The sequence below is a fragment of the Arenimonas sp. MALMAid1274 genome, from assembly GCF_049195245.1.
Classification (GTDB): domain Bacteria; phylum Pseudomonadota; class Gammaproteobacteria; order Xanthomonadales; family Xanthomonadaceae; genus Arenimonas.
In genome coordinates, this window is record NZ_JBMIRR010000027.1 from 767,188 (window position 1) to 824,337 (window position 57,150).

General features: G+C 66.8%; 52 protein-coding genes and 2 tRNA genes (1 of these 54 only partly in view). 22 read left to right on the plus strand and 32 right to left on the minus strand.

Annotated features, from left to right (window positions below; genetic code table 11):
* Positions 1-18: 18 nt before the first annotated feature.
* The 7 genes from ACOQFR_RS12240 to tadA all read left to right on the plus strand — a co-directional run bounded on the left by ACOQFR_RS12240 (position 19) and on the right by tadA (position 7,441).
* Positions 19-897, plus strand: a complete 879-nt coding sequence (locus ACOQFR_RS12240; protein WP_421382286.1) for a TRAP transporter TatT component family protein — start codon at positions 19-21, stop codon at positions 895-897.
* 10 nt (positions 898-907) lie between these two features.
* On the plus strand, positions 908-1,912 hold the full coding sequence (gene dctP / locus ACOQFR_RS12245) for a TRAP transporter substrate-binding protein DctP (protein ID WP_421382288.1): 1,005 nt from the start codon (positions 908-910) through the stop codon (positions 1,910-1,912).
* The gene (locus ACOQFR_RS12250; RefSeq protein ID WP_421382290.1) at positions 1,913-2,407 is read left to right on the plus strand and encodes a TRAP transporter small permease; all 495 of its coding nucleotides are present in this window, start codon (positions 1,913-1,915) and stop codon (positions 2,405-2,407) included.
* Positions 2,404-3,684, plus strand: coding sequence for a TRAP transporter large permease (locus tag ACOQFR_RS12255; RefSeq protein WP_421382292.1), 1,281 nt, complete (start codon positions 2,404-2,406; stop codon positions 3,682-3,684). The genes ACOQFR_RS12250 and ACOQFR_RS12255 overlap by 4 nt, the downstream gene beginning before the upstream one ends.
* Before the next feature lie 51 nt (positions 3,685-3,735).
* Entirely contained in the window at positions 3,736-5,193 is a 1,458-nt protein-coding gene (gene guaB / locus ACOQFR_RS12260; RefSeq protein ID WP_421382294.1) for an IMP dehydrogenase, read from the plus strand.
* A 20-nt stretch (positions 5,194-5,213) separates the two neighbouring features.
* Positions 5,214-6,797, plus strand: a complete 1,584-nt coding sequence (gene guaA, locus ACOQFR_RS12265; RefSeq protein WP_421382296.1) for a glutamine-hydrolyzing GMP synthase — start codon at positions 5,214-5,216, stop codon at positions 6,795-6,797.
* A gap of 167 nt (positions 6,798-6,964) precedes the next feature.
* The gene (gene tadA / locus ACOQFR_RS12270; protein ID WP_421382298.1) at positions 6,965-7,441 is read left to right on the plus strand and encodes a tRNA adenosine(34) deaminase TadA; all 477 of its coding nucleotides are present in this window, start codon (positions 6,965-6,967) and stop codon (positions 7,439-7,441) included.
* A gap of 5 nt (positions 7,442-7,446) precedes the next feature.
* On the opposite strand, the gene ACOQFR_RS12275 is transcribed toward tadA, so the two are convergent.
* Positions 7,447-7,908, minus strand: a complete 462-nt coding sequence (locus ACOQFR_RS12275; protein WP_421382300.1) for a DUF2721 domain-containing protein — start codon at positions 7,906-7,908, stop codon at positions 7,447-7,449.
* A gap of 65 nt (positions 7,909-7,973) precedes the next feature.
* Here ACOQFR_RS12275 and orn point away from each other — a divergent pair, with 65 nt between their 5' ends.
* Together orn and ACOQFR_RS12285 are read left to right on the plus strand one after the other, a co-directional pair.
* Positions 7,974-8,528 (plus strand): oligoribonuclease, encoded by a 555-nt coding sequence (gene orn / locus ACOQFR_RS12280; RefSeq protein ID WP_421382302.1) that lies wholly within the window; start codon positions 7,974-7,976, stop codon positions 8,526-8,528.
* Between the two features lie 20 nt (positions 8,529-8,548).
* Positions 8,549-11,476 carry a two-component regulator propeller domain-containing protein gene (locus ACOQFR_RS12285; protein WP_421382304.1) on the plus strand — a complete coding sequence of 976 codons (2,928 nt, stop codon included), beginning with the start codon at positions 8,549-8,551 and terminating at the stop codon, positions 11,474-11,476.
* Here the strand turns inward: ACOQFR_RS12285 and ACOQFR_RS12290 are convergent, their stop codons facing one another.
* Both ACOQFR_RS12290 and ppsA read right to left on the minus strand, forming a co-directional pair.
* Entirely contained in the window at positions 11,477-12,373 is an 897-nt protein-coding gene (locus tag ACOQFR_RS12290) for a mechanosensitive ion channel family protein (RefSeq protein ID WP_421382306.1), read from the minus strand.
* The gene (ppsA, locus tag ACOQFR_RS12295) at positions 12,373-14,745 is read right to left on the minus strand and encodes a phosphoenolpyruvate synthase (protein ID WP_421382308.1); all 2,373 of its coding nucleotides are present in this window, start codon (positions 14,743-14,745) and stop codon (positions 12,373-12,375) included. Before ppsA ends, ACOQFR_RS12290 begins: the two co-directional genes overlap by 1 nt.
* A gap of 162 nt (positions 14,746-14,907) precedes the next feature.
* On the opposite strand from ppsA, the gene ppsR reads away from it, so the two are divergent.
* The 5 genes from ppsR (at position 14,908) to ACOQFR_RS12320 (ending at position 17,250) form a co-directional block, all read left to right on the plus strand.
* Entirely contained in the window at positions 14,908-15,729 is an 822-nt protein-coding gene (gene ppsR / locus ACOQFR_RS12300) for a posphoenolpyruvate synthetase regulatory kinase/phosphorylase PpsR (RefSeq protein ID WP_421382310.1), read from the plus strand.
* 38 nt (positions 15,730-15,767) lie between these two features.
* On the plus strand, positions 15,768-16,268 hold the full coding sequence (locus tag ACOQFR_RS12305) for a DUF1249 domain-containing protein (RefSeq protein ID WP_421382312.1): 501 nt from the start codon (positions 15,768-15,770) through the stop codon (positions 16,266-16,268).
* A gap of 43 nt (positions 16,269-16,311) precedes the next feature.
* Positions 16,312-16,387: transfer RNA gene (locus ACOQFR_RS12310), tRNA-Ala, on the plus strand.
* Between the two features lie 26 nt (positions 16,388-16,413).
* Positions 16,414-16,489 (plus strand) — tRNA-Glu (locus ACOQFR_RS12315).
* Between the two features lie 95 nt (positions 16,490-16,584).
* Complete coding sequence (locus ACOQFR_RS12320; protein WP_421382314.1) at positions 16,585-17,250, plus strand: 4'-phosphopantetheinyl transferase family protein; 666 nt, start codon at positions 16,585-16,587, stop codon at positions 17,248-17,250.
* On the opposite strand, the gene ACOQFR_RS12325 is transcribed toward ACOQFR_RS12320, so the two are convergent.
* The 5 genes from ACOQFR_RS12325 to ACOQFR_RS12345 all read right to left on the minus strand — a co-directional run bounded on the left by ACOQFR_RS12325 (position 17,229) and on the right by ACOQFR_RS12345 (position 23,389).
* Positions 17,229-18,755: a S41 family peptidase gene (locus tag ACOQFR_RS12325; protein WP_421383289.1), complete on the minus strand. Its 1,527-nt coding sequence runs from the start codon at positions 18,753-18,755 to the stop codon at positions 17,229-17,231. The genes ACOQFR_RS12320 and ACOQFR_RS12325 overlap by 22 nt on opposite strands.
* 133 nt (positions 18,756-18,888) lie before the next feature.
* Entirely contained in the window at positions 18,889-20,046 is a 1,158-nt protein-coding gene (locus ACOQFR_RS12330) for a helix-turn-helix domain-containing protein (RefSeq protein WP_421382316.1), read from the minus strand.
* Between the two features lie 33 nt (positions 20,047-20,079).
* Entirely contained in the window at positions 20,080-21,411 is a 1,332-nt protein-coding gene (locus ACOQFR_RS12335) for a multicopper oxidase family protein (RefSeq protein WP_421382318.1), read from the minus strand.
* The gene (locus ACOQFR_RS12340) at positions 21,408-22,925 is read right to left on the minus strand and encodes a TolC family protein (RefSeq protein ID WP_421382320.1); all 1,518 of its coding nucleotides are present in this window, start codon (positions 22,923-22,925) and stop codon (positions 21,408-21,410) included. Before ACOQFR_RS12340 ends, ACOQFR_RS12335 begins: the two co-directional genes overlap by 4 nt.
* 95 nt (positions 22,926-23,020) lie before the next feature.
* Positions 23,021-23,389 carry a CopL family metal-binding regulatory protein gene (locus ACOQFR_RS12345; protein WP_421382322.1) on the minus strand — a complete coding sequence of 123 codons (369 nt, stop codon included), beginning with the start codon at positions 23,387-23,389 and terminating at the stop codon, positions 23,021-23,023.
* A 482-nt stretch (positions 23,390-23,871) separates the two neighbouring features.
* On the opposite strand from ACOQFR_RS12345, the gene ACOQFR_RS12350 reads away from it, so the two are divergent.
* From ACOQFR_RS12350 to ACOQFR_RS12360, 3 genes are read left to right on the plus strand one after another with little or no spacing between them, the layout of a single operon-like run.
* On the plus strand, positions 23,872-25,635 hold the full coding sequence (locus tag ACOQFR_RS12350; RefSeq protein WP_290782094.1) for a Mu transposase C-terminal domain-containing protein: 1,764 nt from the start codon (positions 23,872-23,874) through the stop codon (positions 25,633-25,635).
* A 3-nt stretch (positions 25,636-25,638) separates the two neighbouring features.
* A complete protein-coding gene (locus ACOQFR_RS12355; RefSeq protein WP_290782092.1) occupies positions 25,639-26,568 on the plus strand; it encodes a TniB family NTP-binding protein in 930 nt (309 codons plus the stop codon).
* Positions 26,565-27,425, plus strand: a complete 861-nt coding sequence (locus ACOQFR_RS12360) for a TniQ family protein (RefSeq protein ID WP_421382325.1) — start codon at positions 26,565-26,567, stop codon at positions 27,423-27,425. Before ACOQFR_RS12355 ends, ACOQFR_RS12360 begins: the two co-directional genes overlap by 4 nt.
* A gap of 99 nt (positions 27,426-27,524) precedes the next feature.
* Here ACOQFR_RS12360 and ACOQFR_RS12365 read toward each other — a convergent pair whose 3' ends face one another.
* Positions 27,525-28,163 carry a hypothetical protein gene (locus ACOQFR_RS12365; protein ID WP_421382327.1) on the minus strand — a complete coding sequence of 213 codons (639 nt, stop codon included), beginning with the start codon at positions 28,161-28,163 and terminating at the stop codon, positions 27,525-27,527.
* Between the two features lie 255 nt (positions 28,164-28,418).
* Between ACOQFR_RS12365 and ACOQFR_RS12370 the strand changes: the two genes are divergently transcribed.
* Positions 28,419-28,706: a helix-turn-helix domain-containing protein gene (locus ACOQFR_RS12370; protein WP_421383291.1), complete on the plus strand. Its 288-nt coding sequence runs from the start codon at positions 28,419-28,421 to the stop codon at positions 28,704-28,706.
* Between the two features lie 238 nt (positions 28,707-28,944).
* Here ACOQFR_RS12370 and cueR read toward each other — a convergent pair whose 3' ends face one another.
* Complete coding sequence (gene cueR, locus ACOQFR_RS12375) at positions 28,945-29,454, minus strand: Cu(I)-responsive transcriptional regulator (RefSeq protein ID WP_421382329.1); 510 nt, start codon at positions 29,452-29,454, stop codon at positions 28,945-28,947.
* A 15-nt stretch (positions 29,455-29,469) separates the two neighbouring features.
* Complete coding sequence (locus ACOQFR_RS12380) at positions 29,470-31,905, minus strand: heavy metal translocating P-type ATPase (protein ID WP_421382331.1); 2,436 nt, start codon at positions 31,903-31,905, stop codon at positions 29,470-29,472.
* A 140-nt stretch (positions 31,906-32,045) separates the two neighbouring features.
* Here ACOQFR_RS12380 and ACOQFR_RS12385 point away from each other — a divergent pair, with 140 nt between their 5' ends.
* Positions 32,046-32,303, plus strand: a complete 258-nt coding sequence (locus tag ACOQFR_RS12385) for a heavy-metal-associated domain-containing protein (protein ID WP_421382333.1) — start codon at positions 32,046-32,048, stop codon at positions 32,301-32,303.
* Positions 32,303-32,656, plus strand: a complete 354-nt coding sequence (locus ACOQFR_RS12390) for a heavy-metal-associated domain-containing protein (protein WP_421382335.1) — start codon at positions 32,303-32,305, stop codon at positions 32,654-32,656. Before ACOQFR_RS12385 ends, ACOQFR_RS12390 begins: the two co-directional genes overlap by 1 nt.
* A 45-nt stretch (positions 32,657-32,701) precedes the next feature.
* On the opposite strand, the gene ACOQFR_RS12395 is transcribed toward ACOQFR_RS12390, so the two are convergent.
* The 21 genes from ACOQFR_RS12395 to ACOQFR_RS12495 form a co-directional block, all read right to left on the minus strand.
* Positions 32,702-33,571, minus strand: a complete 870-nt coding sequence (locus ACOQFR_RS12395) for a sterol desaturase family protein (RefSeq protein ID WP_421382337.1) — start codon at positions 33,569-33,571, stop codon at positions 32,702-32,704.
* Positions 33,572-33,651: 80 nt separating this feature from the next.
* On the minus strand, positions 33,652-34,419 hold the full coding sequence (locus ACOQFR_RS12400; protein ID WP_421382339.1) for a helix-turn-helix domain-containing protein: 768 nt from the start codon (positions 34,417-34,419) through the stop codon (positions 33,652-33,654).
* A gap of 74 nt (positions 34,420-34,493) precedes the next feature.
* Entirely contained in the window at positions 34,494-34,952 is a 459-nt protein-coding gene (locus ACOQFR_RS12405; protein WP_421382341.1) for an SgcJ/EcaC family oxidoreductase, read from the minus strand.
* Between the two features lie 78 nt (positions 34,953-35,030).
* Positions 35,031-35,321, minus strand: a complete 291-nt coding sequence (locus tag ACOQFR_RS12410; RefSeq protein ID WP_421382343.1) for a hypothetical protein — start codon at positions 35,319-35,321, stop codon at positions 35,031-35,033.
* 100 nt (positions 35,322-35,421) lie between these two features.
* Positions 35,422-37,764 carry a heavy metal translocating P-type ATPase gene (locus ACOQFR_RS12415; protein WP_421382345.1) on the minus strand — a complete coding sequence of 781 codons (2,343 nt, stop codon included), beginning with the start codon at positions 37,762-37,764 and terminating at the stop codon, positions 35,422-35,424.
* A 15-nt stretch (positions 37,765-37,779) separates the two neighbouring features.
* Positions 37,780-38,334, minus strand: coding sequence for a DUF411 domain-containing protein (locus ACOQFR_RS12420; protein WP_421382347.1), 555 nt, complete (start codon positions 38,332-38,334; stop codon positions 37,780-37,782).
* Positions 38,335-38,343: 9 nt separating this feature from the next.
* A complete protein-coding gene (locus ACOQFR_RS12425; RefSeq protein ID WP_421382349.1) occupies positions 38,344-38,880 on the minus strand; it encodes a YybH family protein in 537 nt (178 codons plus the stop codon).
* A gap of 22 nt (positions 38,881-38,902) precedes the next feature.
* Complete coding sequence (locus ACOQFR_RS12430) at positions 38,903-39,691, minus strand: c-type cytochrome (RefSeq protein ID WP_421382351.1); 789 nt, start codon at positions 39,689-39,691, stop codon at positions 38,903-38,905.
* 14 nt (positions 39,692-39,705) lie between these two features.
* Positions 39,706-41,040: a multicopper oxidase family protein gene (locus ACOQFR_RS12435; RefSeq protein WP_421382353.1), complete on the minus strand. Its 1,335-nt coding sequence runs from the start codon at positions 41,038-41,040 to the stop codon at positions 39,706-39,708.
* Entirely contained in the window at positions 41,037-42,782 is a 1,746-nt protein-coding gene (locus ACOQFR_RS12440) for a TolC family protein (RefSeq protein ID WP_421382355.1), read from the minus strand. Before ACOQFR_RS12440 ends, ACOQFR_RS12435 begins: the two co-directional genes overlap by 4 nt.
* A 98-nt stretch (positions 42,783-42,880) precedes the next feature.
* Positions 42,881-43,279 carry a CopL family metal-binding regulatory protein gene (locus tag ACOQFR_RS12445; RefSeq protein WP_421382357.1) on the minus strand — a complete coding sequence of 133 codons (399 nt, stop codon included), beginning with the start codon at positions 43,277-43,279 and terminating at the stop codon, positions 42,881-42,883.
* Positions 43,280-43,465: 186 nt separating this feature from the next.
* Positions 43,466-43,804: a four-helix bundle copper-binding protein gene (locus tag ACOQFR_RS12450; RefSeq protein WP_106989581.1), complete on the minus strand. Its 339-nt coding sequence runs from the start codon at positions 43,802-43,804 to the stop codon at positions 43,466-43,468.
* A gap of 367 nt (positions 43,805-44,171) precedes the next feature.
* Positions 44,172-46,169: a heavy metal translocating P-type ATPase gene (locus tag ACOQFR_RS12455; protein WP_421382359.1), complete on the minus strand. Its 1,998-nt coding sequence runs from the start codon at positions 46,167-46,169 to the stop codon at positions 44,172-44,174.
* Positions 46,170-46,246: 77 nt separating this feature from the next.
* Entirely contained in the window at positions 46,247-46,576 is a 330-nt protein-coding gene (locus ACOQFR_RS12460; protein ID WP_146908852.1) for a P-II family nitrogen regulator, read from the minus strand.
* Positions 46,573-49,686 (minus strand): efflux RND transporter permease subunit, encoded by a 3,114-nt coding sequence (locus ACOQFR_RS12465; RefSeq protein WP_421382362.1) that lies wholly within the window; start codon positions 49,684-49,686, stop codon positions 46,573-46,575. The genes ACOQFR_RS12460 and ACOQFR_RS12465 overlap by 4 nt, the downstream gene beginning before the upstream one ends.
* Positions 49,687-49,716: 30 nt before the next feature.
* Positions 49,717-50,943 (minus strand): efflux RND transporter periplasmic adaptor subunit, encoded by a 1,227-nt coding sequence (locus tag ACOQFR_RS12470; protein WP_421382364.1) that lies wholly within the window; start codon positions 50,941-50,943, stop codon positions 49,717-49,719.
* Positions 50,940-52,232: a TolC family protein gene (locus ACOQFR_RS12475; protein ID WP_421382366.1), complete on the minus strand. Its 1,293-nt coding sequence runs from the start codon at positions 52,230-52,232 to the stop codon at positions 50,940-50,942. The genes ACOQFR_RS12470 and ACOQFR_RS12475 overlap by 4 nt, the downstream gene beginning before the upstream one ends.
* A 65-nt stretch (positions 52,233-52,297) precedes the next feature.
* The gene (locus tag ACOQFR_RS12480) at positions 52,298-52,615 is read right to left on the minus strand and encodes a hypothetical protein (RefSeq protein ID WP_421382368.1); all 318 of its coding nucleotides are present in this window, start codon (positions 52,613-52,615) and stop codon (positions 52,298-52,300) included.
* A 277-nt stretch (positions 52,616-52,892) separates the two neighbouring features.
* Positions 52,893-53,477 (minus strand): signal peptidase II, encoded by a 585-nt coding sequence (lspA, locus tag ACOQFR_RS12485; protein ID WP_421382370.1) that lies wholly within the window; start codon positions 53,475-53,477, stop codon positions 52,893-52,895.
* Positions 53,474-54,082, minus strand: a complete 609-nt coding sequence (locus tag ACOQFR_RS12490) for a cation diffusion facilitator family transporter (RefSeq protein WP_290781887.1) — start codon at positions 54,080-54,082, stop codon at positions 53,474-53,476. The genes lspA and ACOQFR_RS12490 overlap by 4 nt, the downstream gene beginning before the upstream one ends.
* Before the next feature lie 189 nt (positions 54,083-54,271).
* The gene (locus tag ACOQFR_RS12495; RefSeq protein ID WP_421382371.1) at positions 54,272-56,239 is read right to left on the minus strand and encodes an FTR1 family protein; all 1,968 of its coding nucleotides are present in this window, start codon (positions 56,237-56,239) and stop codon (positions 54,272-54,274) included.
* 76 nt (positions 56,240-56,315) lie between these two features.
* Here ACOQFR_RS12495 and ACOQFR_RS12500 point away from each other — a divergent pair, with 76 nt between their 5' ends.
* The gene (locus ACOQFR_RS12500) at positions 56,316-56,717 is read left to right on the plus strand and encodes a MerR family transcriptional regulator (protein ID WP_043799477.1); all 402 of its coding nucleotides are present in this window, start codon (positions 56,316-56,318) and stop codon (positions 56,715-56,717) included.
* Positions 56,718-57,064: 347 nt separating this feature from the next.
* Positions 57,065-57,150 carry the 5' end (the start) of a hypothetical protein gene (locus tag ACOQFR_RS12505; protein WP_421382373.1) on the plus strand. It continues 427 nt past the right edge of the window, so the window shows 86 of its 513 coding nt (coding positions 1-86); it begins with the start codon at positions 57,065-57,067; its stop codon lies beyond the right edge, outside the window.

Sequence of the window (57,150 nt, forward strand, 5' to 3'; positions counted from 1 at the left end):
CTGCCCGAGCCTGACGCCATGAAGCCTGCCGCCCCCGTCCGCCTCGTCGCCATCGCGCTGGCCCTGGCCGCGCTGGCAGGCTGCGCAACGATCGTCGACCGCGCCAGCGACAAGCTGGCCTCCCAGCTGGGCAGCGCCGTGCTCAACAGCGACGACCCGGCCACGGTGCGCGACGGGCTGCCGGCCTATCTGCTGCTGCTCGACGGCCTGGCCGCCGACGCCGCCACCGACGATGCCGGCAAGGCGACCCTGCTGTTTGCCGCGGCCGAACTCAATGGCGCCTACGCCGGCAACTTCACCGGCGACGACCCGGCCCGCGCGCGGCGCATGGCCGCCAAGGCACTCGACTACGCGCGGCGCGGCACCTGCGCCCAGGATCCCCCGCTGTGCAAGGCGATGTCCGGCGACGTGGAAGGCTTCGTGGCCGCCGTGCAGGCCGCGCCCGAGGACCACGTCGCCGGGCTCTATGGCCTGGCCGCGGCCTGGGTCGGCTTCCTTCAGGCCAACAGCGAGGACTGGGGCGCCATCGCGGACCTGCCCAAGGTTCAGGCGCTGCTGGAGCGCGTGGTCGCCATCGACCCGGCGCATGCGCGCGGCATGCCGCGGGTCTACCTGGGCGTGCTCAATTCGCTGCGGCCCGAATCCATCGGTGGCAAGCCCGAACTGGCCCGCACGCACTTCGAGGCGGCCATCGCCCAGAGCGGTGGCCGCAACCTCTACGCCAAGACCCTGATGGCCGAGTATTACGCGCGCCTGCTGTTCGACCAGCCGCTGCACGACCGCCTGCTGGCCGAAGTGCTGGCGGCCGACCCGCGCGAGCCCGGATTCACGTTGAGCAATGTACTGGCCCAGGAGCGCGCCAAGGCGCTCGTGGAAAGCGGCAAGGACTATTTCTGAGCACTCCCCCGTGAACAAGCATCCGTTGATCCGCGTGTTGTCCTGTTTCGTACTGAGTCTGGCCCTGGCGATGCCCGCCGCGGCGCAGGTGATCAAGATCGCCACGCTGGCGCCCGAGGGCTCGGCCTGGATGCGCGAGATGCGCGCGGCGGCCGCCGAAGTGAAGCAGGGCACCGCGGGCCGGGTCGAGGTCAAGTTCTATCCCGGCGGCGTGATGGGCAACGATGCGGTGGTGCTGCGCAAGATGCGCCTGGGCCAGCTGCAGGGCGGGGTGCTGACGGCCAGCGAGCTGTCCCTGGTCTACCCCGATGCGCCGATCTACAGCCTGCCGTTCCTGCTCAACAGCTGGGAGGAGGTCGACCGCGTGCGACCGGTGGTGGATCCCCTGCTGGCCAAGGGCTTCGAGGCCAAGGGCATCCGCATGCTGGGCGTGTCCGGCCTGGGCTTCGGTTACCTGATGGGCAACAAGCCCATGCGCAGCCGCGCCGACATGGACGGCGTCAAGCTGTGGATCCCGCAGACCGATGAGATCGCCTCGCGCGTGTTCGAGCTCGGTGGTCTGAGCACCATTCCCTTGCCCCTGGGCGATGTCTTCACCAGCCTGCAGACCGGCCTGGTGGACACGGTGGTCAATACGCCCAGCGGCGCGGTGGTGCTGCAGTGGCACGGCAAGCTCAAGTACCTCGTGGACCTGCCGCTCACCTTCGTGGTGGGTTACCTGGTGGTGGACGACAAGGCCTGGAAGCGTATCCCCGCCGCCGACCAGGCGGTGCTTGCGAAGGCGTTCGAGACCGCGGGCCGGCGCATGGATGCCAACATCCGCCGCGACGACGCGGCGGCCCTGGCGGCGATGAAGCAGCAGGGCCTGGTGGTGACGTCGCTGGATGCGGCCGAAGCCAAGCGCTGGCGTGCGCTGGGCGAACAGGTCAACGCCGAACTGGCCAGCTCCGGCCAGATTTCCCCGGCGATGCTCGAGGCGGTGCGCCGCGCGCTGGCGAGCCCGAAGGCGCCCTGAGTGTCGCAAGGCTGGACCCGCCGCCTGCACCGCATCGAGGACGGCCTGCTGGCCGGCCTGATCGCGGCGCTGCTGCTGCTCTCGGTCGCGCAGATCGCCCTGCGGCTGCTGTTCGACAGCGGGCTGGACTGGGCCGAGCTGGTGAGCCGGTCGGGCGTGCTGTGGCTGGCGCTGATCGGTGCGCTGGGCGCCACCCGCAGCCGCAAGCACATCGCCATCGATGCATTGCCGCGCCTGCTGCCGCCGCTCGCACGGCGCTTGTCCTGGATCGTGGCCCAGCTTGGCGCGGCGGCGGTGTGTGCGGCGATGGCGTGGTTCGGCATCGGCATGATCGGATTCGAACTCGAGGCCCCGGTGCCGTTCGTGGCCGGCGTGCCCAGCTGGGTGCCGATGCTGATCGTCCCCGCGGGCTTTGGCCTGATGGCGGTGCGCTTCGTGATCTGCGCCGTGCTGCCGCCGCCCCCGCCTGAGTTGCCGGGGGAGGGCGACGCATGAGCCTGGGCCTGGGACTGCTGCTGATCCTGGGGCTGGCCGTGCTGGGCATGCCGCTGTTCGCGGTGATCGCCGCGGTGGCGCTGCTGGGTTTCCACCTGGCGGGCTACGACCTGATCTCGGTGGCGGTGGAGTTCTACCGGCTGGGCGACCTGCCGGGCCTCATCGCGATCCCGCTGTTCACGCTGGCGGGTTATCTGCTGGGCGAGAGCGGGGCACCGCGGCGCCTGGTGGCCCTGTCCAATGCGCTGCTCGGTGGCCTGCCTGGCGGGCTGGCGATTGTCGCCATCGTGGCCTGCGCCTTCTTCACCGCCTTCACCGGCGCGTCGGGCATGACCATCGTGGCCATCGGCGCGCTGCTGTATCCGGCGATGCGGGCGGCGGGGTATCCGCAGCGTTACAGCCTGGGGCTGGTTACTTCGTCGGGCAGCCTGGGCCTGCTGTTCGCACCTTCGCTGCCGCTGATCCTGTACGGATTCGTCGCCGGCCAGCTCAATACCCAGCCGGCGGTGACCATCGAGGCACTGTTCCTGGCCGGCATCCTGCCGGGCCTGCTGATGCTGGCCATGCTGTCGCTGCACGCGATGTGGGTCGGGCGAAAGCTGCCCCGCCGGGCGGGCCCGCGCGAACCCGGCCAGATCCGGAAGGCGCTGCGCGATGCGGGCTGGGAGCTGCCGCTGCCGGTGTTCGTGCTGGGCGGAATCTATTCGGGCCTGTTCACCGTCAGCGAATCCGCGGCTATCACGGCACTTTACATACTCGTCGTAACTGTATTGATCAAAAAGGAAATTAGCTGGCGAAAACTTCCCGCCGTGATGGCCGAGTCGGGTCGGATGGTCGGCGCCATCCTGGTCATCCTGGGCGCCGCCACCGCGATGTCTAACTGGCTGGTGGACCAGGAAGTGCCCAACCGCCTGTTCGAGCTCAGCCGCGAGCACGTGCAGGGGGCGCTGGCCTTCCTGCTGCTGCTCAACCTGCTGCTGCTGCTGGCCGGCATGCTGATGGACATCTTCTCGGCGGTGGTCATCCTGACGCCGCTGCTGCTGCCGGTGGCCATGGGCTACGGCATCCACCCGGTGCACTTCGGCATCGTGATGCTGGCCAACCTGCAGATCGGCTATTTCACGCCCCCGGTGGGCATGGACCTGTTCATCGCCGCCTACCGCTTCAAGACCGACATGCTGACCCTGGCCCGGGCCTGCCTTCCCTTCTTCGTGATCGTCGGGCTGGCGGTGCTGATCATCACCTGGTGGCCGGGACTGTCCCTGGCCCTGCTTTGAGCCGGGCCGACAGGCTATAATTTCGCGCTTCCCATCCCCCGGAGCCGCTCCATGCTGCGCATCCAGGCCGAAGCGCTGACCTTCGACGACGTCTCCCTCGTTCCCGCCCATTCGGCCGTCCTGCCCAAGGACGTGGACCTCGGCACCCAGCTCACCCGCGGCATCCGGCTCAACCTCCCGATCGTCTCGGCCGCCATGGACACGGTGACCGAAGCCCGCCTGGCCATCGCCATGGCCCAGCTGGGCGGCATCGGCATCCTGCACAAGAACATGTCGGTGCAGCAGCAGGCCGCGCACGTGGCCCAGGTCAAGAACTTCGAGGCCGGCGTCATCCGCGAGCCCTTCACCGTCACGCCCGACACCACCATCGGCGAGGTGATCAAGCTCACGCGCGCCCGCAACATCTCGGGCGTGCCGGTGGTGGACGGCGGCCAGCTGGTCGGCATCGTCACCAGCCGCGACACGCGCTTCGAGAAGAAGCTCGACGACCCGGTGCGCAACATCATGACCCGCAAGGACAAGCTGGTCACCGTGCGCGAAGGCGCCACCGACGACGAAGTGCTGCAGCTGATGCACAAGTACCGCATCGAGAAGGTGCTGGTGGTGGACGAGCTGTTCGCCCTGCGCGGCCTGATCACGGTCAAGGACATCCAGAAGGCGCGCGACAATCCCTTCGCCGCCAAGGACACCGACGAGCAGCTGCTGGTCGGCGCCGCGGTGGGCGTGGGTGGCGACACCGAAGCGCGCATCGAGGCCCTGGTCGCCGCCGGCGTGGACGTGGTGGTGGTGGACACCGCCCATGGCCATTCGCAGGGCGTGCTCGACCGCGTGGCCTGGGTCAAGAAGAACTTCCCGAACGTGCAGGTGATCGGCGGCAATATCGTCACCGGCGACGCGGCCCTGGCCCTGATGGATGCGGGCGCCGACGCGGTGAAGGTGGGCGTGGGCCCCGGCTCGATCTGCACCACCCGCATCGTCGCCGGCGTGGGCGTGCCGCAAATCACCGCGGTGGGCATGGTGGCCGAGGCGCTCAAGGGCCGCATCCCGCTGATCGCCGACGGCGGCATCCGCTATTCGGGCGACATCGCCAAGGCCCTGGTGGCGGGCGCCAGCAGCATCATGATCGGCGGCCTGTTCGCCGGCACCGAAGAGGCGCCGGGCGAGGTCGAGCTGTTCCAGGGCCGCAGCTACAAGAGCTACCGCGGCATGGGCTCGCTGGGCGCGATGGAGCAGGGCAGCAAGGACCGGTATTTCCAGGACGCCTCGGACGCCGACAAGCTGGTGCCCGAAGGCATCGAAGGCCGCGTGCCCTACCGCGGCCTGCTGCGCAACATCGTGCACCAGCTGGCCGGCGGCGTGCGCGCCTCCATGGGCTACGTGGGCTGCTCGACCATCGAGGAGATGCGCACGCGTCCCAAGTTCGTGCGCGTGACCAATGCCGGCACCCGCGAGGCGCATGTGCATGATGTGCAGATCACCAAGGAACCGCCGAACTACCGGGCGGGCTGACGACGCAGGAATCAGTGGGCATGACCGATATCCACGGCGACAAGATCCTCATCCTCGACTTCGGCGCGCAGTACACGCAGCTGATCGCGCGGCGCATCCGCGAGTTCGGCGTGTACTGCGAGATCTGGGCCTGGGACCACGATCCGGCCGAAATCGCCGCGTACGCGCCCAAGGGCATCATCCTGTCCGGGGGTCCCGAGTCCACGGTCGAGGCTGGGTCGCCGCGGGCGCCGCAGCAGGTGTTCGATGCCGGGGTGCCGATCCTGGGCATCTGCTACGGCATGCAGACCCTGGCCATGCAGCTGGGCGGCGCGGTGGAAACCGGCCATCACCGTGAGTTCGGCTATGCCGAAGTCGAAGTCACGGCGGAATGCGCGCTGCTGGACGGACTCAAGGACCACGCCGGCAGCCCGCCGCGCCTGGATGTGTGGATGAGCCACGGCGATCGCGTCACGCGGCTGCCGGAGGGCTTCGAGGCGACGGCGCGCACCGAGTCGGTGGCCATCATCGCCATGGCCGACGAGGCGCGGCGCTGGTACGGCGTGCAGTTCCACCCCGAAGTCACCCACACCCGTTCGGGCGAACAGATGCTGCGGCGGTTCGCGGTGGACATCTGCGGCTGCGACACGCTGTGGACCGCCGCCAACATCATCGAGGACCAGATTGCGCGCGTGCGCGCCCAGATCGGCGAGGGCGACGTGCTGCTGGGCCTGTCCGGCGGCGTGGATTCGTCGGTGGTGGCGGCCCTGCTGCACCGGGCCATCGGTGAGCGCCTGACCTGCGTGTTCGTGGACACCGGCCTGCTGCGCTGGCAGGAGGGCGACCAGGTGATGGCCATGTTCGCCGGCGAGGCCGACCGCGGCGGCATGGGCATCAAGGTCATCCGCGTCAACGCGGCCGACCGCTATTTCGAGGCGCTCAAGGGCGTGGCCGACCCGGAAGCCAAGCGCAAGATCATCGGCCGCCTGTTCATCGAGATATTCGATGAGGAAGCCGCCAAGCTGCAGAACATCCGCTGGCTGGCCCAGGGCACGATCTACCCCGACGTGATCGAGTCGGCCGGCAGCAAGACCGGCAAGGCCCACGTCATCAAGAGCCACCACAACGTGGGCGGCCTGCCGGAGCACATGAAGCTGGGCCTGGTCGAGCCGCTGCGCGAGCTGTTCAAGGACGAGGTGCGGCGCATCGGCGTCGAGCTGGGCCTGCCGCGCGAGATGGTCTACCGGCATCCGTTCCCGGGCCCCGGCCTGGGCGTGCGCATCCTGGGCGAGGTCAAGCGCGACTACGCCGAGCTGCTGGCCCGGGCCGATGCCATCTTCATCGACGAGCTGCGCAAGTCGGGCTGGTACGACAAGACCAGCCAGGCCTTCGCGGTGTTCCTGCCGGTCAAGTCGGTGGGCGTGGTCGGCGATGCCCGCGCCTACGAATGGGTGATCGCCCTGCGTGCGGTCGAGACCGTGGACTTCATGACCGCGCACTGGGCGCACCTGCCCTACGATCTTCTCGACAACTGCTCGCGCCGAATAATCAATGAGTTGCGTGGGGTTTCTCGCGTGGTTTATGACATCAGCGGGAAGCCACCTGCCACCATCGAGTGGGAGTGAGGCTGGGTTTTTTTGACGCGGATTAATGCGGAAGAGGATGCGGACAGAGCGGAGACAGGGTCTTGCCCCCGGTGACGTGCCCATTGTTTGGTTTTGTTTTTATCCGCGTCCTTCTGCGTTAATCCGCGTCAAAAATCCGCGTCAAAAATCCGCGTCAGAAAAATCCCATGACCCCCGACCACACCGACGAAGACTGGATGAGGCAGGCCCTGGCCCTGGCGGACCGGGCGGGCGAGGAGTTCGGCGAAGTGCCGGTGGGCGCGGTGCTGGTCGGGCCGGACGGGGCGCGGGTCGCGGAGGGATTCAACCGCAACATCGGGGACTGCGATCCCACCGCGCATGCCGAGATCGTGGCGATGCGCGAGGCGGGCCGCCTCCTCGGCAATCACCGGCTGCTGGGTTGCACCCTGTACATCACCCTTGAACCTTGCGCGATGTGCGCGATGGCGATGGTGCACGCCCGGATTGCCCGCGTGGTGTATGCCGCCAGTGATCCCAAGACCGGCGCCGCCGGCAGCGTGTTCGACCTGCTGGCCGATCCGCGCCACAACCATCGCGTGGCGGTGCAGGGCGGCGTCCTGGCGGACGCGGCCAGCGAACGGCTGACGGCCTGGTTTAGAAACAAGCGCGCCCGGCCTGCCTGAGCGGCTCAGCGCCGGCGGCGCGCGAGCTCGATGTCCAGCTCGTGATCGAAGCCGCGCACCGACAGGATCACCTCGCGGCCCAGGCAGATGCTGGCCACCAGCAGCCCCAGCACGCCGACCACCGCCATGCCGGTCGGCAGGTAGGGCACGCGGAAGCCCAGCACCGCATCCACCGCCAGGGCCAGGCTTGTGCCGACGAAGGCGCCCAGGCCCAGGTACAGCATCAGGCAGGCGCGCAGCACCAGCCGGGCGCGGCGACGGTGGCGCAGGATCTGGTCCTCCAGCTCGGCCCGGGTCATCTCGTCGCCGCCCTCGAGCTGGGCGATGATCGAACGCAGCCGGTCCACCACCCGCGCCAGCCGGGCATTGGCCGAGACCAGAAGCGAGCCGGTGGCCGCCATCAGCAGGGCCGGGGCCAGCATCGAGGTCAGGATGCGGTAGTGGTCCAGGGCTTCGTTCGGGTACACGGGGCCACCTTGGGGAAGTCGTGCCTGAAGTATGATGCGCCGGTCCCCTTCGCCGCCACCGACGCATGCGCAGCCACGAGCAGAACCTGATCTGGATCGACCTGGAGATGACCGGCCTGGATCCGGACACCGACTCGGTGCTGGAGATCGCCACCCTGGTCACCGACAGCCAGCTCAACGTCCTGGCCGAGGGCCCCGAGATCGCCATCGCCCATCCGCTCGCGCGGCTGCAGGCCATGGACGACTGGAACCGCGGCACCCACACCCGCTCGGGCCTGTGGCAGCGCGTGCTGGACAGCACGGTCACCATGGCGAAGGCCGAGGCCCACACCATCGAGTTCCTGGCCCAGTGGGTTCCCGCCGGCAAGTCGCCCATCTGCGGCAACTCGATCTGCCAGGACCGCCGTTTCCTGGTGCGCCACATGCCGCGCCTGGAGCGCTATTTCCACTACCGCAACCTGGACGTGTCGACCCTGAAGGAGCTGGCGCGGCGCTGGTCGCCGGCGCTGCTGGACGGGTTCACGAAGGTCGGGGCGCACACCGCGCTGTCGGACATCCGCGAGTCGGTGAAGGAACTGGCGCACTATCGCCAGCACATGGGCAGGCTCGGCGGACTCTGAGGCGGACGATGGCAGCTGGCATGTTGCGCATTGCGTGCGTGGCCCTGGTGGCGATGCTGTGCGGGCCCGCGCAGGCCCTGGAACAAAAGGCGCTGGACGCCTACGCGCGCGAGGTCTGGACCACGCGCGACGGCCTGCCGCACAACCAGGTCAACTCGATCGCGCAGACGCCGGAAGGCTACCTATGGTTCGCCACCTGGGAAGGCGTGGTGCGCTACAACGGCCAGGAGTTCCGCGCCTTCGGCCGCAACAACGTGCCGGCGCTGCGCGATTCCGGCATCCGGTCCGTCACCGTCGGCCCCAGCGGCGCACTGGTGGTGGCCACCTCGCGCGGCGGCGTCAGCGTGCTGCGCGGCGAGGAGTGGTCCACCTACACCACCGAAAATGGCCTGGCCCAGGATGAAACCTTCGCCGCCATCGAGGACCGCGCCGGCCGCATCTGGGTCGCCACCGAAAGTCGCGGCATCACCCGCCTCGAGGGGACCGAGCACCTGGTGTTCAACACCGGCAACGGACTGGCGTCCGACGTGGGCTACGCCGTCATCGAAGACGGCGCGGGTGCGGTGTGGGTCGCCACCGGTGAAGGCGTCGCGCGCATCCAGGGCGACCGGGTTCAGGCTTTCTCGGTCGAGGCCGGCTTGCCCAAGGGCGCCGTCTTCAGCCTGGCCATCGCGCCGGACGGCCAGCTTTACGTCGGCACCGAGGCGGGCCTTTACGTCGGGCGCGGCGGCCGCTTCGAACCCATCAACGCCGAGTTCCCGAAGGTGGCCGTGGCCAGCCTGCAGGTGGACGAACTCGGCAGCCTGTGGATCGGCACCGTCAACCGCGGCCTGATGCGCCTGGGTGCGCGCGGCCTGGAGCGGTTCGACGCGGCCGACGGCCTGCCCAACAACCGGGTCGCCTCGCTGTTCGCCGATCGCGAGGGCAGTCTCTGGGTCGGCACCAATGCCGGCCTGATGCGATTCGCGGACACCCCCTTCATCACGCTCGACAGCCACCACGGCCTGGCCGACGACTACGTGCGGGCCCTGCTGCAGACGCGTTCCGGCGACATCCTGATCGGCACCAGCCGCGGCATGGACGTGTGGCGCGACGAGGTGGTCACCGGCACCGAGGGCCTGGAAGGCGACTCGGTGCTGAGCCTGGCCGAGGACCGCGCCGGCAACGTCTGGCTGGGCACGTATTCCACGGGCCTGGTGCGATGGAAGGACGGCGCCGTGGTCGAGCGCCTCACCAGCGGCGAGGGCCTGCCTTCCAACCAGGTGCGCGCGGTGCACGAGGCCCGGGACGGCAGCTTCTGGATCGGCACCTCCCGCGGCCTGCTGCGGCGCAAGGAGGGCCGGGACACGGTGCTGGGCGAGAAGGACGGCATGCCGCGCGACTTCGTGCTCAGCCTGTTCGAATCGGCCGACGGCAGCGTGTGGGCCGGTACCTCCAACGGTGCGGCGCGCATCGACGGCGACGAAGTCACCGCGCTCGACCTGTCGTCCATGGACGGCGCGCAGGACGTGTTCGGCATGCACGAGGACGCCGACGGAACGCTGTGGTTCGCCACCGACCGCGGCCTGGTGCGCCGTCGCAACGGCAGCCTGAGCATCGTCGGCGGACTGCAGGGGCTGCCGGTGGATGCGGTGTTCCAGGTGGTGGTGGACAGCTACGGCAACTTCTGGCTCACCTCGAACGCCGGCGTGGTGTACGTGCGCCGCGACGACATGGAATCGGTGGCCAATGGCGGCGGCGAGCGCCTGGACTACCAGCAGTTCGCCGAAGCCGACGGCATGGGCAGTGCCCAGTGCAACGGCGGTGCCGGTCCGGCCGCGCTGCGGGCACAGGACGGCAGCATCTGGGTGGCCACCGCCAAGGGCGTGTCGGTGGTGCAGCCCGACCAGCTGCCGCGCTACCAGCTGGCGCCGCCGCCGGTGGTGATCGAAGGCCTGCGCGTGGACGACCGCAACGCCAGCGCCAACGGCAACCTGGTGCTGCCGCCCGGCACGCGCAAGCTCGAGTTGGACTACGTGAGCCTGAGCTACCGCACGCCCGAGCAGATCCGCTACCGCTACCGGCTGGAAGGCTTCGACAACGGCTGGGTCGAGCGCAGCACGCGCCGCAACGCCCAGTACACCAACCTGCCGCCGGGCCAGTACCGGTTCCAGGTCAGCGCCGCGCAGCGCGGCAGCGGCTGGAGCCCGGAGACGGCCTCGGTGAACTTCGAGATCCAGCCGCGCCTGTACCAGCGCGCCTGGTTCCTGCCGCTGGCGGGTTCGCTGCTGGCGCTGTTCCTGTACGGCCTGTACCGCGCCCGGGTGAGCCAGCTCAAGAGCCGCGAGGCGCAGCTGAGCCGGATCGTGGACGACCGCACCCGCGCGCTGAGCGAAAAGAACGGCGAGCTGGAAGCCAAGAACGAAACCATCCGCAAGCAGTCCGAGATCTTCGAGCAGCTCTCGCGCACCGACGCGCTGACCGGCCTGCCCAACCGCCGCAGCATGGACGAGACCCTGGCGCGCATCTACCAGGACGCGGTGCTCAACGACCAGCCGCTCACCTTCGGCCTGCTCGACATCGACCACTTCAAGCGCATCAACGACGGCTTCTCGCACGACGTGGGCGACGAAGCGCTGCGGCGCGTGGCCGCAGTGATGCGCGACCAGGTCGGCCAGCAGAATGTCGGCCGCTGGCGCGGCGACGAGCGCGTGGCGCGCTGGGGTGGCGAGGAGTTCGCCTTGCTGTTCCCGCTGGCCGACATGGCGGCCGCCACCGCGCAGGCCGAAGCCCTGCGCCAGGCCATCGAGGCCATCGACTGCAGCGATTTCGCGCCGGGCCTGAAGATCACCGCCAGCATCGGCCTGGCCGAACGCACCGGCCTGTCGCACCACGAACGCCTGGTGTCGCGCGCGGACCAGCGCCTGTACGAGGCCAAGCACGCCGGCCGCAACCGGGTGGTGGGGTGATCAGCCGCGGTCGGGGTCGTCCACCGCCGCGGTGATCTGGGCCAGCGGGCGGCCATCGGCATCGTGGTGGTACACGTGCAGGTCGCGCTGCGGGTAGGGGATGGATACCCCCGCCTGGGTGAAGTCGCGGGTCACCGCTTCGGTCAGGTCGCTCTTTGTGGTCACGAAGTCGGGCGTCTCCACCCAGGCGCGCAGCACCAGGTCCACGCTGCTCTCGCCCAGCCCCGTCACCAGCACATCCGGCGCCGGATCGGCCAGCACCTTGCCATGGGCACTGGCGATGGCCAGCAGGACCTCGCGCGCCTTCGCCAGGTCGTCGTCGTAGCCGATGCCCACAGGCAGGTCGATGCGACGCTGGCTGCGCGCCGTGTAATTGACGATGGGCGCGGCGGTGATCTGGCTGTTGGGCAGGATCACGTCATGGTTCTGGTAGGTGCGCAGCACGGTCTGGAAGATGCGCACCTGCTCGACGATGCCTTCCTGGCCGGCCACCACCACGGCGTCGCCGGCGCGGAAGGGCCGCAGCACGATCAGCATCACGCCCGAGGCAATGTTGGACAGCGAATCCTTCAGCGCCAGGCCGATGGCCAGGCCGGCGGCGCCGAGCACCGCGATCAGCGACGTGGTCGGCACGCCCAGCGCATCCAGCGCCGCCACCGACACCACGATGACGCCAATGGCATAGGCCAGGCCGCGCAGGAAGTCGCGCAGGATCTGTTCGACGCCGAAGCGGCCCATGCCGCGGTCCAGGGCGCGCGACAGCAGGCGCGCCAGCCAGAAGCCGACGCCGGCCACCAGCAGGGCCAGGCCGATGCGCATCAGCCAGTCCGACGCCATCGCCTGCTGGAAGAGGCCGGATGCGGTGGCCTCCCAGTGGTTGATGGTCGCAGTGCCCATCAACCGGCCTTGAGTTTCGCCAGCCGCAGCCAGGTGTCCACGACGGTGTCGGGGTTGAGCGACACCGACTCGATGCCCTGCTGCATCAGCCACTCGGCCAGGTCGGGATGGTCCGACGGCCCCTGGCCGCAGATGCCGACGTACTTGCCGGCCTTGCGGGCGGCGGTGATCGCCATGGACAGCATCTTCTTCACCGCCGGGTTCCGCTCGTCGAACAGGTGGGCGACGATGCCGGAGTCACGGTCCAGGCCGAGGGTGAGCTGGGTGAGGTCGTTGGAGCCGATCGAGAAGCCGTCGAAGATCTGCAGGAACTCGTCGGCCAGCAGCGCGTTGGACGGCAGCTCGCACATCATGATCACCTTCAGGCCGTTGACGCCGCGCACCAGGCCATTGGCCTCGAGCGTGTTGATCACGGCCTGGCCCTCTTCGAGCGTGCGCACGAAGGGGATCATGATCCAGCAGTTGTCCAGGCCCATCTGCTCGCGCACCTTCAGCACGGCGCGGCATTCCAGCGCGAAGCAATCCTTGAAGTCGGGGTGCACGTAGCGCGAGGCGCCGCGGAACCCGATCATCGGGTTTTCCTCGTGCGGCTCGTACTCCTTGCCGCCGACCAGGTTGGCGTATTCATTGGACTTGAAGTCCGACAGGCGCACGATGACCGGGTGCGGCGCGAACGCGGCCGTGAGCGTGGCGATGCCCTCGGCCAGGCGCTCGACGTAGAAGCTGACCGGGTCGGAGTAGCCGGCGGTGATCTTGTCGATCTGCGCCTTCAGCGCGGGCGATTGCTTCTCGTACTCGAGCAGCGCACGCGGATGCACGCCGATCTGGCGCGCGATGATGAATTCCAGCCGGGCCAGGCCGATGCCCTGGTGCGGCAGCTGCGCGAAGTCGAAGGCGCGCTCGGGGTTGCCGACGTTCATCATGATCTTCAGCGGCGCCGGCGGCATGTTGCCCAGGTCAGTGGTGGTGACCTCGAAGCCCAGCGCGCCGTCGTAGATGAAGCCGGTGTCGCCCTCGGCGCAGCTGACGGTGACTTCCTGGCCGTCCTTGATCACCTGCATCGCGTCGCCGGTGCCGACCACCGCCGGCACGCCCAGCTCGCGGGCGATGATGGCGGCATGGCAGGTGCGGCCGCCGCGGTTGGTGACGATGGCGGCGGCGCGCTTCATGATCGGCTCCCAGTCAGGGTCGGTCATGTCGGCCACCAGTACGTCGCCGGCCTGGAACTTGCTCATCTCGGCCAGCGAACGCACCACGCGCGCCACGCCGGTGCCGATCTTCTGGCCGATGGCGCGGCCCTCGCTGATCACCGGGCCGCGGCGCTCGAGGCTGTAGCGCTCGATCTGGGTGGTGCGGGCGCGTGACTTCACGGTTTCCGGGCGCGCCTGCACGATGTAGAGCTTGCCGGTGTTGCCGTCCTTGGCCCACTCGATGTCCATCGGGCGGCCGTAGTGCTTCTCGATGGTCAGCGCCTGGCGCGACAGCTCTTCGATGTCGGCATCGTTGATGGAGAAACGGTTGCGCAGCGCGTCCGGCGTGTCCTCGATGCGCACGCGTTCGCCGGGCTGGTCGGAGTACACCATGCGGATCAGCTTGGAGCCGATGGTGCGGCGCAGGATCGCCGGCTTGCCCTTGAGCAGGGTGGGCTTGTAGACATAGAACTCGTCGGGATTCACCGCGCCCTGGACCACCATCTCGCCCAGGCCGTAGCTGGAGGTGATGAACACCACGTCGCGGAAGCCCGACTCGGTGTCGAGCGTGAACAGCACGCCCGAGGCGCCGATGTCCGAGCGCACCATCAGCTGCACGCCGGCCGACAGGAACACGTCCTCGTGCTTGAAGCCGTGGTGCACGCGATAGGCGATGGCGCGGTCGTTGTAGAGGCTGGCGAAGACTTCCTTCACCTTGCGCACCACGTCGTCCTCGCCGGTGACGTTGAGGAAGGTTTCCTGCTGGCCCGCGAAGCTGGCGTCGGGCAGGTCCTCGGCGGTGGCCGAGGAGCGCACGGCCACCGCGATCTCGCTGGCACCGGCCTCGGCGCACAGCTTGCGGTAGGCCTCGCGGATGGCCTGGTCCAGCGCCGGCTGCAGCGGTGCCTCGATCACCCAGCCGCGGATTTCGCCGCCGGCCTTGACCAGGGCGTCCACGTCTTCCACGTCCAGCCCGGCCAGGCGGTCGAAGATGCGCTGGCTGAGGTTGTTGTGGGCAATGAAGCGGCGGAAGGCGTCGGCCGTGGTCGCGTAGCCGCCGGGCACGGACACCCCGAGCTGGGCGAGGTTGCCGATCATTTCACCGAGCGAGGAGTTCTTGCCGCCGACCTGGGCCAGGTCGGCCAGGCGGAGTTCGTGCAGCCAAAGGACGTCGGCGTTCAAGGGGATCTCCGTGCGCTCGGGGCGGGGCTGCGGACGGACGGCAGGCACCCGGGTAAGATGGGGTTCAAGCTGCGTATGATGCGACCCCGGCGCAAGCCATACAAGCTTGAATTATCTGGGAATTCATGCGCCGCGCGACGGCGCCGGGCGAGAGGACGCGGCATGGCGGGCGAACGACCGGTTTTTTATGTTTCCGACGGCACCGGCATCACCGCCGAGACCATTGGCCACAGCCTGCTCACCCAGTTCAACGGCGTTGCGTTCAACACCCGCCGCATCGCCTTCGTGGACAGCGTCGAGAAGGCCGAGGCCGCGGTCGCCGAGATCGTGCGCGCGGGCGAGGCCTGCGGCTGCCGGCCCGTGGTGGTCAACACGGTGGTGGACCCGGATCTGAATGCGCTGCTGGCGGAAAGCGGCGCCCTGATGCTGGACGTGTTCGCGCCCTTCATCAGCCCGCTGGAGCAGGAGCTGGGGCGCCGGCGCGAGGCGAGGGTAGGGCATGCGCATGGCCTGGTCGACTTCGCTGCGTACGAGACGCGCATCAACGCCACCAACTACGCGCTCACGCACGACGACGGCATGGACATCCACTACGACGACGCCGACGTGATCCTGGTCGGGGTTTCGCGTTCTGGCAAGACGCCGACCTGCCTGTACATGGCGCTGCACTACGGTGTGAAGGCGGCCAACTACCCGCTGACCGAAGAAGACCTGGAAGGCGCCGAGTTGCCGCGCCGGCTGCGCGCCCACCGCCGCAAGCTGTTCGGCCTGACCATCGATCCCGTGCGGCTGCAGAAGATCCGCGAGGAGCGCAAGCCCAATTCGCGCTACGCCAAGCTGGAAACCTGCCGCAGCGAAGTGGCCGCGGCCGAGGCCCTGTTCCGCCAGGAGTCGATTCCGGCGCTGAGCACCACCCATACGTCCATCGAGGAAATCGCCGGCAAGGTGCTGGCCCACCAAGGCATCCACCGGCACATGTACTGAGCACCGGAGCGTTCAGGGCCCTGTGCTAGCATCGAAACATGCCGGCCCCCACGCCCTCCCGCCGCGACATGCCCCGCCTGAGCCGGTTCGCCTGGCTCATGGGCCTGTACGGCGAGAACTTCCAGCGCCTGAGCCGGCTGTTCCAGCCGCAGGGGCTGAGCGCCGGCACCTACGTCTCGCGCGTGCCGGGCGGCCTGGACCTGCAGGTCGAAGTGCTCGAACAGCACGCCTACACGGTGGAGCTGCGCCTGAGCTATTTCATGCGCGACGACCAGACCGGCCAGCCCGATCCTTCGGCCTACGTGCGCCTCTACCGCGACGCGCGCCAGGCCGAAGTGACGCACTGCTACGTGGGCCGGCACTGGCAGGATGTGCTGGGCCTGCGGCCCAGCGTGCAGGCGATGGTGCACCACCGCCTGCGCATGAATGCCTTCCTCAACAAGTGGCTCGACTACCTGGACGGGCAGGGCCACGGCCCGCATACCCTGTCGAGCATCGAACCCGAGCCGGCCGGTCAAAAAAATGTCGCCTGCGCTTGACGAGTCCGGGGCGCCTGTCTAAACTTCCGCTTCTTCCTTCGGTGGGGCTATAGCTCAGCTGGGAGAGCGCTACAATGGCATTGTAGAGGTCATCGGTTCGATCCCGATTAGCTCCACCACTTATTCGCTTCAAACCTGTTTCAACGTCCCCATCGTCTAGAGGCCTAGGACATTACCCTTTCACGGTAGCGACCGGGGTTCGAATCCCCGTGGGGACGCCATCTCAGAGTTGTCCAGGAAAAGCCCGGCCCTGCCGGGCTTTTTCTTTGGGCGATGCTTGGCCAAGATGGATGGATAGACGTTTCCGGAGACGCGCTTGTCCCTGCTGCTCGAACTCACCGCGCTTTCGCGCGCCCCGGCCGAACCCGGCTGGCTGGCCGAGGACGAACGTGCGCGCGCGGCGTCGCTGGGCGATGCGCTGCGGGGCAGGCAGTTCCTGGCCGGGCACAGCCTGGCCCGGCGGCTTGCGGCCGAACTGGCCGGGGGCGATCCCTGGCAGTGGCGGCTGGAAGTGGCCGATGATCAGCGCCGGGTGCTGCGCCGGTCCGGTGCCGATGAGCTCGGCGTCTCCATCAGCCACGCCGGCGACAGCCTGGCGGTGGTGGTCGCGACCCGGCCCGTCGGTATCGACATCGAAAGCACGGGCCGCGGCCGGGACTGGCTGGCCCTGGGCCGCACGATGTTCAGTCCCGAGGAGAACGAGGCGCTGCGGGCGGCCGGACCGGACGCGCTGGAATCGGTGTTCCTGCGGACCTGGACCCTGAAGGAGGCCTGGTCCAAGCGCAGTGGCCGTGGCCTGCAGCGGCAGGAGGCGCGCCGCTGCGGTGCGCTCCCGGCCGCGCCCGCCGAAGCCGAGGCCCGGCACTGGGTGCTTCCCGGGGGTCGCCAGCTGAGCCTGGCCGCCTGGCCGGGGGCCGAACTGCGGGCTCCGGGCTTGCCCGCCGCCGCGGGCCATTGGTCCTATCGCGAACGCGCGGACTGATTCTTTCCGTCCTGGTCAGGACCGGGCGAGGGCAAACCAGCGCCAAGACGCACGCGGATCGCCGCCATCTCGGCATCTCGACCCGCCGCGATGTCGTCGTCGGTGGGCGCCACCCGCACATCCGGCTCGACGCCGGCATCGGGCTCGTCCGCGACCGGAAACTGCCCGACCAAGGGAACATCCAGCTCCAGGCCGCTGTTGGGCAGGCGCAGGAAGAAGAACGCGCCGCCGTTGATGCCACGGCGGTTGCCGCCCGTGGGCTGGCCGACCAGAGTGGCCAGACCGCTGGCGCGCACCTGCCGCGCGAACTCGAAGGTGGCCGAACTGTTGGTCGGCCCGATGATCACGAACACCTTGCCCGCGTAGCGCGGCGCCACCGGCGCAATCGATTCGCTGCCGTCGGCCGCATGCCAGCGCGTCAGGGTGTAGAAGCCCGGCCGCGAGGGCACGGCCTGGTCGCCCCAGTCGCGGAAGCTGTCGTCCCAGGTATCCAGATGCGGCAGGAGGTCGTCGGGCACCTTGCGATAGCGCACCTCGTGCCGGACGCGCGGCATCGTCACCGTCCCGGACGCCAGTCGCGAGAGCAGCACGTCGCCGACGGACAGTCCGCCTTCGTTGCCCCGCAGGTCGATCACCAGTGCCGGCACTTCGTCGCGCACCAGGGTTTCGAAGCTGCGGGCGAGGAAGGCCTTCCAGTCCCACTGGCTGTCGTACAGCGCCCAGCCGGGCATGCGCAGCACCGCCAGCTGCGGATCGGCCAGGTCCAGGGTCCAGGCCGGCGCCGCCGGATCCTCGGCCACCGGCGCGGCCATCGCGCGACGGCCCGCGGGATCCAGCCCGTCCACGTGCACGTCGCCCGGCGAGGTCTCGCCCGGCCGCTGCACGCGCAGCTCGTAGCCCTGGGCCATGCCGGGGAACAGCAGCGGCAGGAAGACGTCGAAGGCCTCGATGCGATCGTCGCCCTGGACCTGCATCTGTGCGATGCGCTTGGCGTCGTTGCCGCCATCGGCCCGCGCCACGGTGAGCAGTGCCGCCAGGAGGTCGCTGGTGTCGATGCCGTTGACGCGGGTGATCACGGTGCCGGGAATCAGACTGGCGTCTCCGGACCCGTTCGCCGTCACCACCATCCGACCGTCACGCCAGAGGAAATGGAAGGGCAGGTGGCCGCCCTGTTCGAACAAGGCCGCTTGCACCGGTTTCGACTGGTTGTAGAAGTTGGCGTAGGTGTGGCCACAGCGCACGGTCGCCGCCAGCCGCGAGAACGCCAGGTAGGCCTGGGCCAGCGTGGCGCCGCCCTTTAGCTCGCGGCGCGTGGCCTCGAACCGGGCCTGCATCTGCTCCGGCGTGGAATAGCGATGGAGACCGGGGTGGAGCTGGGTCCAGGCCCGCTCCAGCAGGTCCACGTCGGCAACCAGCCCGGCGCCGTCCAGCAGCGTGTCGGCCCGCAGCGGGGACGGCGGGGTCGTGGCATGGGACGGGGGCGCGGCCGCAGCGATGGCGGCCATCAGCAGGAAGGAGCACAGGGACTTCAAGCAAACGCGGAGGCTCATGCGGTGTCGCCCGGGACAGAAGGGGGATGCGCACAGTGACCCCAGGCCTCACCGCAGGCGACCCGGAATCCTGCCTGTGCCCACATTTTCAGGATTTGAGCCCTTGCCGCTGCCGGAACGCACTGGGCGACTCGCCGGCCATGGCGCGGAACACCCGGTTGAAGCTGGCCTTGGACCCGAAGCCCACGGCCATCGCGATGGCCAGGATGTCCTCGTCTCCCTGCAGCCGCTGCTGCGCTTCAGCCACCCGGAACCGGTTGATGAAGTCGCTGAAACTCTGGCCCAGCCCCTCGTTGATGGCGCGCGACAGGTAATGGGTATTGGTGCCGACGCGCCGCGCCAGCTCCGGCAGGCTCAGGTCCGGCTCGCGCCACCACTGGGCGGCCTGGACCTGGCCGGCCACCTTCTGCCCGAGCGCGGCCCAGTCCTTGCCCGACGCCGGCACCGTCGCGGGACGTTCAAGACTTGAGGCGGCGGGCGCATCAGGCTCGTCCAGGTCTGAAGCGGGCAGGGGCGGCGGATCCGGCCGCCAGGCGGGGTAGGGGTCACGCGCATGCCGCCAGCCCTCGATGCCCAGGTAATAGAGCACCGCGACGAAGCCCACGTACATCGGAAACTCGTCGAAATAGTCCAGCGGACGCCAGGCCAGCTGCAGGACCGTATGCGCCAGCCGCATCAGGATCACGGCGCCCATCGCAACCAAGAAACCGCGCAGCCACGGTAGCCGCCACTCCTCGCGGGCGCCGCTGTGCTGTTCCAGCCAGGCCTGGTAGCCGCGGAAGGCGCGCAGGGCCAGCACGAAGTACACCGCCATGGAGGCGTGCACCAGCAGGGTTTCGACCGGCACGACCCAGGGCTCGTGCACCTGGTCCGACCAATCCCACTTGGCCTGCAGCGGCCAGGTGAACAGCACGAGGTAGTACAAGCCTTGCAGCGCGGCCGGCAAAAAGTGCCAGCCCCAGCGCGACGGCAAGTCTGGCACCGCAAGCTGCCTGACGTAGAGCCAGAGCAGGGGACCGATCGCCAGCTCCCAGAAGAAGGGCGCGAAGGTCAGCCAGGGATAGGCGTCGTAGGCCCCGGCGTAGCCGATCGTGTAGGGCGTGACCAGCAACACCACGACTCCCATCAGCGCCGCCAGGCAGCGGTTGGCGATGCGGTTGGCGGGGGCGCGCAGCAGCAGCGCGGCCACCGCGAGGCCGTGCAGGCTGCCGACCAGCAGCAGCGTGCTCCAGGGGCCCAACGACATCTCGCTCACCGCGGACCCCGACAGGATCGGTGTTCAGCGCGGGCGGCGCGGCGGATCGCCGAAGGAAGGGTCGGTGCTGATCCGACGGGCCACGGTGCCTGCGGGATGCCGGTACCAGCCCGGGTCGGAATAGTCGTCACGCGGCTGATTGTCGCGCACCTTCAGCACGGTGAACATGCCGCCCATCTCGATGCTGCCGAACGGTCCCTGGCCCGTCATCATCGGCAGCGTGTTCTCCGGCCCGGGCATGTGCCCGCTGTCCACGTGCTGCTGGTGTTCGGACATGCCATCGGCACCCATCGCCATGTAGCCCGGCAACATGCGGCGGATGCGCTGCTCGACACCGTCCTGGTCCACGCCCAGCGTGTTGGGAATGCCATGGCCCATCGGCCCCATGGTGTGGTGGGCCATGTGGCAATGGAAGGCCCAGTCGCCGGGCACGGCCGTGAACTCGAGGTCGCGCATCTGGCCCACGCCCACGATTTCGGTCACTTCGCGGCGCCACTGCGAGCGCGGCCAGCGGCCGCCGTCGGAGCCGGTGACCTCGAACTGCACACCGTGCAGATGGATGGGATGGTTCCACATGGACAGGTTGCCGACCCGTATGCGCACGCGCTCGCCGCTGCGCGCGACCAGGGTTTCGATCGCGGGATAGACCTTGCTGTTGAAGGTCCACAGGTCGAAGTCCTGCATCACCGACGGGTCGGGCCGGCGGGTGCCGGGGTGCAGGGCGAAGTTGTGCAGGATCAGCGCGTAGTCGCGGTCCACCGGCACGGCGTCGCCGCCGCGCGGGTGGATGATGAACAGGCCCATCATGCCCATCGCCATCTGGGTCATCTCGTCGGCGTGCGGGTGGTACATGTGGGTGCCGTGCTGGCGCAGCGTGAACTCGTAGGCATAGGTTTCGCCGGGCGCGATCTTGGGCTGCGTGAGGCCGCCCACGCCGTCCATGCCGCTGGGAAGCAGCAGGCCGTGCCAGTGGATCGTGGTCGCTTCACGCAGGCGATTGGTGACCAGGATGCGTACGCGGTCGCCTTCGTTGGCTTCCAGCGTCGGGCCCGGCGTTCCGCCGTTGTAACCCCAGCACACCGCGCGGGAACCCGGGGCGAACTCATGCTCGAACTCCTCGGCAACCAGGTGGAAGACCTTGGTTCCGCCCTCCATGCGATGCGGCAGGGACCAGCCGTTGAGCGTACGCACCCGACCCGTGCGCGCGGCGCGGCTTGCGACTGAATCCGGAGGCCCGTCGGCCGGGTGGTGGCCGGCGTGGCCTGAAGGCGGGTCGGAAACCTTCGCGAGGGTGCTCGCGCTGCTCACGAGTCCGGCGCCGGCACCGATCAGGATGTCGCGTCTGGAAATCTTCATCGGTGGTCTCCGTGCGGGTCGTTTTCTTTGTGGTCCATGCCTTCGTGGTCCATGCCTTCGTGGTCCATGCCTCCGTGGTCCATCCCGTCATGGCCGTGCGGCGCTGCGGATCCATCGCCCGGCAGGGAAGGGACGCCCGCATCCGGCATCAGCGCGTCGCTCGGCAGCCGCTGTCCCACGGCCCGCGACAGATTGGCCCGCGCCACCCAGTAATCCCTGATCGCCAGCAGGTAGGCCTCGTGCGCGTCGTACTCCTTCACCTTGGCCTGAACCAGTTCGAACACGCCGATCAGCATGTAGTTCTGTTCGCGCTGGCTGTCGTCGACGATGCGCTGGCGCTGCGGAAGCAGGGATTGCCCATGGATCTCGACCACGTCACGCAAGGCCTGCACCTGCCGTGCGCCTTGCCGGATGTCGTTGTCGACGGTGATTTCCGCCTGCGCCACGCGCGCCTGGGCCTGCGCCAGCAACGCTTCCGCACGCGCCACCCGCGCCTGGCCCTGGTTGAATAACGGCAATTCCAGCGCAAGGCTGGGGCCGCGCACCCGCGTCCCGTCGGCCTCCCGCTCCTGGCCGTAACCGATCTCGCTGCCGCCCAGCCAGCGCAGCCGTCGCGAGCCGGCCACGGCCTGCGCCTGCAGCCCGGCGCGCTGCCGTGCCGCCTGCAACGGCAGATGGTTGAGTGCAGCCAGCGCCAGCAGGTCCTCCACCGAATCCTCGCGCGGCACCGGCAGCGGCAGCTGCTGGCGTGTGCTCCAGTCGGCCAGTGCGCCGGTCAGACCCAGCTGCGTGTCCAGCGCCAGCTTCGCCCGCACCAGGCGAGCCTGCGCACGGGCGGCATCAATGCGCGCCTGGCTCGCCACGGCCTGCTCCTGGCTCAGCTGAAGGCGGCTGATGTTGCCGGCCTCGTGGAAACGCTGGGCCAGGTCGGCGGCAGCCTGGCTGCCTTCGGCCACCGCCGTGCGCAGTTCCGCGATCTGCCGGGCGGCCAGGTAGCGATACCAGGCCACTTCCACGTCCGCCACCACGCCGAGCACGGCCGCTGCGATATCCAGCTTTCCTCGACCGAATTCCGCCTGCGCTAGCCGGGTGCGCAAGGGCAGGGCGAGCAGGTCGGCCAGGGGCACGGCCAGCCCGGCAAAACGCTGGTGGCCGCCGCCGGGCTCAAGTGATTCGCGCGACAGCGACAGCCGGGGATTGCCGACCTGCAGCGCCTCCATCACCTCGGCGCGGGCCAGGCCAAGCCGGGCATATTCCAGCCGCAGGCGCGGGCTGTGCAGCATGGCCAACCGGATGGCACCGTCCAGGTCCATCGGCGAGGCCAAGGCCGACGCACGGTCAGGCTCGTCCGTGTCGGATTCAGCGGCAGAACGCCAGTCGAGGCGGGCGCCCTGGCGCTGGGACAGCAGGGATTGAACGTCGTCATCGCCCGCATCGGGCGGCAGCGTGGCGCAGCCGGACACGGCAAGCGCCAGGGCCGCGGCCAGCACGGCGCGGCGTGGAAACACGGTCATGGGAAATCCTCCGGTTACCGGGGGCGGCCAGCCCTCCGGCGGTCGGCCCTGACGGGCCGGACTGGGCAACGCGGACCCGCAGGTCCGGCGCAGGCTCAGGCGATCGGAGGTCGTATCGCGGGCAGAGGCACCAGATCCGGCATCGCTGCGGAACGTGCGATGCGCGTGCTTCGCGCGTGCGCAGGCGCCAGACCCCGTGGGGCCTCGGCGACGATGGCGTGTGCCGCGTGGGAACAAGGGCAGCCACAGTCGCCCTGTCCGCAGCAGTCGGCTTCGGTCTGTCCGTCGGCCGGGGCGTCGTCGGCTTCGGCGGCTTCAACGTGGCACGGAGGGCCATCGTGCCCGGCCAGGGTCGAGGACGGGGCAGGCGCGTGCGAATGCATTCCCTCCGCGCCGGACGGCAGGCCACCCGCCAGCAACGCCAGCACGAGGAACAGCTTGGTGAGCAAACCGAGGAGCTTCACGGGTCCAGTCTATCGCCTGCGCCGCTTGGACGTTGTCTGGACAACGTCATCAGATTCTCCATGGCCGGGCAAAGGGAAGGGGTAGCTCGGGGTGAGGGCGAGCTAAAAAGGCTTGGGATTACTGTCATCAACGGCCTAAGCCTGTCGCCTAGCTAAAACGACCAAAAATCATGCGGTTGCCTGTTTGAGGGCTGTGCGAAAGGTTCGGTTGCGACGCGATAAGAGCCTCGATTAGCAATTAGCGCCAAAGTTAGACCTTCCTAAACAATGCCTGAATGAGTAGGCCGAGGTGGCCGAGATGCGCTCGGTCAGGCGAAGAGCGTACTCCTTCGAACCACGAATTTCTTCACCCACCGGCGCAGGTGATATCAAACTCTTATCACTTGCGCCGAATCTTCTTGACTCCTCTCAAACGCGTTGCAATTAATCGCACCAAGTTAAGTGCGCATGCGACCAACGTCGGTGCGCGAGGAGCCTCTCCCGTGCACTCCCTTGCGCCCGGAACCATTTGCGTAGCAAGAGGCCAGGTCGTCGAAATCGATGGCCCGGAAAACCTTGTCTCGGTTCGCGTACGAAATGTGGCGACTGGAGAAACCTCCGTCGAGCGAATCTCTGATATTTCGAGCATCCCGAAACCATCATCGAAGACGAATGCCGACTTAGTGCCCGAGAAGGAGTGGACGCGATGCGTCGCGCTAGCAAAAGATCTTTCGCGGCTATTGGACCAACCGCGACTCTCGAAAGAAGAAATGACGAAACTTTCCGAAAAACACGGGATAAGTATTCGCAGCATCCAGCGCTCCCGGGCATGCTTTAACCAGGACCCGCGCGTCAGCAGCCTCGTGAGAGACACCGGCGGGCGTCCAGAAGGGTTCGTGCAGATCTCTGAGCGCGCTGACAAGATCATCAAGCACTGCATCAGGAAGTACTACCTGAACCGGCAGAAGGCAAGCAAGCAGCACATCGTTGAACGGGCGCAATCTTTAGGCAGACGTCTAGGTCTCGGCAATATTTCCAGGGACGCTGTTCTGCTTCGAGTCCGACGAGAAGAGGGGTATGAAGCCGACCGCAAGAGACTCGGTGGCAAGGCGGCGAGACAGAAGTGGAAGCCCCGAACCGGGAGCCACAACGCGCAACTCCCGCTCGACATGGTCCAGATTGACCACACGCCGGCAGACATACTGGTGGTTTCCGACGACCGCTCGCAAGTCTTGGGGCGCCCATGGGTAACATTGGCCATCGATGTTGCCTCGCGAAGCGTGGTGGGTTTCGAACTGTCAATGAGCGATCCGTCGTCTGTTTCCGTTTCACTTTGCATCGCCCACTCCGTACTGCCTAAGGATGGTGAGTCCTCCGCTACAGGCTTGTGGCCGATGTGTGGGATACCGGAAGTGATTCATGTTGACAACGGCAAAGACTTCAGAGCTATCGCCCTGAAGCGCGGGTGCGAACAGTTCAACATTGAACTGCGCTGGCGCCCCGTCAAAACCCCTCACTACGGCGCGCACATCGAGCGACTAAATGGCACGCTGATGAAGATGCTTCATTTGTTGCCCGGGACGGTCTTTAGCAACACAAAGGAGCGCGGCGACTATCCCAGCGAGAAGAAAGCAGCGTTAACGCTCAACGAGCTTAGGGAGTGGATTACCTACAAGATTTGCTACCACTACCACACCAAAACGCACAAAGGCATTGGCTGTCCTCCGCTTATCGCATGGGAACGCGGCATCGCAGAGAAATACGGCCCTTCCGGGTTCCCTCCGCTGCCGGCGGACAGGGATGATTTTCAGGTTCACTTCCTGCCATTTGCAATCAGACCGATCAGCCGAACAGGAATTCACCTGAACGCAAGCGTCTACTGGAATGACGACCTGGCCGAACTGGTCAATCGCGGGAGTCGTATCGTTCATTACAACCCACGCGAGCCGCGTCTCGCTTGGTTGCGCCTCGACGACGGGCAACTTGTCCGGTGTTCGGCAGTCTCGGGACGCGCAGCGACAACCACTCCTGCGCCACCGAGGCTGTCGGCAGATGAGATTAAGCGGTTGAATGAAATGATAGACAAGGGATTTGAGGCGTCAGACAAGATCGTTGATAAGGCTGTCAGAGAAACGCGGGCGGCGCGAAATGGCAACAAGGGCGCGGAAGTCGCACACGACCAACATAAACCAGAGGAAAGTCAATGCTCTTCCTCACAGGCTGATTGCAGCCCGAGCAGGGCACTTCCTTATGAGGAATGGACATAGCGAATGTACGAGCATCTTGATGCCTCTGCATCCGTGGCAATGGATCTTTCGGACGACGAGCGTGCGGAGAGAATGCTGATTGACAGGTTCATCTTGCATGAAAGACTTAACCCTATCTTCAAGCACGTAGAGTTTCTCCGGTTCTCGCCGAGGAAGATACGCGCCAGCGGGCTGGTGGTATATGGGCCGCCAGGATCAGGGAAAAGCATGCTTGCAGCGGCCATCAGGCGGCGATACCCGCAACTGCCCGCTACCGAAGGACTGCCCGCCACTTCCCCCATTCTCTATATAGGCATGACCGGGGCGAAGGAGGCCAAGCAAATCTACGAGCGAATCTTAGAGAGTCTTGGCATACCAGACCTTTATGTTGGGAGCCGTCGTGAGCGAATGACGCTGAAGGTGTGTAGACAGGCTCAGGTGAAGCTCTTAATGCTGGACGAGATACAGGATGTGCTGTCGTCCACCGATCGTCAGATGAAAAACGCACTTGAAACCATCCGTTTGCTCATGAATGAACTGAGCCTTCCGGTAATCGCGCTTGGAACGGGCATGGCTCAGCAGGCGATGAGCCAAGACCCCCACTTGAATGCCAGGTTTGCTTACCGCGAATTACCTACTTGGTCTCAGGGCGTCTACCTTGACAGGTTCCTCGGAACTCTTGAGAGACTGCTACCACTGAAGTCGCCATCAAACCTTGCTGCACCAGAAACCACCCGGCTTCTTGTCGAAATGAGTGTCGGAATCCTCGACGACATCGTCAAACTAGTGACACACGCGGGTGCATATGCAATCGAGACAGGTGCCGAAAGAATTACGCACGATTGTATAAAAATGGCGAGCCTGGGACCTCCTAACGCTTCGGTCAGACGCGCGATACGGGCGGCTGCAGAAGCCGCGGAAAGATCTGCCAAAGACAAGCCGCAAGTGCCATGACTGTAAGACTTTGGATCCCACTTCCTTCCCCGGATGAGTCGATTGCATCTATCCTTTGGCGTGCAGCGTGCTTTCTGGAGATTGATCCGAATGTACTGTGGGGGCACATCGTAAGCGATGTACCAGGTGACCCGGGGACCATGGACGCCCCCTCGTCAAATGCGCTACGTCGCATAGCAAACGGCATTGGTATGACGCCTTCCAGGCTAGCCGCCCATCGCATTCCGGTTGGCGAAACGCTACTCGAGCCGAACGCAAGGACTGCCGCATGTCCACTCTGCTGGCAGGAGGATGACGTCAACGGTCGGCCGCGAACCTACCGGCGCGCCTGGGCCTACGCGTGCCGAACATTCTGTAGGCAACATCGTGTCCCACTGGTCGCACCCCGGAGACCAGGGCATCTGGACCTCAGCGCCAATACTCACGACTATGCGCGGCTGAGTGGGGCGGAGCACGAAACAATTGTCCAGATGATTGACTTCGAAGACCGGATCGCCGCGGTACTTGATGGTGCCGAGCAGTGGCCAATCGAGTGGGCCGGAAGCGCATCGGGATTTAAGGTTGCGCTTGCGCAGCTCGTTTCTGAGAATGCAGCGACCGGTGGGCGCCCTTTGGTCTGCAATATCTACGTGTCTCGCGCCTTGGAGCCTTACATTCATGGCCCAAAGCACTACGGATCCTTGAGAAACTCAGAGCGTTGGCTCGCATTTCTTCGCGAGCGGAACCCCGCAGTGCGCCGAGCAGCTCTCTGGCTAGCGACAGTCTATGTCTCGCCAGAGCGCGCGACGGACCATGCTTCAGGACTTCCTGCACGCCTACTGCAAAAGATTTTTTCTGCTGATCAGATTCTCGACTAGACGCTGCACCGAATGTCGGCCGAGCACTGCCCCTCTCGGAACACCGTCGAATGTGCCGCGCCATATAGCCCAAATCGCGGTGCTTTCGATACTACGCACCTAGAGCGAGCGGGTAAGCGCCTGTTCCGATGGCGCCTCTGTCCAGTAGCGACGCCCCAGCCTAGCTGCATGTGTTGCAAAGACCTCGGCAATGAGACTGTGGGGGGTATCGGTTCGTGGCAAGAAGCCATCAAATGACCCTTGATGGGCGTAGCTCAGCCTGCTCGGGCTAGCCAAGGTAGCGGCAATCGCATCGCGGGTTTGCTTGAGATCAAAGCGCGATCTCAGGCACTCCATTGCCCCCTGACGCACACCGGACCAGATCAGGTACTTCCACCGTGCAAGCGACAGGGTGTCTAGATAGTTTGGGGGCAGCCAACGAAGGTCGCATGCCCAGGCGGGATCAAACCCATGCTTCGTTAGCTGAAACTGCAGGTAATCTGTGCACTCGGACTGGATTAGCTCGCGCCAGAATCCGACGCGCTCCTCGACAAGCGTTCCTTCACGTGCATAGGTTCGGAGCAGATCCTCGAGGTGCGCATCGAGCCCATCCAGAATTACCTCCGGCCAAGCATAGTCCCACGCCAACTGCTCGATTGGCGTCACGAATCCACGAGGCGGCAACTCCCACCGAGTGGCGGGCCAGGGCACCGCAATGATCCCTAGTGCCGTCAGTCGGTCCAAGAGCGCGATCGCCATGGCCTCTGTTGGCGCTATCGGTCGCCGAAGTTCGCGACTAGCCAGAAGTGCCCATAAACCGCATAGGGCACCAACATCTAGATCTTCCAGACGGTGGACGGGGGAGGGAGGCATGGGTGCTAAGGGAGGAGACGGGCTTCTAGTCTAAGGAATTCTTAGTATCCACGCAGGTTTCGAGCTACCACCCTCTAGAGCGTCCCGCCGCCCTTGGGTCTGCTCGTGCCTCATGCCAAAGCCTCACCTCCCCGTAATCCCGTGCCTCAGCGGCTATCGGACGCCCGCATCGGGGCCGGATTATCACAAAAGGCCCTGGGAATCCTTGCGGGACTGGATCCATCCGTCGCCAGCCCTAGGATCAACCAGTACGAGCGGGGCGTGCACGTCCCCTCGTTTCCGGTGCTGGTCGCCATCTCGCGAATTTTGGATGTGCCGGTAGCGTACCTCTATTGCCAAGAGGACGACGCGGCCGCAGTACTACTCGCCTACGGTCGGGCATCGGTGACCGCCCAGGGCAAAGTCCGAAAAGCTTTGGGCTTGGAATAGGTCGCACGGGAATCCGCTGGGCGCGGCCGCAATACGGACGAGGGAACCCACCCATCGAGTCAGGCGCGAACCGCTCACAACCTAGTCGCCTGCACCATGTGGCGCGATCGCGCCGCCCTGAGTACAGGTGGCGGCAGAACTTTCTCGAACGTCGATTAGGGCAGCTTATCGCGGCTAGCCATTTCATCGATGTTCTGAAAATGGCAGTCAGGACCACGCGCTACGGCCCGCACTTCAGTCATTTCTTTATCGATGGCTGGCGGCGGGACCGGGGCTTCTCGTTGGCGTTGAGGGCCTTGCCGGGAGGAGTGGCCGCCAAGTCGTCGAGGATGGGGCAGGTCGGGCGCTCGTCGCCATGGCAGTGCCGCGCCAGGTCTTCCAGGGTCCGCTGCATCGCTTGCATCTCACGTACCTTTCTTTCCAGTTCGTCTGCATGCGCCCGCGCAAGCGCTTTGACCTTCGCGCTGGCCCGCCTGGGGTTGCCCCACAGGTCCAGAAGGGCCTGAATGTGATCCAGCGAAAAACCCAATGTCCGTGCCCGCTTGATGAAGCGCAGCCGGTGAAGGTCGGTATCGCTGTAGAGCCTATAATTGGCAAACGTACGCGTTGCAGGTGCGATCAGGCCGATCGCTTCGTAATGCCGGATCATCTTCGCCGACAAGCCGCTGAGGTCGGCGGCTTCGCCGATGTTGTGCAGGCCTTCGCGACGGGCCTCGGCTAGTTCGGGGCGGGGGAGGGAACGGGGCATGGCGGGCTCCTGACGTCAGTGGCGCGAACGCGGCGTCCAGCGCCGCAGCAGCAAGGTGTTGGAGACGACGCTCACGCTAGACAGCGCCATCGCTGCGCCGGCAATGACCGGGTCAAGCAGGCCGGCGGCAGCGAGCGGAATACCCACCACGTTGTAGATGAATGCCCAGAACAGGTTCTGGTAGATCTTACGCGTCGTGCGCCGGGAGATATCGATGGCGTCGGCGATCAGGCGGGGGTCGGAACGAATCAGCGTGACGCTGGCCGCGTGCATGGCGACATCGGTGCCGCTTCCCATGGCGAAACCCACGTCCGCCGCGGCCAGGGCCGGGGCGTCGTTGAGGCCATCCCCAACCATGCCCACGGGGCCTTGACCCACCAGGGCCCTGATGACATCGGCTTTCTCACCCGGTAGAACCTCGGCGTGGACGTCCTGGTCGGGAACGCCGACCGCACGCGCCACGCCGAGCGCGGCACCGCGATGGTCGCCAGATAGCATCACTGTCCGCAGTCCCATGGCCTGTAGAGCAGAAATAGCCTCTCGCGATTCGCGCCGCGGTGGATCTCCGAAGGCAAACAAGGCCTGCACGTGCCACCGATCTCCCGTTTCGCGTGCCAGCCACGACACCGTTCGGCCAGCCTCGGCGTTCGCCGTTGCGACGGCCGCGCCGATGCTGCGGTCGATGCCGAGTTCATCCATCCATCGCCCGTTGCCAAGCACCCAACGATCGCCTCGAATCATGGCGTCAACGCCACGACCGGGCATGGCCACGACATCGCTTGCCATCTCCGGTGTCACGTGCCGCTCCTGGGCCGCCATCAACACGGCACGCGCGAGAGGGTGTTCGCTGCCGGCCTGCAGCGCTGCCGCGACCGCTAGCACCTTGTCGTCAGCCAGGCCGAAGGTCTCCATGCCAGCCAGCGTTGGCCGCCCAGCAGTGAGCGTTCCGGTCTTGTCGAACGCAATGGTGCGCAAGCGACGGGTAGTCTCCAGTGCTTCGGCGTCCTTGATCAGGATGCCTGTGCGGGCCGCTACCCCCGTCCCGGCCATGATGGCCGTGGGTGTCGCCAGGCCCAGCGCGCAGGGGCAAGCGATCACGAGCACGGCGACAGCGTGCAGCACGGCCTGACTCCAGTCGCCGTCAAACAGGCCCCAGCCCAGCAGCGTCGCGGTAGCGATCAGCAGGACGACGGGTACAAAGATGGCGCTGACCCGATCAACGATGCGCTGGATCGGCGCCTTGCGCGCCTGCGCGTCCTCAACCAGGCGAATGATGCGAGCCAACGCCGATTCAGTGCCGACGGCCGTGGTACGCACCCGCAGGCGACCCTCGCCGTTGACGGCGCCGCCGGTGACGCGATCACCCGGGGCTTTCGGAACCGGCACTGATTCACCACTGATCAGCGACTCGTCGCTATGGCTGCGTCCTTCGATTATCTCGCCGTCAACGGGAAGTCGTTCTCCGGGCAGTACGAGCACTACGTCGCCGAGCCGGACCGCATCAATCGGCACATTCTCCGCGTCCTCGCCGCGCTGCACCCGCGCCGTGAGCGGACGCAGCGCCTGGAGCGCACGGATGGCTTCGGTCGTCTGGCGCTTTGCCCGCGCCTCCAGCCACTTGCCGAGCAGGATAAGCGTGATCACAACTGCAGATGCTTCGAAGTACAGCGGTTGCGTGCCGTGATGAGGCGGGGTGGCCAGCAGGTGGAAGACGCTCAATCCGTACCCCGCACTGGTGCCCAATGCCACCAACAGGTCCATGTTGCCGGTCCACGCCAGGGCCGCTTTCCAGCCAGCTCGATAGAAGCGGGCACCTAACCAGAATTGGACCGGCGTCGCCAGCAACCATTGCAGCCAGCCGGGAAGTGCCCAATGCTCGCCGAACGGCATGGCCAGCATCGGCAGCGCCAAGGGCAAGGACAGTAAGGCCGCCAGGACGAGGTGCCGCGCTTCGCGGGAGGCGCCCGGCTGTCGGACATTCTCCGACGATGAGGATGACGCGGCCGGCGCCGGCTCGGCACGGACCTCGTAGCCGGCATCCAGGACGGCCTGCTGCAGGGTAGCCCGGGGCGTCCCGGCAACCACCTTCACGCGCGCCGTTTCGGTGGCCAGGTTGACCGAGGTCGCCTGCACGCCCGGAACCCTGGCCAGTGCGCGCTCGACCCTGCCAACGCAGGAGGCGCAAGTCATGCCCAGGATGCCCATGGAAGCTTCCTCAACCGCAACGCCATAGCCTGCACCTTCCACCGCGGCCGCTACGGCCGACGCCGAAACCGACCCGTCGGTAATGACCGTTGCAATCTCGGTGGCCAGATTCACGCTCGCCTCCTGGACGCCGGGCAATTGTTGCAGGGCGCGCTCGACGCTGCCGACGCACGACGCGCAGGTCATGCCGGTTACGCCAAACCGGAATTGGGTGCTTGCGTCGGTGGGGGGAAGGGACAAGTTCATGATGTTCTCCACTCAAGAAGTGGGGCCAGCATCGGCCTTCCCAAGATGGGAAGGTCAATGCCCGGCCGATACTTGACCTTCCCCTAACAGGAAGCCTGACCCTGTGCGTCCCCAATCCAACGAGCATCCCGGGAGCTGGCATGCAACTTACCGTTGAGAAAATGAGCTGCAACGACTGCGTCCTGGCCGTTACCCGGGCCGTTCAGACCCTTGATCCAAAGGCCAAGGTGATCGTCAACCTTCCCCGTAAACAGGTGCACGCCAACGGTGCGTTGACCGCTCCGGCCACCGTTGAGGCGCTGGCGGCGGCGGGGTTTGCGGCCGCGCTGACAATAACTGGCGCCTTGCCGGCTCCGCGGGCAACGCGGCACTGTGGCTGCGGTTGCAAACCACACTGATGCTTAACCAACTTCGATGGAAAGACGACATCGAGGTTGACCTTGCCACGGTGGGAAGCCGGATCCTGTTGAAACGCGGATCCCGCATCCGCATTAACAGGATGACCAGCATGAAACTTTCAGTCGAGAACATGACGTGCGGCCACTGCGTCCGCACCATCACCCGCGTACTGCAGTCCATTGACCCGCAAGCCCGCGTAGAAGTGGATCTGGCTGCGGCCACGGTGACAATCGAGGGCCGAATCGACCCTGCACAGGCCATCGCCGTCCTGACGGCCGAGGGGTACCCCGCGCAGGCCGACGACTTGAATCAGCCGCCGTCAACGTCTAGCTGTTGCGGCAGCTGCCACTGATCGCGGAGGGGATCGCGGGACACGTCAGGATCAGAGTGTCCGCGACTAAGGCTGGCGAGGTGCAGGCCTCTGCGAAGAGGCCTGCCGCCTGAAGGGCCATCGGAGCTGTGCTGCGTATGTGGTTGGGAAAGTCCGGTCGCGCAGGCCGACCTCGCCGGCCAGCACACCGTTGGGCCGATCGTGAAAGGTTCCTCCCAGGTGGTCCCACAGCATCCAGAACTCTCCGAAGTTCACTTGCGCGTCTTCGTACTCGCGTTTGTGGTGCCAACGATGGATCTCGGCTACGCCCACCAGGTAGCGAAGGGGGCCCATGCGATAGTCGACGTTGGCGTGTTGGAACGCCAGATGCACCGCAAGAAGTGTAAGCCACGCACTGATTATCACCGGCGGTGCGCCCAGTGCGATCACCGTCACCAGTCCGGGCCCCGCCAGGAGCATCGCACTTAGCGGATGTCGACGCTCTCCGTTGAGCCAGTACAGCCGCTCGGAACTGTGGTGTGCGGCATGAAGGCGCCAAAGCCAACCGACGTGATGGCTTGCCCGGTGCATCATGTACAGCCCCAGATCCATCACCGCGCCGGCGAGCAGCACCTGCGCCCATGCCGGCCACGCGCCGGGCCAAACCGACGGCAGGTCAACGCGCAGCGCATTGAGCGCGAACGCGGTTCCCGCCAGCATGGCCAGGTTTACCAATGCATGGACGATGTCAGCCGCGAGGTCATCATGGTCTTCGAGCCAGGCCCGCTGGTAGGGGATCACCCGCTCCAGCGCGGCTACGATCGTCATGGCGGCCACGGCGACTGCCGCCAAACCGGGCCATTGCCAGGCCGGGCGCGCCACGATCACGAGCACGGCCAAAGAGCTCAAGCCAAACACGGCCGGATAGGCCATCACGCGCAGCAGGGACCGGATCATCGTTGTTCCTTTCACTAAAGTCCGGGGCCCAGTGTGGGGAGCCAGCAGGGGCCCGGCTTGAATGAACTGGCTGACGTGGTTCAGGCACCCTGACGCAGGGCGGCCACCACATCGCTCGGGGCGACGCCAAAGTGGCGTTGCATGGTCCTGGTCAGGTGGGCGGCGTCGGCAAACCCTGCGTCCTGGGCCGCCCGCGTGAGGCTCACGCCGCTCGCCGTAACCGTCAATGCGCGGCGTAGTCGCAGCCAGCGCAGGTACGGACGTAGTGGCATACCGACCAGCTCGCGCACGCGATAGCGGAAACGACTGGGGGAGAGCGCGACTCGCGCCGCCAGCGTCGTCAAGGATTCATCGTCCTCGACGCAGGTGACCAACGCATCGAGCAACCGCCGCACCCGGTCATCGCGCTCGGCGTCGATCGGCGAAACCGGGGTCGGTAGCCCCAAGGCGGCCAGCACCGGCCACAAGTCCTCGTGCCCGGGACGGGGCCACGCCGCCAGCACCGCGCTGCGCTCTTGGGGCGACAACTCCCGCGCACCGGCCGCGCAGGTGGGCGCGAGACCCCGGCCTGCCTGGGACTCCCGATCCAGGTACAGCAGACGAGTGGGCCCCGGGTGCAGACGATGCACCACATAGGCGGCCAGCAGGATGGCCGGGGCCCGAACCTCACCGCGACCCCGGATCCAGACGGCGATGTCGCCTGTCTCGGCCACCACCAGTTGCAAGGCGTGGTGGGCGTGCTCTCGATTGTCACCGACCGCGCCCGCGAACGTTGCCCAGCCCGCGCCCATCAGGGCGCCGCCCAGCCAAGGCTGGCGTCGGCTCTGCGATACCCCCGGGGCGCTCATCTTGGACCTCTTGGGGTCGGCGCCAGATCAGAACGTCCTGTCGCATGCGCAAGGTCGTTCGTCATCCGGGTGCGCTACGGTGTCGTCGTCGTGGGCTTGGGTGCTCGCGACGAGCTGTGCAGGGCGCGGATCTTCCAGGCGCCGTCCTGACGCTGGAGGACGCTCGTGGCCACCCCCTGGCGCACGATGGGTTCGGGACGGTCGGGCAGCACGATGGTGTAGCGGTAAGTCTCGGTGGCCCAGGCGATGTCGCCCGCCTGCTCGACGGTGACGGCATAGTCTTCGAAGGTAAATCGCTGGATATGGCCCAGCTCCGGGCCGATGTGATGGGTCACGTAGTCGGCGTAGCTGCCTTCCAACTTGCCCGATTCAATCACTTCGTTGCGCTCGGCAAACAACGCATCCACGCCGGCGAGGTCCCGGCGCTCGAGCGCCGTCTTGTAGGCCGCGAGCACGGCCTTGATAGCGCCCGTGTCGTCCGTGGCTACGGGGGCTGGGGCGGCATTCGCCGCGCCGGCCAGCAGCAGCGCCAACAGGCCCGTCCATAGTGGTTTCATTGCCCTCTCCCTTCTCCAAGTGGCCGGGGCGGCTGGGGCCGCCCCGGGACAAAATCACATGCTGCCGCCCTTGGCGAACTCGGCAGCCGATAGGGTGCCGTTTTTGTCGGTGTCCAGCATGTCGAAATGCGCCGTGAGCTTGTGATCCTTCGGGAGCTCGGCCCGGGCGAGCTGGCCGTTCTTGTCGGCGTCGAGCTTGGCGAACTCCTCGGCGGACATGGCAGCCATGTCATGGGGCTGCGGCTGGCCATTCTTGGCGGCCATATGGTCGTGACCCTTGTCGTCGGCAAAGGCGAGCGGGGCGGCGATCAACAGGGCGATAGCGAACGGAAGCAGACGTTTCATGGGGAAATCTCCTCGGGGACGGAAAGAATGGACCGTTGGTTGTCCCGACACACAACGGTCCGGAATGCCTGCACCGCGCGAGCGGCATGGCAAGTAATCCTCATGATTTTTCGGCACGCAGTCGCAGTGCGTTCACCACGACCGACACCGAGCTCAGGCTCATGGCCAGTGCCGCGATCATCGGGCTAAGCAATAGCCCGAACGCCGGATAGAGCACGCCGGCCGCAATCGGCACGCCGAGCGCGTTGTAGAGGAAGGCGAAGCCCAGGTTCTGCTTCATGTTGGCCACCGTGGCCTCGGAAATCTGCCTGGCCCGCAGGATGCCGCGCAAATCGCCCTTGACGAGGGTCACCTGCGCGCTGCTCATCGCCACGTCCGTACCCGTGCCCATCGCGATGCCCACATCCGCAAGTGCCAGCGCCGGAGCATCGTTGATGCCGTCGCCGGCCATGGCCACCTTCCGGCCCTGGGCTTTGAGGCTGGCCACGAGGTCCGCCTTGTCCTGGGGGCGCACTTCACCGTGCACCTCGCTGATGCCCAGGGCCGTCGCGACAGAGCGGGCGGTGGTCTCGCCATCGCCTGTCGCCATGATCAATCGCAGGCCGGCCGAGCGCAGTTGGGCGATGGCCTCGGGCGTGGATTCCTTGACCATGTCCGCCACGGCAAGCAGGCCAGCCGCCTTGCCGTCCACGGCCAGGAACATCACGCTGGCTCCTTCGGCGCGGAGTTTCTCCGCGGCACCGGATAGATCCTGGACGGACACCCCTTCCTCGGTCATCAGTGCCTGGTTCCCAAGCGCCAGTGCTCGGCCATCGACTCGGCCACGAACACCGATGCCGCTGGCGGACTCGAACGCATCGGGCGTGGACAGCGCCAGGCCGCGCTCACGCGCCTGGGCGACGATGGCCGCCGCCAGTGGGTGCTCACTGCCCTGGTCCAGGCTCGCGGCCAGGCGCAGCACTTCATCGGAGGTGAAACCCGGGAGGGCGGACGTGTCGCGATAGCGCGGGCGTCCTTCAGTCAGGGTGCCGGTCTTGTCGACGATCAAGGTATCGATCTTGCGCAGGTTCTCGATCGCCTCGGCGTCGCGGAACAGCACGCCGACGCTGGCGGCACGCCCGGTGGCGACCATGATGGACATGGGCGTGGCCAGGCCGAGCGCGCAGGGGCAGGCAATGATCAGCACCGCGACCGCATTGAGCACGCCGTAGACCCATGACGGTTCGGGGCCGAAGAATCCCCAAACCAGCAGCGTCAACAGTGCGATGACCAGCACGGCCAACACAAACCAGAACGCCACCTTGTCGGCCATGCGCTGCATCGGTGCCCGCGAGCGCTGGGCGTTGGCCACCAGCTGCACGATCTGGCTCAGCACGGTGTCGGCGCCGACTTTTTCCGCCTCGATCACCAGCGCGCCGGAGCGGTTGATGGTGGCTCCAATCACGCGATCGCCGACGGCCTTGGCCACCGGCATCGGCTCGCCGGTGAGCATGGACTCGTCCACGCTCGACTGGCCTTCCACCACGACGCCGTCGGTGGGGACTTTCTCGCCGGGCCGGACCCGCAGCTTGTCCCCCAGATGCACATGGCCCAGCGGGATGTCGTCCTCACTGCCGTCGGGCAGGATGCGCCGGGCCGTCTTGGGAGCCAGCCCCAGGATCGCCTTGATCGCCGCCGAGGTTTGGGAACGCGCCTTGAGCTCGAGCAGTTGTCCCAACAGCGTGAGTGAGACGATCACGGCCGCCGCTTCGAAATACACGCCGACACGGCCGTGCTCCTGGAACGAGGCCGGGAACCAGTCTGGAACCAGCGTTGCGGCAACGCTGTAGCCATAAGCGGCTGCGACGCCTGTGCCGATAAGCGTCCACATGTTCAGGTTCCCGGTGCGAACCGAAGCGATCCCGCGCACGAAGAATGGCCAGCCGGCCCACAAAATGACGGGCGTCGCGAGGACCAACTCCACCCAACTGCGGGTGCTGGCATCCAGGCTGGCCCACCGGTGTCCGAACATCGCCAGGGCCAGGACAATGATCGTTGCGGGCAACGTCACCCAGAAGCGCCGGGTAAAGTCGGCCAGCTCCGGGTTCTCGTCCTCGTCCAGCGAAGGCATCATCGGCTCGAGCGCCATGCCGCACTTGGGGCAGGTTCCGGGCCCGTCCTGAACGATTTCCGGGTGCATGGGGCAGGTGTAGCGAGTCCCGGGCGCCGTCTGAACTACAGCTGGAGCCGTCGGAGTTGCCACCGCGGCGATCGGTGGTCCGGGTTGCAGATACAGCGCCGGATTTGCGATGAACTTCTGCCGGCATCGCTCTGAGCAGAAGTGATACTTCGTCCCCGCGTGCATCTCAAACAGCGGGCCGTCGACGAACATTCCACAGACCGGATCTCGGGGCTTGTCCTGGGTAGCCGGCGGAGTCGACGGCGAATGTTCGTGGGCAGGCATGTCGGTATCTCCGGGTCAGTGACCGTGTTGGCCGAAGGGCGTGCTGCTGCCGTCCTTGCCAATCAGGTAAACGGTGTAGGGATTCGCTGGACCGGGCATGCCTGGCGAGCCAATTGGCATGCCTGGCGCGGCCAGGCCACGGGCGTTGGGGCGTTCGGCCAGGAGGCGCTTGATGTCTTCTGCCGGAACATGCCCTTCGATGAAGTAACCCTCCACCTGCGCGGTGTGGCAGGAAGCCTTGTCGGCCGGTACGCCCACGGCGCGCTTGATGGCCTCCATGTCCTCGTCGATAACCACGCTCACCGGGAAGCCGGCGCCTTCTACGTGACGTGCCCAGAGGCTGCAGCACTCGCAGTAGGGATCCTTGTGCATGACGACGGTCGGCAACGCGCCCACGGGTGCGACGGTCTGCGTCGCGGCGACTTCCGTGCCCGGCGGCAGCGAGCTCGCCGCCGGGCTGGCTACCTCGTGGGGACCGAAGGCTTCCGGCGCCGGGGCGTCCCGGTCACCGCAAGCTCCAATCGCCAGTGAGATCTGGGCGATGGCAAGAAACTGGGTGAACCGGCGCATGGCGATCTCCTAGTGGTGGTCGCCTGGCGCCTTGGTGCGCGACGACCAATGAATGTGGACGATCTTCCAGCCCGCGTCTGTGCGCTGGACCAGCATGGTCTCGGTGCTGAGCACCGTGACCGGCTTGCCGTCCTTGCTCAGGTGCAGTTCGCTTTCGCTGGCGACCCACGCGAGGTCGCCACTGACCCGCGCCGTGCGGCGAACCAACTGGATGTGAGCGGTCTTGAGGAACGCGGCGTCCCCCTTGGCATGGCCCCCCAGATACTCGGCGGCCGAGTACTCGGCGCCGCCGCTCTCCAGGATCAGCACCTCCGGATCGAGCTCGGCGCCGGCCGCGTCCAGCCGACCCGCCGCCAGTGCCTCAGAGAAGCGTTCGACCGAGGACACAGCCGCCTGCGCTTGGGCAGGAACGCTCAGCACCGGGCCGGCGGGTGCTTGTTTCGGTGCGGGGTCATGGACGTGGGGCGTGGCCTTGGAATCATCGGCAAACGCCGGGGCGGCGGAGATGGAGAGGGCAAGGCAGGCAAGGGTGGCAATGCGCTTCATGAGATGGGTCCTTTGGTCGGAGTCAGTGATCGTGAGGGGGCGAACCGGCATCGTCGTGCGCCGGGGGCTGGGGTGGCGCCGGATCGTGGTCGTGTGGGGCGGTGCCGGCGTCATCGTGGGCCGGAGGGTCGTGAGCGTGCGGAGCAGAGCCAGTGTCGTCATGGGCGGCGGGCACGGGCGCGGCGTGATCGTGGGGTGCAGAGCCGCTGTCATCATGCGCGCCAGCGTCAGCACCTCCGTGATGCCCGCTGCTCGCGCTTGGCATCGCATCGTGGTGCGGCATGCTCTCGCCGCCACCGTGGTCATGCCCGTCACTGCTCGCGACCAGGGCTTGGTACTGCGCCGGGGTCAGCTCCGGCATTTTCTGGAGGAACGCGACCATGTTCCAGATGTATTCGTCGGGCATGCTTCTTCCCCAGGCGGGCATGCCCGAAGCCTTGACGCCGTGCTTGATGACCCAGAAGGCACGCGCGGGGTCGGTCACGCCGGTCTGACTGAAGGCGGGAGGCACCGGGTACAAACCAAGGCTCAGCTCCGTTGCCGCCATCCCAGGCGCCAAATGGCAGCCGGTGCACATGGCGGCGTAATTGCCGGCACCGCTTCGTACCTGCGCGTCGTCGCCCAGCGCGGGGACAACGATGTCGTGGGCTCGGACGGCGATCGCACGGTCACGCGCCGTTTCGATCATCTTGAAGACAACCGCCGAGTGGGGTTCATCGGCGCCCGGGTGGATGGCGCCGAAGTAGATTCCGCCACCGACAGCAGCGACAGCGAAACCCACGAGAATCAAACCGCTTTTTATGAGGGACATGAGTGGCCTCCTTGTTAACTGGTGCGACGTGGCGGATTGCCGAACGCCGGGTCGTCACTGACGCGGCGGGCGACGGTTCCAGCAGGATTGCGATACCAGCCCGGATCGCTGAAATCGCCGGGCGCGATGTCGTCGCGCACCTTGACCACGGTGAACATTCCGCCCATTTCGATGTTCCCGAAGGGGCCCTTGCCGGCCATCATCGCCAGCGTGTTGGGCGGCCCCTGCATATGGCCGCTATCGGTGTGGTCCTGGTGCTCGGCCATGCCGTTCTCGCCCATGGCCATGTAGCCCGGGAGCATCTGCCGGATCTTGGCTTCGACGCCGCGCTGGTCCACGCCGATGGTGTTGGGGATGTCGTGGCCCATCGGTCCCATCGTGTGATGTGACATGTGGCAGTGGAACGCCCAGTCGCCCGGCACGGCGGTGAACTCGATATCGCGCATCTGGCCAACACCAACGATCTCGGTCACCTCGGTGCGCCACTGCGAACGTGGCAATCTCCCGCCGTCGCCCCCGGTGACGTGGAACTGAACGCCGTGCAGGTGGATCGGGTGGTTCCACATGCTCAGGTTGCCCACGCGGATGCGGACACGCTCACCGGTCCGGGCCACGATGGGCTCGATTGCCGGGAAGACCTTGGAGTTGAACGTCCACAGGTCGAAGTCCTGCATCACCGCGGGGTCGGGTCGGCGTGTGCCCGGGTGGAGCGCGAAGTTGTGCAGCAGGAACGCGTAGTCGCGATCGATCGGCACGGCCTCGCCGCGCCTCGGGTGGATGATCAGCAGACCCATCATGCCCATGGCCATCTGCACCATTTCGTCGGCATGCGGATGGTACATGTGGGTACCGTGCTGCTTGAGCGTGAACTCGTAGGCGAAGGTCTCGCCAGGCTTGATCTGTGGCTGGCTCAGCCCACCGACGCCGTCCATGCCGCTGGGCAGGATCAGGCCATGCCAGTGGATGGTGGTCGCCTCGCGCAGGCGATTGGTTACGAAGATGCGGATGCGGTCACCTTCATTCGCCTCGATGGTCGGCCCCGGCGTGGAGCCGTTGTAGCCCCAGCAGATCGCCTTGGAACCGGGCGCGAACTCGTGCTCGAACTCCTCGGCGACCAGATGGAATTCCTTGACGCCGCCGTTCATGCGGTAAGGCAGGGTCCAGCCGTTGAGCGTGCGTACCTTGCCCGCCCGCGGGCGGGAGACCGGCGGCGCCTCCGGCGGCGCAGCGGGCTCTTTCATCTGGCTCATGTCGTGGCCCTGACTCTGGGCGCGGGCCATGCCCGTCGCGGCCGTCGTAACCAGACCGGCCCCTGCGCCCAGCAGGATGTCGCGTCGTGTGATCTTCATGGGGTGTCTCCGTGGGCGCTGTGGTCGGGCGGGGTGGGGGTGTCTTCCTCGGTTTCCTTCTCGTCCTCGGTCGGCGGTTCGGGGGACACCGGCGGCGCACCGTGTTGGGAGTGATCGACCGGTGTCGGCGTCGCCGCGGGCATGTCCATGCCGCCGTGGTCCATGCCTTCCATCACGTCGGCGGGCGCAGACGCCGGAACCGCGGGCGTGGCCGGTTTCTCCGGCATGTCCATGCCGCTGTGGTCCATGCCCTCCATCGCACCGGCCGGAGCGGCGGGCATCGACGACATGTTGTGGCCGCTATGGTCCATGCCCGGCATCGCCTCCTCGGCGGACGGCGTCAGGATGTCTTGCACGCTGGGGGTGCGATCACCGATGGCGGCATCGCTGGGCAGGCGCTGGCCAACGGCCCGCATCAACTCCACACGCGCCAACCAGTAATCGCGCACGGCCTCGAGGTAGCTCTCGTAGGCGTTGTATTCCTGCACCTTGGCCTGGATCAGCTCGAACACGCCGATGAGCATGAAGTTCTGCTCCTGCTGGCTGCGCTCGACCACCTTTTCGCGCTGCGGAATCAGGGCATCGCGGTGGATCGCCACGACCTGGCTCAGTTCGCGGACCTGCTCTCCCCCCAGGCGCACCGCGTTATCGACGCCCAGTTCCGCCTGGGCCACACGCGCCCGTGCCTCGGCCAGCAACGCCTCCGCACGGGCCAGTTTGGCTTGGCCCTGGTTGAAGATGGGTAGCTCCAGATCCAAGGTCGGACCGCGCAGGCGGGACCCGTCAGCGTCGCGTTCGCGCTCATAGCCGATCTCGCTGCCGCCTAGCCACCGCAGCTTTCGCGTGATGCCCAGAGCATCGACCAATATCTCGGCCTGCTGGCGGGCCGCGAGCAATTCCAGGCTGGACTTGCGCGCCAGCTCCGCCAACTGCAGGGGATCGTCTTCCGCGCCGACCGGCATGGGCAGGCGATCGCTGGTAGCCCAGGTGGCATCCTCGCCACTGAGGCCCAGCAGGGTGTTGAGGGTGAGACGGGCGCGGCCGGCATCGGCACGGGCCCGGGCGGCGATGATGCGCGCCTCGCTGGCGGCGGCCTGTTCCTGCTTTAGCTGCAGCTCGCTGATGTTGCCAGCATCGAAGAAACGCTGCGCCAGCTCGGCGGCGGCGTCCGCACCGCCGGCCACCGCCGTGCGCATGTCCGCGACCTGCTGGGCACCCACGTAGGTGTACCAGGCGGCCTCTACGTCGGCGGCGACGTTCAGGACTGCCCCGGCGATCTCGAGCTTGGCGCGCTCGTACTCGGCGCGGGCCAGGCGCGTGCGCACCGGCAGCACCAGGAGGTCGGCCAGCGGCAAGGTCAGGCCGGCCAGACGGTTGTAGCCGCTGCCCGGGTCCAGATAGGACCGTGAGAGCGAGAGGGTGGGGTTGGATACCTGCACGGCCTCGAGCACGTCGGCCCGCGCCAGACCCAGCCGCGCATATTCTTGCTGGAGGCGGGGACTGCGCAGCATAGCTACGCGCACCGCCGCCTCGGCGGTCATCGGGGCACCGAGCCACTGGTCGATGGCCTGGCGCTCTGGGGGCGGTTGGCCCACCGCGGACCACTCGACCTGCGGGCCGCGTCGCTCGGCCAGCAGGGCATTGATGTCGGTGTCGCCGGGGCGCGACGCCAAGGACGCACAGCCACTCAGGGCCAAGGCTAGGGCCACGGCCAGGGCGGCCGGGCGGAAACGTACAGTCATGGGAAACCCTCCAAAGCACCCGCGGCGACAGGCCACGGGCAACGCGACCCGGAATGCGGGTCGAGCGAATGGGGCGGATCAAGGTCCGCCGGGAGGGCTTAGGCGATCGGAGGTCGAATAGCCGGCGCCGAAGGCGCGGCCGGGACCGACACCAGGCGGCCCAATTGGGCCACCCAGCGATAGGGGGAAACCGCCCAGTCAGCGTCGGCGATCACGACGACCGGCGCGTGATGCAGGCAGCTGCAGGTGCAGGTGCCGCCGTCACAACAATCCAGCGGCGAGTCCGGGCTGGGCACGACGGGCTTCACGGTGGCCTCGTCATGGCACGACGCTATGTCGCCATCGGCCATCGAATGCCCCGCCGCCGCCATAGCCTGGTCCACTCCCGCGCTCTGGTGCGCGGCGTGATCGACCGCGGACGCGACCGACGGCAGCCCGGCGTTGGCGATCAACGCCAAAGCGAGCAGCAGGTGGCCGACGGTGCGCAGCAGGGACATGGCCGGAGTCTACACCCAGAAAAATGCGATGGGATACACCCCAGAACTGGGGAAGATGCGGGCTAGACCGCCAGTGGAGCCAAAAAGTTCCCCGGGCGGAGCGGGTCGCCGAAGTCCTCCGGCCCCCGTGGGGCCGAAGGAACGGGTTACCCGGCTTGGGAAGTTTTACCGTGTGGGGAGGGCAGTTCAGACCGACGCCGCCATCGCCTCGCAGGCTTGTGCGCACTCCCGGCAGGCGCGCACGCAGGCCTCCATGCCGTCCAGTTCTTCGCAGCTGGCGGCGCAATCGCGGCAGACCTGCGCGCACAGGCGGCAGAACTCGGCGTGGTACGGGGAATGATTGATCATGAGCGCGGCGGCGGCGCGGCAGGCCTCGGCGCAATCGATCATCAGGCGGAAATGATCCGGCGCCACGTGATCGCCGCCTTTTTCAAGGCAGGTGGTCAGAGCGGTGTGCTGGCAGTGCTGATAGCAGTCCAGACAGCTGCGGATGCAGGCCTGCAGTTCGGAAGACATGTGGTGCATGGGGGGGCTCCTTAACGAGAGATAGGGGGGCGAGCCAAGGATTTAGTCAGCCCGCGCGTGTCGTGCTGCAAGATCAATGCCAGTCTGCGCGGTCCGTTGTGCCGCATCTTCCCGCCGTTCGATGCAAGACGGCACTGCAATAGTCATGCTGATTGCACAGATGTCCGGCAGATTGCACGCAGCAGCCGTATCCTCGGGCAAGGGTACTAAGGTCGCTTTGAGGCGGGCCGCCGAGTGATGACCGTGCGCAGCGCCGGGGACAGAATCGATGAACCCGGACCTGCCGGTGATTGAGAACACGCCGCGCAGTGCCTCAGCCATCGCACTTTTCCGTAGGCGCGAGCTAACAACGCCGAAACATCCGACGTTACGCGGAGTCTCTGTAAGCGAGCAGGCGCAGCGCGTTCGCCACGACCAGGAGGGTGGAACCCTCGTGGAAGAGCACGGCGACGCCCATCTTCATGCCCAGGATCGTCGCCGGAATGAGCAAGGCCACCATGCCCAGGCTGGCCCACAAGTTCTGGCGGATGATGCGCCGGGTCTGCCGGCTCAACCCCACGACGAACGGCAGGTGCTCAAGCTTGTCGCCCATCAAGGCCACGTCCGCTGTCTCGAGCGCGACATCTGAACCCGCCGCGCCCATTGCGATTCCCACCGAGGCGCTGGCCAGTGCGGGCGCATCGTTGACACCGTCGCCCACCATGGCCACCTCGCCCTCGGCGCGCAGTGCCTGGATCGCCTTGACCTTGTCTTCTGGCATCAGGTCGCCATACGCCCGGTCGATGCCCACGCTGGCGGCCACCGCATCGGCGACCCGTTGGTTGTCGCCCGAGAGCATCACCAGCCGGGTCATGCCGAGCTCGCGCAGTCGGGCCATCACCGCCTTGGCGGCTTCCCGGGGCGTGTCCATCAAGCCAACGGCGCCCAGGTAACGGTCTCCCTGTCGTACGACGAACACCGTCCGGCCTTGATGCTCCAAGTCCAGCACGCGCGTCTTCAGCGCGGCGGGCACGGCGGCACCCCCGAGCTCATCGAACAGGCTCTTCTTGCCCAGGTGCACGGTCTCGCCGGCCACGGTCGCCTTCAGGCCGCGGCCTGTAAGGCTCTCGAGGTCCGTCGCCTCAGGGACAGCGTGCGAGCCCAGACGGACCAGGCCATCGCGCACCACCGCGGCAGCCAAGGGATGGTCACTCAGGCGCTCTACGGCAATAGCGACGCTCAACAGTTCCTGCGTCGTCACGCCGTCAGCGGGCATGACGTCCGTCACCTGCGGTCGGCCCTCGGTCAGCGTGCCGGTCTTGTCGAAAGCCAGCGCGTGCAGGACGCCCAGCCGCTCCAGCGGGCCGCCACCCTTGATCAGCACGCCGCCCCGCGCGGCCCGCGCCACGCCGCTTAACACAGCGCTGGGCGTGGAAATGGCCAAGGCACAGGGACTAGCTGCTACCAGCACCGCCATGGCGCGGTAGAACGTCGCGCTGAACGGTTCATCCACCACCAATCCAGCGAACAGCAGCAGGCCCACCAGTACCAGCACCGCGGGAACGAAGATCTTCTGGAAGCGGTCCGTGAACAGCTGCGTGGGCGACTTCTGGTGCTCCGCCGAACGCACCAGTTCCACGACTCGGGCCAAGGTGCTCTGGCTGGCGAGGCGGGTGACTTCGACCTCCAGGACCTTGCCTTGGTTGATGGTGCCGGCGAAGACGCGATGCTCGGGGCCGACCGCGTCAGGGCGTTGCCTGGCCTCGGCCACGTCCACCACCGGCCGCTTGTCGACCGGCACGCTCTCGCCCGTGATAGCGGCTTGGTCAATGCTGCTCTCGCCCAGCACGACGAAGCCGTCCGCCGCCACGCGTTCATCGGGCTTGACCACCACGACGTCGCCGATGACCAAGTCGCCTACGGGCACCTCGACCAACTCGGCCCCACGGCGCACCAGTGCCGACTCAGGCCGCAGGTCCGCCAGGGCTTCGATGGCGCGACGGGCGCGGCCCATCGCGTAGTTCTCGAGGGCATGGCCGAGACTGAACAGGAACAAGAGCAACGCGCCCTCGGCCCATTGGCCCAGGGCCGCGGCGCCCGCGGCCGCCACGATCATCAGGGAATCGATCTTCAGCTCACGGTGGCGCAGGTTCTCGAGCGCTTCGCGCACGGTGAAGAAGCCGCCGGCCGCATAGGCCAGCAGCAGCAGGATGAAAGGACCGGTGGCACCGTCGCCCTGTGTTCGACCCCAGGCCCAGCCGGCCAGGAGGAAGGCGCCGGAGGCCAGGGAAAAAATGATCTCGGCGCGGCCCGCCCAAGGGCCCCCGCTGCCGTGATCGTGGTTGTGTCCCGCGCTAGCGGTCGGGGGAGGCGTGGTATCACTCATCGGAAATTCCTCGAACGTGGATACTGCAGGCGCGCTCCGTCGGAGCGCGCCTGCCTCGTGGCCTTCGGCGTGCTGGGCTAGGCCGGCACGTCCGCCCGGTCGATCAGCAGCACATCGTCGATGGAGCTGGTGAAGATCCATCCGGCATTCACTTGCCCGGTGCGGCCGTGCTGCCGGATCAACGCAATGATCGCGTCGACCCGCTCGTCCTCGCAGAACACGTCCAGTTGGATCTCCTGGGTCACCCGTTCACCCAACTCGACCGAGTAGTCCTGCTCGCGGGCACTGGAGGCGCGCAACAAGCCGCGGGCCTGCACCACGCTCAGGCGCCGCTCACCGGCGGCCTCCAGGGCGTGCACGATGTCGCTCATCCGGTGAGCGTGCAGCAAGGCAGTGATGCGCTTCATGGCGTGGCCTCCGGGTTCTTGCGTTCGGCGCGGGTTTCCAGCCACTCGTAGAGCACGGGCAGCAGGAACAGGGTCAGCAGGGTGGCGCTGAGCAGACCGCCCACCACCACGGTGGCCAGCGGGCGCTGGGTCTCGGCGCCGACACCACTGGAGATCAGCATCGGCACCAGGCCCAGGATCGCCACGCTTGCGGTCATCAGCACCGGGCGCAGCCTCAGGGCCGTGCCTTGCAGCACCGCCTCGCGGACCGAGAGCCCGCGTTCACGCTGCTCGTTGAGGAAGCTTACGAGCACGATGCCGTTGAGCATGGCTACGCCGAACACCGCGATGAACCCGATGGCCGAGGGCACCGACAGGTACTGGCCCGTCAGGAACAAGGCCAGCAGGCCACCGATGGTCGCGAAGGGCACGTTGGCCAGGATCAGGGCCGCGAACTTGATCGAGTTGAACGCGGTGTACAGCAGCACGAAGATGAAGAAGATCGTGATGGGCACGATCAGGCTCAGCTTGGCCAAGGCGCGCTGTTGGTTCTCGAACGCACCACCCCACTCGATCCAGTAGCCGGGCGGCAGGTCCACCTGCGACTTGATCGCCGCCGTGGCATCGGCCACGAAGCCATCGACATCCCGACCACGTACATCCATCTGGATCACGGCATAGCGCTGCAGCTGCTCGCGGCGGATGAACGAATAGCCCTCGGCGACGGATACGGTGGCGACCTCGGACAGCGGCACCAGCGCTCCCGAAGCGGCCTTGAGCGGGATCCGTCGCAGCGCTTCGACCGAGCTGCGCGTGCCGTCATCGAGCCGTACGGAGATGTCGAACCGCCGCACGCCGTCCAGCAGCACACTGACCGGCTCGCCACCCAATCCATTGCGCACGATGGTCAGCACTTCCTCGGCGTTCATGCCGTGCCGGGCCAGTTCGGCCCGATCCACCTCGATGCGGATCTGCGGTTTTCCGACGTTCGCTTCCAGCGATAGGTCGGCGACGCCTTCGATCCCTGCCAGTACCGGCTTGAGCTGACTACTGATGCGATCAAGTTCGGCCAGATCCTCGCCGTAAAGCTTGAGCGCCAGGGTCGCGCGGACGCCGGAGATCAGCTCTTCCACGCGCATCTGGATCGGCTGGGTGTAGCCGGGCACCACGTTGGGCACGACCTCTTCCAGCGTCTCCTGCATGGCCTCCTCCAGCTCCTTGATCGAGCGGCCGGTGGTCCAGTCCTCCTCGGGCGTGAGCGCGGTGTAGATCTCCATGTAGTTGACGTCGGCGGTCTCGCCCTTTTCGGCGCGGCCGATCATGGCGAGCGTCGTCTCCACTTCCGGGAACTTCTTGAAGGCCTCGGCAATGACATTGCTGGTGCGGATCGACTCATCCAGGGACGTCGACGGGATGCCCGTCACCCGCCACATGATCGAACCCTCCTGCAGCTGGGGCATGAACTCCTTGCCAAGGAACGGAAAGAGCCCCAAGGCCAGCACCAGCGCCACGGAAGCCGTGATCACAACGGCGCGTTTTGCGGACAGGGCACGCTCCAGCAGCGGGCGATAGCGCCGCTTGAGGAAGGCCACCAACCGGGTGTCCTTCTCTTCCTTGGGCTTGAGGATCATGGCCGCCAGGACCGGGATCAGCGTCAGGCTCAGCAGCATCGATCCGGCCATCGCGAACGCGATGGTGAAGGCCATGGGCTTGAACAGCTTGCCCTCCAGGCCCTCGAGGCTGAACAGCGGCAGGAACACCACGATGATGATCAGGATCGCAAACGAGATGGGATTGGCCACTTCCTTGGCCGCCGCCAGCACCGCCGAGGTCCGATCCACCTTCTCGCCGTGGGTGTGTCGCTCGGCCATGATGCGGTAGGCGTTCTCGACCATCACCACGGCGCCGTCCACCATCATGCCGATACCGATGGCCAGGCCGGCCAAGGACATCAGGTTGGCCGACAGCCCGAACTGGCCCATGCCGATGAAGGCCATCAGCATCGCCAGCGGCAGGGTGACGATCACCACCAGCGCCGAGCGCAATTCGCCTAGGAACAGGAACAGCACGATCGCCACCAGGATCGAACCCTCGATCAGGGCCCGCGTTGCCGTGCCTACCGCCTTGTTGACCAGGTCGGTACGCTCGTAGATCGGGCGCACGACCATGCCCTCGGGCAGGGCGTCCTGGACGGTGGCCAGCTTGGCCTTGACGGCCTCGACCACATCCTTGGCGTTCTCGCCGATGCGGGACAATGCCATGCCCAGCACGACTTCCTCGCCATCGCGCGTCACCGCGCCAAAGCGCGGCGCCGGCGATTCGATGATCCGGGCGACGTCACGCATGTAGACCGGCACGCCGTCCTCGGACTTGAGCACGATCGCCCCGATATCCTCGGTCGAGGACAGCAGGCCCAGCCCACGCACCAGGTACTGCTCGCGGCCCACATCCATCACGTTGCCACCGACTTGGCCGTTGTTTGCGGGCAAAGCCGCAATCACGTCGGCAAAGCCCAGGCCACGGGCATACAGCCGCTGCGGATCGATCCGGACCTGGTATTCGCGTTCACCGCCGCCCCAGGAGCTGACGTCGTCCACGCCCGGCGCCGTGCGCAGGATCAGGCGCACCGTCCACTCCTGCCAGGTGCGCAGGTCCATGTCGGTGACCTGTTCCTTGCTCACGCCCGGGGCGCGCTCGACCGTGTACCAGAAAACCTGGCCCAGGCCCGAGCTGTTCGGACCCATGCTGGGCTTGCCGTAACCCTCGGGCAGGCGGTCGCCGATTTCCTGCAGTCGCTCGTTGACCAGCTGCCGAGCGAAGTAGATCTCCATGTCGTCCTCGAAATAGACGGAGACGTAGGACAGACCAAACAGGCTCACCGAGCGGATTTCCTGCACCTTGGGCAGGCCCGCCAACGCGGACTCCACCGGGGTGGTCAGCAGCAGCTCGACGTCTTCTGCCGCCAGGCCCGGCGATTCGGTATAGATGTTGACCTGCGCCGGGGTCACGTCCGGGAAGGCGTCGATGGGAACGTCACGCACGGCGCGCAGGCCCAGAAAGGCCACCACGGCGAAGATGATCAGGACCAGGAACTTGTAGCGCAGGGAGAGTTCGACCAGGCGATTCAGCATGGCGCACCTCCGCGCTCGGCGACTCGGGCGTCAATGACCATGACCTTCTCCCAGCTGCGCCTTGAGCATCTGGGCCTTGAGCACGTAGGCGCCCTCCACGACCACCCGGTCGCCGATGACCAGGCCGTCGGCGATGACGGTATGGTCGCCGACCACGGGGCCGGGACGAACTGCCACGGGCGCCAGGGCGCCATCGGTCTCCTTGAAGACCACGTTCTCGCCCTCCAACTGCACCAGCGCCGCCGTCGGCACCGCCAGCTGCGGGTCGCTGCCACCGCCGGCATCGAGATAGACCTCGACGTAGTCCCCGCCGTGAAGGCGATCGCCCTCGTTCGCTACTTCAATTCGCACCAGCGCCGTCCGGGTGTTCTCGGAAGTGCGGTGGGCGCGCTGCACCACCTTGCCGGGCAGTCGCACCTGGCCCAGCACCACCTGCGCAGTGCTGTCGATGGCGATGCGCCGGGCCTGCTCGGCCGGGAGCGTGGCATCCACCCACACCACCGACTCATCGACCAGCCGGAACAACGTACGGCCCGGCTCGATCCGCTCGCCGACCACGAAAGCGTCCTCGGTCAGTCGTCCTGCGTGCGGCGCGGTCAGTGTGAACTCGCCGTTGGACCGGCCCGTGGCCGTGCCCGGCAAGCCGTAGGCCCGCGCCGTCGCCCGTGCCTGCTCGACGGTGACCTGGGCTTCCTGGTAGCGGCGGCCCGACACGGCTTCGCGTCCCAGGGATTGAACGCGCTTCCAATCCTGCTCGGCGATGGCCAGCGCCCCTTGGGCTTGGGCCACTTCCACGGACGACAGCGTCACCAGCGGCGCGCCGGCGGCCACTTCGTCGCCCAGCTTGGCATGGCGGCGGACCACCAGGGCCTCGACCCGCGGCGTGATCAGGGTGGTGCCGTAGGCGTTGTCCAGGACTTCACCCGGGGCCTGCAGCGGTTCGCTCAGTGAACGCGCATCCAGGGTCGCCAGCTTGATGCCGGCGGCTTCCAGCGCGGCCGCGTCCATGCGAACCGGTTCCGCGCCTTCTTCCGCCTCATCGTGGCCGGCCTCTTCGTCATGCCCGGCCTCATCGCCGTGGCCCGCCTCTTCCTGGCCTGCCTCGTCGGCATGTTCAGCGTCTTCGCCGCGTGGCGTGCTCGTGTCGGCGGCCACGGCCTTGGGTGAAGGCGTCGCGGCGGGCTCGGCGCCACAGCCTGCCAAGGACAGGACCAGGACCGCACCGGCGGGAATCAACAGGTAGTTTTTCGGGTTCATCGCGAAGTTTCTCCAGTCGCGTCATTCATTCCGAGCCAGGCTTCGAGCTGGCCGGTGGCGGCGAGGTAATCGGTGGCGCGGCGCCAGAGCTGACCTTCCAGCGCGGCACCGGCAAGGGCGGTATCCAGGGTCTGCTTGAGCTGGAGCAGGTAGTCGGCGGTCGAGAGCTCGCCGGCGCGCCAGAGGCGTTCCAGCAGTTCGGCACGCTTTTCGACATCGGTCCCGGTGCTTTGGCTCCAGCGAGTAAAGGCCCGACGGACCGCGGCATAACTGGCCGCCGTGCGCTGGGCCCGCGAGGCCAACTGCGCCCCGGTGATGTCGGCCTGGGCTGCTGCGGCATCGGCATCGGCAAGCGCGGCCACGACCTCGGCCCGGTAGGGGTTGCGCACGAACAGCGGCACGCTGAGCGATACGCCCACCACATTGTCGGAGGCCGGGCCGAAGTCGATGCGGCCGCCCGTGAGTGCAAGCGTCGGGTCCGGAACCCGGTTACGTTGGGCGACGGTGACTTGACGTGTCGCTCCTTCGGACTGGGCCTGCGCGATCTGCCATTCCGGCAAGGCCTCCCAGGTCGTGGGTGGGGGCGTCACGTCCGGCAGCGCCTGCGACCACGCCGCGTCCGAGGCCACGGCGTCGGGCTGTCCGCCCACGTTTCGGAAGGCTTCCTCGGCCTCGGCGGCTTCGGCCAGCAGCGCCGCCTGTTCCGCTTCGGCTTCATCGCGGGCCAGCCGGGCCAGATCCCGTTCGAGGGAGGAGATGTCGCCCACGCCGAACTGCTTGTCGGCCAGATCGGCAAATCGGGAGATGAGCGCCAGGCGTTGCTCGCCTTGCTGCACCCGCCGTGACGCGCTTTGCCAATCCGCCCAACCCACAAGCCAGGCGGCCACGAAATCACGGCGACTGAGCCGGGCCTGGGCTACGGCAATGTCCAGCTGCGACGCGGCCGCATCGCGCCGGGCACGACGTTTGCCGCTCAGGTCCAGCGCCAGGCTGACGCCGGCGGTGGTGGTGCGGTCTGTGCCTTCGTCCTCGGCCGCAAACTCAAGCTCGGGGTTGTACAACGGGCGGCCGGCGGCGTCGGCGCGGGCGCGGGCGGCGGCCAAGGTAGCGTCTGTGGCCCGGGCGCTGGGATGGGCGCGCCAGGCCGCGGTGACGGCATCGCGCAGGGCGATGGGAGACGCACTGGGCGCGGCGGCTTGGGTGGGCGCGGCCAATGCACCTGCCAGGAGCAGAACGATCGTCGGCAACGACGCGACGCGCAAGCGTCGCGGGGGAGGGATTAAACGCATGGAAAGATCCTCTGAGCACACGTCGACCCCGACGCCTCGGCGTCAGGGAGCGAAAAGGAGTGGGCTCAGAGAATGGGAGGGCGAAGCTCGTTGCGTGCGGCGCCGATCGGCATGGCGATCGGAACGGGTAGAACGCGGGCCATGGCCGGCGGTCCGGCCAGAAGGACGACCACGGGCGGCAGGGCCGCCGCATGATGGCAATGGCAGTCCAGGCAGCCGCCCGCGGCATGCGAGAGGAGCGACGAAGGATCGTCCGCTGCCGACGCATCGGGCGTCAGGGCGGTATCGGCCGCCGGCCCCTGGGTGCTGGTCGCCCCCCAGGTGCTGTCCTGCATCTCATCTACCGTGCAAGCCGCGACCATGCCCACCTTGAGCAGGAACACCAACAGCACCCACGCGGCCACCCGCACGGATGCGCGAAGTCGGGCCATCAGCAGGGGAGGGGAAGTACGCATGGCTGCGGCAGCTTATCTGACGGCATTGGAGTTACACAATTTCATTCTCCTCTGCGCGCCGCATCGCGTTCAGGAGGACATGAGATTACGGGGAGCTGCAAACAAATCGCGGGCGTGAAGGGCCTCAAGGGGCTCCAAGGTCGCCGGGAGCCGACAGCCCAGCCCATGCCAGGCCACCGCCGCATCCGGCGTGCCGAGAAAGACTTCATGACGCCTGTCCTTGCGACAGCTTCGGTGGCATCAGGCCGTTCGCCGCGATCGCCACCGCCCCGATGACGATGGCCATATCGGCCACATTGAAGGTGGGCCAGAAGAAGTCCCGCCAGTACCACTGAATGAAGTCGACGACCTGCCCCCGACTGAGCCGATCGGCCGCATTGCCCAAAGCACCACCAATCACCAAGGCGTACGGAACCGCCAGTCGCCATGCCCGTCGGGGCAGGCGGTAAAGCGAGTACACCAGGTAAGCGGACACGCCCAGCGCCAATGCCGCAAGCACCGGCCGCTGCCAGCCTCCCGCACCGCCCAGCAAACCAAACGCCGCACCGGGATTGTAGGAACGACGCCAGTTCCACCACCCTTCCACGACAGCGATGGCCACGTCATCGGGGATCGCCGTCATCGCCCACCACTTGGTGACTTGGTCCAACAACAGCACCGCCAGCGAGAGCAGCAGCCATGCGATGGCGCTCGTGCGGATTCCCTCCACTCCGGGCGCTCCCTGCCGCGCATGAACGTCGCCAGCGCGCAGGGCGTCGCCGGTTCGTTTTGACCGGTCAGGCTGCCTCATGTGCCAGCCCCCTGCCGGGCACGGCGGGCATCGCGCAGAATCTCGAAGGATTCCTTGATGACATACAGGCCGATCAACGTGCCGATCATGAAATCGGGATAGGGCGAGTCGAGCCACAGGACCAGACCGCCCGCAAGGATGACCCCCACGTTCGCCACAACGTCGGCGCGGGTGAACAGCCACGTCGCGCGCAGGTGCACCTCTCCCGTCTTCAGCGGCGCGAGCAAGCGCAATACGGTGACATTGACCGCCAAAGACAGCAGTGCCGTCCCAATCATCCAACTGCTGGCCGGTTCGGCGCCGTGAACCACCCGGCGCCCGACCTCGGCCAGCACGCCCAAGCCCAACACCAGCAAGATGCTACCGCTGAGCCAGGCCGCATTGGCTTTGAAACGCGCGGCGCGTCCAATGGCGACCAACCCGATCGCGTAGGCGATGGCATCCGACAGCATGTCCAGTGCATCGGCCAGCAGTCCGGTCGAGTCGGCGATCCAACCGGCGATGCCGCCGATCACCGCCATCGCGGCATTGAGAGCCAACGCAATCTTCAGGATGCGGCGCTCTTGCGCGTTCTTGGCATCGTGGTGGCAACCGCAGTCACTCATGGCTTTCTCCGTTGGCGGGCGAGCATGAACCGCAGAGATCACCCAACGTGGGCCACCGAGCGGCAAGGCCCCAGCCCGAGGCGAACTCGGCGCGCAGGCCATGCATTGGCCACGGCACGCTGTTCAGGAGGAGTGCGGCGCACGCGGAGGTCGCGGCGCGGCGGCAATATCGCAAGTCCCTTGGGCAGCTCATGAGCGCGAGGAAGATGCGGCCGACGCTTTCAGCGACCGGGTGTTGGTTATGAAGCCAATGATCGCCAGCGTCGCCACGCCCAACTGCACCAACAAGGACTCCCAGGACGGGTACACGCCCAGCCATTCGATGCGTGGCCCCGTCACCCCTGCTTGGGTGACCCAACCCGCCTCCTGAAGGGCAGCCACGCCTTTGCCCGCCAAGACGACGGCCAGTACGGCGATCAGGAGCGAACTGATCGAGAAGAACCGGCCGACGGGAAGACGTGCGCTGGCGCGAACCATCCAATAGGCCACCGCGGCCAAGACCAAACATCCGGCCGCGAAGCCAGCAAGGATGGCGCCGGAGACCGCTTCGCTCCACATCGCGATGAAGAACAGGATGGTCTCAAACACTTCGCGATACACCACGATGAACGCAAGCACGAACAAGCAGAGAGCCGATCGCCGCGTCAACGCCTTCGACAACTTGGCCTGCAGGTACTGCTGCCAGCGTCCGGCCAGACTCTTCTGATGCATCCAGATACCAACGCTCAGCAGCACGGCAGCGGCGAATAGCGCCGATAATCCTTCGGTCAGCTCCCGATTGGCACCGCTGATGTCAATCAAGTAGGTCGCTGCCGCCCAGGTTGCCGCGCCGGCCAGCAAGGCGCTGGCCCATCCCGCATGGACGTACGGCAAGATGTCGGCGCGCTCGGCCTTGCGCAGGAACACGATCATGCCCATCACGATCAGGAGCGCTTCCAGACCTTCCCGCACCAGGATGGTGAAGCTGCCCAGAAAGGCCGTGGTCGTGTCCATCCGGGTATCCGTCAGTACCGTCTCGGCGCGATCCAACAGCGCGTTGACCTCCGCCGACTGTGCGCTCACGTCCGCCAGGGCACCGGGGCGAGCGAGTTGGCTGCGGTAGCGGGCCATGGCCGTCTCGATCTCTCGCATCAGTGAGGGATCGCGGGTACCCAGGGCCGCCTCAACCGGCTCTACGCCGTCCAAGTAGGCTGACAACGCCGACGTTGTGGCCTGCGCCGTGTCGCCGGCGGCATACGCCCGCTCGCTGGCGGCCATACGTTGGCGGGCGAGGGAGAACGGATGGGAACGGCCTGGCGACTGGTTCACCGCCTCAGGGCGTGATCGAAGGTAGGCAACGATGGCGTGCGCCTCCGCCGGGGAGACCGTGGCCGCCAGCTCCGCCTCGCGGGTCCGGGTCAGGGCTTCGAGCGTCGGGATGCGGCCACGGAGGTCGGCCCGCGCCCGCCACAAGGTCTCCCCGTCGGTGCGGGCGCGAGCGGAGTACGCCAGACTGCCCGTGTAGAACGCCAGCGCCCAGCGATCGGATTCCGACAGCGCCGAAAAGCTGGGCATGCTGGTGCCTTGCACGCCCTGGGAGATCACTTCATACAGCGCCAAGGGCGTCCGCTGGGCCGCGCGACCCGCGTCGGTAAAGGCGATCGGCGGGGGATCCAAGGTGGCTCCCGCCAGACCGTCTCCGCGCCCGGTCGGACCGTGGCAGGCCGCACATTGCTGGGCGTAGAGCGCCGTCACGCGGGCCGGCTCTGGTGGCGACACTGGCACGGCCCCGATGGGATAGTCGGCCAACAAATCGTCGGCCATCCCGCGAGCCAGCGTGGCGACCTGGGTGGAGTCGGCCTTGAGGTCCACCGCCGCGACCAACTGGTCGGCTCGGGCCAGCAGCCGCGGCTGTTGAGGACTCGCCGGCAGGGTTTGGAGTTGCGTGCGAACCGCGCTGGCAAACTCCTGCATCTCCGCATACTCGCCAGGCGACAGGATGCGGCCACCGTGGACGGCAGCGGCATAGTCCACCGCGATGTAGTCGAGCATTTGCCACGTTTGTCGCGGCTCAACGGGGGGTGTCTGGGCGTGAACCGGCAGCAGCACCAGACCCATCACGAGCGCTGCGATCCATTGCTGCCTCAGCAGTACGAGCAGAGGGCGGATCTGAGGCATGGCAGGGGCACTTCGTTGGCAGCGGGAGAGGGGTAGCGTAAAGTCCGTAGCCACTACAGAGTCAAGCGGGATGCGAATGAAAATCAGTGAAGCCGCCACCGCCAGTGGCTGTCACTTGGAGACCATCCGCTATTACGAGAGGATCGGACTGCTTCCTGGGCCGGTCCGAACGGGGAACGGCTATCGGGTCTATGGCCACCACGACGTGGCACGGTTGCGTTTTATCACCCGCGGCCGGGAACTGGGCTTTAGCCTGAGCGAGATTCGCGACCTGATGCGATTGGCGGAGGATCCGGACCTGTCCTGCGACGACGTGGACCGGCTCGCGCGCCACCACCTCGCCGAGATCCGCGAGCGGCAGGCCGAACTGCAACGAATGGCGCAAGAGTTGGAACGCACCATTGCCGATTGCTGCGGCGGCCGCCGGGGCACCTGCGCCATCTTGGGCGGATTGCAGACGCCGGCGAAGCCAGTGTGATCCCATCCACTGGACATTCGAGGGCCGGGGAGGCGATGACGACAGGATCAGGGTCCCCGGAGCAGCTGCTCGGTCTCCGGATGGCGCTCCAAGAAGCGTTTCAGGGCGCGGATGGCGATGATGCAATGCGTCGTCCCAATTTGGGACTAAGGCATGCTCCAGTGCGAAGCTTCAGCGGCGGGAGTCGGGAACGAAAGGGGCGCCCAAAGAATGCCGGCCTACCGAAGCGGGCCGTCAGAATGAGCGGAGCAGAACCCCCTTTGGGGAATTGGGCGCGACCATGGATGAAGATTTTCATCTTCCCGCATGGTCCAATCGGGGCCCAACGGCCCTATCGGAACCCTGCCTTGACCCCCGACACGGCGTACCACGAGGCGGGACACATTGTCTTCGCCCACCTGACCGGAATTTGCATTGCGGTGAAACTGACCGG

Coding starts and splice junctions, on each gene's coding strand:
- ACOQFR_RS12240 (WP_421382286.1), top strand. CDS start 19: ATGAAGCCTGCCGCCCCCGTCCGCCTCGTCGCCATCGCGCTGGCCCTG.
- ACOQFR_RS12255 (WP_421382292.1), top strand. CDS start 2,404: ATGAGCCTGGGCCTGGGACTGCTGCTGATCCTGGGGCTGGCCGTGCTG.
- guaB (WP_421382294.1), top strand. CDS start 3,736: ATGCTGCGCATCCAGGCCGAAGCGCTGACCTTCGACGACGTCTCCCTC.
- guaA (WP_421382296.1), top strand. CDS start 5,214: ATGACCGATATCCACGGCGACAAGATCCTCATCCTCGACTTCGGCGCG.
- tadA (WP_421382298.1), top strand. CDS start 6,965: ATGACCCCCGACCACACCGACGAAGACTGGATGAGGCAGGCCCTGGCC.
- orn (WP_421382302.1), top strand. CDS start 7,974: ATGCGCAGCCACGAGCAGAACCTGATCTGGATCGACCTGGAGATGACC.
- ACOQFR_RS12285 (WP_421382304.1), top strand. CDS start 8,549: ATGTTGCGCATTGCGTGCGTGGCCCTGGTGGCGATGCTGTGCGGGCCC.
- ACOQFR_RS12290 (WP_421382306.1), bottom strand. CDS start 12,373: ATGGGCACTGCGACCATCAACCACTGGGAGGCCACCGCATCCGGCCTC.
- ppsR (WP_421382310.1), top strand. CDS start 14,908: ATGGCGGGCGAACGACCGGTTTTTTATGTTTCCGACGGCACCGGCATC.
- ACOQFR_RS12305 (WP_421382312.1), top strand. CDS start 15,768: ATGCCGGCCCCCACGCCCTCCCGCCGCGACATGCCCCGCCTGAGCCGG.
- ACOQFR_RS12325 (WP_421383289.1), bottom strand. CDS start 18,755: ATGGCCGCCATCGCTGCGGCCGCGCCCCCGTCCCATGCCACGACCCCG.
- ACOQFR_RS12330 (WP_421382316.1), bottom strand. CDS start 20,046: ATGTCGTTGGGCCCCTGGAGCACGCTGCTGCTGGTCGGCAGCCTGCAC.
- ACOQFR_RS12335 (WP_421382318.1), bottom strand. CDS start 21,411: ATGAAGATTTCCAGACGCGACATCCTGATCGGTGCCGGCGCCGGACTC.
- ACOQFR_RS12340 (WP_421382320.1), bottom strand. CDS start 22,925: ATGACCGTGTTTCCACGCCGCGCCGTGCTGGCCGCGGCCCTGGCGCTT.
- ACOQFR_RS12355 (WP_290782092.1), top strand. CDS start 25,639: ATGTACGAGCATCTTGATGCCTCTGCATCCGTGGCAATGGATCTTTCG.
- ACOQFR_RS12360 (WP_421382325.1), top strand. CDS start 26,565: ATGACTGTAAGACTTTGGATCCCACTTCCTTCCCCGGATGAGTCGATT.
- ACOQFR_RS12365 (WP_421382327.1), bottom strand. CDS start 28,163: ATGGCGATCGCGCTCTTGGACCGACTGACGGCACTAGGGATCATTGCG.
- cueR (WP_421382329.1), bottom strand. CDS start 29,454: ATGCCCCGTTCCCTCCCCCGCCCCGAACTAGCCGAGGCCCGTCGCGAA.
- ACOQFR_RS12380 (WP_421382331.1), bottom strand. CDS start 31,905: ATGAACTTGTCCCTTCCCCCCACCGACGCAAGCACCCAATTCCGGTTT.
- ACOQFR_RS12385 (WP_421382333.1), top strand. CDS start 32,046: ATGCAACTTACCGTTGAGAAAATGAGCTGCAACGACTGCGTCCTGGCC.
- ACOQFR_RS12390 (WP_421382335.1), top strand. CDS start 32,303: ATGCTTAACCAACTTCGATGGAAAGACGACATCGAGGTTGACCTTGCC.
- ACOQFR_RS12395 (WP_421382337.1), bottom strand. CDS start 33,571: ATGATCCGGTCCCTGCTGCGCGTGATGGCCTATCCGGCCGTGTTTGGC.
- ACOQFR_RS12400 (WP_421382339.1), bottom strand. CDS start 34,419: ATGAGCGCCCCGGGGGTATCGCAGAGCCGACGCCAGCCTTGGCTGGGC.
- ACOQFR_RS12410 (WP_421382343.1), bottom strand. CDS start 35,321: ATGAAACGTCTGCTTCCGTTCGCTATCGCCCTGTTGATCGCCGCCCCG.
- ACOQFR_RS12415 (WP_421382345.1), bottom strand. CDS start 37,764: ATGCCTGCCCACGAACATTCGCCGTCGACTCCGCCGGCTACCCAGGAC.
- ACOQFR_RS12420 (WP_421382347.1), bottom strand. CDS start 38,334: ATGCGCCGGTTCACCCAGTTTCTTGCCATCGCCCAGATCTCACTGGCG.
- ACOQFR_RS12425 (WP_421382349.1), bottom strand. CDS start 38,880: ATGAAGCGCATTGCCACCCTTGCCTGCCTTGCCCTCTCCATCTCCGCC.
- ACOQFR_RS12430 (WP_421382351.1), bottom strand. CDS start 39,691: ATGTCCCTCATAAAAAGCGGTTTGATTCTCGTGGGTTTCGCTGTCGCT.
- ACOQFR_RS12435 (WP_421382353.1), bottom strand. CDS start 41,040: ATGAAGATCACACGACGCGACATCCTGCTGGGCGCAGGGGCCGGTCTG.
- ACOQFR_RS12440 (WP_421382355.1), bottom strand. CDS start 42,782: ATGACTGTACGTTTCCGCCCGGCCGCCCTGGCCGTGGCCCTAGCCTTG.
- ACOQFR_RS12445 (WP_421382357.1), bottom strand. CDS start 43,279: ATGTCCCTGCTGCGCACCGTCGGCCACCTGCTGCTCGCTTTGGCGTTG.
- ACOQFR_RS12450 (WP_106989581.1), bottom strand. CDS start 43,804: ATGCACCACATGTCTTCCGAACTGCAGGCCTGCATCCGCAGCTGTCTG.
- ACOQFR_RS12455 (WP_421382359.1), bottom strand. CDS start 46,169: ATGAGTGATACCACGCCTCCCCCGACCGCTAGCGCGGGACACAACCAC.
- ACOQFR_RS12460 (WP_146908852.1), bottom strand. CDS start 46,576: ATGAAGCGCATCACTGCCTTGCTGCACGCTCACCGGATGAGCGACATC.
- ACOQFR_RS12465 (WP_421382362.1), bottom strand. CDS start 49,686: ATGCTGAATCGCCTGGTCGAACTCTCCCTGCGCTACAAGTTCCTGGTC.
- ACOQFR_RS12470 (WP_421382364.1), bottom strand. CDS start 50,943: ATGAACCCGAAAAACTACCTGTTGATTCCCGCCGGTGCGGTCCTGGTC.
- ACOQFR_RS12475 (WP_421382366.1), bottom strand. CDS start 52,232: ATGCGTTTAATCCCTCCCCCGCGACGCTTGCGCGTCGCGTCGTTGCCG.
- lspA (WP_421382370.1), bottom strand. CDS start 53,477: ATGAGGCAGCCTGACCGGTCAAAACGAACCGGCGACGCCCTGCGCGCT.
- ACOQFR_RS12490 (WP_290781887.1), bottom strand. CDS start 54,082: ATGAGTGACTGCGGTTGCCACCACGATGCCAAGAACGCGCAAGAGCGC.
- ACOQFR_RS12495 (WP_421382371.1), bottom strand. CDS start 56,239: ATGCCTCAGATCCGCCCTCTGCTCGTACTGCTGAGGCAGCAATGGATC.
- ACOQFR_RS12500 (WP_043799477.1), top strand. CDS start 56,316: ATGAAAATCAGTGAAGCCGCCACCGCCAGTGGCTGTCACTTGGAGACC.